Annotated in this window: 60 protein-coding genes (1 of these 60 running past the window's edge); 31 read left to right on the top strand and 29 right to left on the bottom strand. The window is 70.3% G+C overall.

Going from position 1 to position 53,504, the window contains the following annotated elements; all coding sequences use genetic code 11:
• The 3 genes in view from AC1Q7O_RS24560 to AC1Q7O_RS24550 are tightly spaced (at most 10 nt apart) and all read right to left on the bottom strand, a layout consistent with a single transcriptional unit that may run on beyond the window.
• Positions 1-862, bottom strand: partial view of an ATP-binding protein gene (locus AC1Q7O_RS24560; RefSeq protein ID WP_492661988.1) — the 5' portion only. It extends 896 nt beyond the left edge of the window; 862 of the gene's 1,758 nt are visible here — the first part of the coding sequence; it begins with the start codon at positions 860-862; its stop codon lies beyond the left edge, outside the window.
• Positions 863-872: 10 nt separating this feature from the next.
• Positions 873-1,271 carry a response regulator gene (locus AC1Q7O_RS24555; RefSeq protein ID WP_492661987.1) on the bottom strand — a complete coding sequence of 133 codons (399 nt, stop codon included), beginning with the start codon at positions 1,269-1,271 and terminating at the stop codon, positions 873-875.
• 2 nt (positions 1,272-1,273) lie between these two features.
• Entirely contained in the window at positions 1,274-2,752 is a 1,479-nt protein-coding gene (locus AC1Q7O_RS24550; RefSeq protein ID WP_492661986.1) for a PAS domain-containing sensor histidine kinase, read from the bottom strand.
• Between the two features lie 214 nt (positions 2,753-2,966).
• Here AC1Q7O_RS24550 and AC1Q7O_RS24545 point away from each other — a divergent pair, with 214 nt between their 5' ends.
• From AC1Q7O_RS24545 to AC1Q7O_RS24535, 3 genes are all read left to right on the top strand, one after another.
• Complete coding sequence (locus AC1Q7O_RS24545) at positions 2,967-3,737, top strand: DUF1521 domain-containing protein (RefSeq protein WP_492661985.1); 771 nt, start codon at positions 2,967-2,969, stop codon at positions 3,735-3,737.
• 85 nt (positions 3,738-3,822) lie between these two features.
• Positions 3,823-5,481 (top strand): RES domain-containing protein, encoded by a 1,659-nt coding sequence (locus AC1Q7O_RS24540; protein WP_492661984.1) that lies wholly within the window; start codon positions 3,823-3,825, stop codon positions 5,479-5,481.
• 11 nt (positions 5,482-5,492) lie between these two features.
• Positions 5,493-6,032 carry a hypothetical protein gene (locus AC1Q7O_RS24535; protein WP_492661983.1) on the top strand — a complete coding sequence of 180 codons (540 nt, stop codon included), beginning with the start codon at positions 5,493-5,495 and terminating at the stop codon, positions 6,030-6,032.
• Between the two features lie 34 nt (positions 6,033-6,066).
• Here AC1Q7O_RS24535 and AC1Q7O_RS24530 read toward each other — a convergent pair whose 3' ends face one another.
• The 15 genes from AC1Q7O_RS24530 to AC1Q7O_RS24460 form a co-directional block, all read right to left on the bottom strand.
• Positions 6,067-6,783: a DUF6683 family protein gene (locus AC1Q7O_RS24530; RefSeq protein WP_492661982.1), complete on the bottom strand. Its 717-nt coding sequence runs from the start codon at positions 6,781-6,783 to the stop codon at positions 6,067-6,069.
• Positions 6,784-6,792: 9 nt separating this feature from the next.
• Positions 6,793-8,430, bottom strand: coding sequence for a hypothetical protein (locus AC1Q7O_RS24525; RefSeq protein WP_492661981.1), 1,638 nt, complete (start codon positions 8,428-8,430; stop codon positions 6,793-6,795).
• The gene (locus AC1Q7O_RS24520) at positions 8,427-10,058 is read right to left on the bottom strand and encodes a hypothetical protein (RefSeq protein WP_492661980.1); all 1,632 of its coding nucleotides are present in this window, start codon (positions 10,056-10,058) and stop codon (positions 8,427-8,429) included. Before AC1Q7O_RS24520 ends, AC1Q7O_RS24525 begins: the two co-directional genes overlap by 4 nt.
• Before the next feature lie 91 nt (positions 10,059-10,149).
• The gene (locus tag AC1Q7O_RS24515) at positions 10,150-11,139 is read right to left on the bottom strand and encodes a hypothetical protein (protein WP_492661979.1); all 990 of its coding nucleotides are present in this window, start codon (positions 11,137-11,139) and stop codon (positions 10,150-10,152) included.
• 69 nt (positions 11,140-11,208) lie between these two features.
• On the bottom strand, positions 11,209-12,192 hold the full coding sequence (locus AC1Q7O_RS24510; RefSeq protein ID WP_492661978.1) for a hypothetical protein: 984 nt from the start codon (positions 12,190-12,192) through the stop codon (positions 11,209-11,211).
• A complete protein-coding gene (locus AC1Q7O_RS24505) occupies positions 12,189-13,151 on the bottom strand; it encodes a TolB family protein (protein ID WP_492661977.1) in 963 nt (320 codons plus the stop codon). The genes AC1Q7O_RS24510 and AC1Q7O_RS24505 overlap by 4 nt, the downstream gene beginning before the upstream one ends.
• A 16-nt stretch (positions 13,152-13,167) precedes the next feature.
• Positions 13,168-13,311: a hypothetical protein gene (locus AC1Q7O_RS24500; protein WP_492661976.1), complete on the bottom strand. Its 144-nt coding sequence runs from the start codon at positions 13,309-13,311 to the stop codon at positions 13,168-13,170.
• 132 nt (positions 13,312-13,443) lie between these two features.
• Positions 13,444-14,457 carry a TolB-like translocation protein gene (locus AC1Q7O_RS24495; protein ID WP_492661975.1) on the bottom strand — a complete coding sequence of 338 codons (1,014 nt, stop codon included), beginning with the start codon at positions 14,455-14,457 and terminating at the stop codon, positions 13,444-13,446.
• A 43-nt stretch (positions 14,458-14,500) separates the two neighbouring features.
• Complete coding sequence (locus AC1Q7O_RS24490; RefSeq protein ID WP_492661974.1) at positions 14,501-15,259, bottom strand: DUF6683 family protein; 759 nt, start codon at positions 15,257-15,259, stop codon at positions 14,501-14,503.
• An 84-nt stretch (positions 15,260-15,343) separates the two neighbouring features.
• Complete coding sequence (locus AC1Q7O_RS24485) at positions 15,344-16,540, bottom strand: TolB family protein (RefSeq protein WP_492661973.1); 1,197 nt, start codon at positions 16,538-16,540, stop codon at positions 15,344-15,346.
• Positions 16,541-16,630: 90 nt separating this feature from the next.
• Positions 16,631-17,317, bottom strand: coding sequence for a hypothetical protein (locus tag AC1Q7O_RS24480; RefSeq protein WP_394509591.1), 687 nt, complete (start codon positions 17,315-17,317; stop codon positions 16,631-16,633).
• Positions 17,318-17,484: 167 nt separating this feature from the next.
• The gene (locus tag AC1Q7O_RS24475) at positions 17,485-18,177 is read right to left on the bottom strand and encodes a DUF6683 family protein (RefSeq protein ID WP_492661972.1); all 693 of its coding nucleotides are present in this window, start codon (positions 18,175-18,177) and stop codon (positions 17,485-17,487) included.
• Positions 18,174-18,812, bottom strand: coding sequence for a GNAT family N-acetyltransferase (locus AC1Q7O_RS24470; protein WP_492661971.1), 639 nt, complete (start codon positions 18,810-18,812; stop codon positions 18,174-18,176). The genes AC1Q7O_RS24475 and AC1Q7O_RS24470 overlap by 4 nt, the downstream gene beginning before the upstream one ends.
• Positions 18,809-19,096: a flagellar biosynthetic protein FliO gene (locus AC1Q7O_RS24465; protein ID WP_492661970.1), complete on the bottom strand. Its 288-nt coding sequence runs from the start codon at positions 19,094-19,096 to the stop codon at positions 18,809-18,811. The genes AC1Q7O_RS24470 and AC1Q7O_RS24465 overlap by 4 nt, the downstream gene beginning before the upstream one ends.
• Positions 19,097-19,099: 3 nt before the next feature.
• Complete coding sequence (locus AC1Q7O_RS24460; RefSeq protein WP_492661969.1) at positions 19,100-20,305, bottom strand: EscU/YscU/HrcU family type III secretion system export apparatus switch protein; 1,206 nt, start codon at positions 20,303-20,305, stop codon at positions 19,100-19,102.
• Between the two features lie 409 nt (positions 20,306-20,714).
• Here AC1Q7O_RS24460 and AC1Q7O_RS24455 point away from each other — a divergent pair, with 409 nt between their 5' ends.
• From AC1Q7O_RS24455 to AC1Q7O_RS24335, 25 genes are all read left to right on the top strand, one after another.
• Complete coding sequence (locus tag AC1Q7O_RS24455; RefSeq protein WP_492661968.1) at positions 20,715-21,365, top strand: lytic transglycosylase domain-containing protein; 651 nt, start codon at positions 20,715-20,717, stop codon at positions 21,363-21,365.
• The gene (locus AC1Q7O_RS24450) at positions 21,362-23,344 is read left to right on the top strand and encodes an FHIPEP family type III secretion protein (RefSeq protein WP_492661967.1); all 1,983 of its coding nucleotides are present in this window, start codon (positions 21,362-21,364) and stop codon (positions 23,342-23,344) included. The genes AC1Q7O_RS24455 and AC1Q7O_RS24450 overlap by 4 nt, the downstream gene beginning before the upstream one ends.
• Entirely contained in the window at positions 23,341-25,143 is a 1,803-nt protein-coding gene (gene sctC / locus AC1Q7O_RS24445) for a type III secretion system outer membrane ring subunit SctC (RefSeq protein ID WP_492661966.1), read from the top strand. Before AC1Q7O_RS24450 ends, sctC begins: the two co-directional genes overlap by 4 nt.
• A gap of 5 nt (positions 25,144-25,148) precedes the next feature.
• Complete coding sequence (locus AC1Q7O_RS24440) at positions 25,149-26,141, top strand: SctD/MshK family protein (RefSeq protein ID WP_492661965.1); 993 nt, start codon at positions 25,149-25,151, stop codon at positions 26,139-26,141.
• Positions 26,142-26,177: 36 nt separating this feature from the next.
• Positions 26,178-26,471 carry a hypothetical protein gene (locus AC1Q7O_RS24435; RefSeq protein WP_492661964.1) on the top strand — a complete coding sequence of 98 codons (294 nt, stop codon included), beginning with the start codon at positions 26,178-26,180 and terminating at the stop codon, positions 26,469-26,471.
• Positions 26,471-26,878 carry a hypothetical protein gene (locus tag AC1Q7O_RS24430; protein WP_492661963.1) on the top strand — a complete coding sequence of 136 codons (408 nt, stop codon included), beginning with the start codon at positions 26,471-26,473 and terminating at the stop codon, positions 26,876-26,878. Before AC1Q7O_RS24435 ends, AC1Q7O_RS24430 begins: the two co-directional genes overlap by 1 nt.
• Positions 26,878-27,621 (top strand): type III secretion system inner membrane ring lipoprotein SctJ, encoded by a 744-nt coding sequence (sctJ, locus tag AC1Q7O_RS24425; protein WP_492661962.1) that lies wholly within the window; start codon positions 26,878-26,880, stop codon positions 27,619-27,621. The genes AC1Q7O_RS24430 and sctJ overlap by 1 nt, the downstream gene beginning before the upstream one ends.
• Complete coding sequence (locus AC1Q7O_RS24420) at positions 27,614-28,153, top strand: hypothetical protein (RefSeq protein ID WP_492661961.1); 540 nt, start codon at positions 27,614-27,616, stop codon at positions 28,151-28,153. Before sctJ ends, AC1Q7O_RS24420 begins: the two co-directional genes overlap by 8 nt.
• Positions 28,150-28,788 carry a FliH/SctL family protein gene (locus AC1Q7O_RS24415; protein ID WP_492661960.1) on the top strand — a complete coding sequence of 213 codons (639 nt, stop codon included), beginning with the start codon at positions 28,150-28,152 and terminating at the stop codon, positions 28,786-28,788. The genes AC1Q7O_RS24420 and AC1Q7O_RS24415 overlap by 4 nt, the downstream gene beginning before the upstream one ends.
• Positions 28,785-30,110: a FliI/YscN family ATPase gene (locus tag AC1Q7O_RS24410; RefSeq protein ID WP_492661959.1), complete on the top strand. Its 1,326-nt coding sequence runs from the start codon at positions 28,785-28,787 to the stop codon at positions 30,108-30,110. The genes AC1Q7O_RS24415 and AC1Q7O_RS24410 overlap by 4 nt, the downstream gene beginning before the upstream one ends.
• Entirely contained in the window at positions 30,107-30,586 is a 480-nt protein-coding gene (locus AC1Q7O_RS24405) for a hypothetical protein (protein ID WP_492661958.1), read from the top strand. The genes AC1Q7O_RS24410 and AC1Q7O_RS24405 overlap by 4 nt, the downstream gene beginning before the upstream one ends.
• 10 nt (positions 30,587-30,596) lie before the next feature.
• Positions 30,597-31,157 carry a hypothetical protein gene (locus tag AC1Q7O_RS24400; protein WP_492661957.1) on the top strand — a complete coding sequence of 187 codons (561 nt, stop codon included), beginning with the start codon at positions 30,597-30,599 and terminating at the stop codon, positions 31,155-31,157.
• On the top strand, positions 31,154-32,041 hold the full coding sequence (locus tag AC1Q7O_RS24395) for a hypothetical protein (RefSeq protein WP_492661956.1): 888 nt from the start codon (positions 31,154-31,156) through the stop codon (positions 32,039-32,041). The genes AC1Q7O_RS24400 and AC1Q7O_RS24395 overlap by 4 nt, the downstream gene beginning before the upstream one ends.
• Positions 32,038-33,099, top strand: coding sequence for a sensor histidine kinase (locus AC1Q7O_RS24390; RefSeq protein ID WP_492661955.1), 1,062 nt, complete (start codon positions 32,038-32,040; stop codon positions 33,097-33,099). The genes AC1Q7O_RS24395 and AC1Q7O_RS24390 overlap by 4 nt, the downstream gene beginning before the upstream one ends.
• On the top strand, positions 33,096-33,737 hold the full coding sequence (locus AC1Q7O_RS24385) for a response regulator transcription factor (RefSeq protein WP_492661954.1): 642 nt from the start codon (positions 33,096-33,098) through the stop codon (positions 33,735-33,737). The genes AC1Q7O_RS24390 and AC1Q7O_RS24385 overlap by 4 nt, the downstream gene beginning before the upstream one ends.
• Complete coding sequence (locus AC1Q7O_RS24380; RefSeq protein ID WP_492661953.1) at positions 33,734-34,417, top strand: hypothetical protein; 684 nt, start codon at positions 33,734-33,736, stop codon at positions 34,415-34,417. The genes AC1Q7O_RS24385 and AC1Q7O_RS24380 overlap by 4 nt, the downstream gene beginning before the upstream one ends.
• The gene (gene sctR / locus AC1Q7O_RS24375; RefSeq protein ID WP_492661952.1) at positions 34,417-35,076 is read left to right on the top strand and encodes a type III secretion system export apparatus subunit SctR; all 660 of its coding nucleotides are present in this window, start codon (positions 34,417-34,419) and stop codon (positions 35,074-35,076) included. The genes AC1Q7O_RS24380 and sctR overlap by 1 nt, the downstream gene beginning before the upstream one ends.
• Before the next feature lie 142 nt (positions 35,077-35,218).
• Positions 35,219-35,494 carry a type III secretion system export apparatus subunit SctS gene (sctS, locus tag AC1Q7O_RS24370; protein WP_492661951.1) on the top strand — a complete coding sequence of 92 codons (276 nt, stop codon included), beginning with the start codon at positions 35,219-35,221 and terminating at the stop codon, positions 35,492-35,494.
• The gene (gene sctT, locus AC1Q7O_RS24365; RefSeq protein ID WP_492661950.1) at positions 35,494-36,279 is read left to right on the top strand and encodes a type III secretion system export apparatus subunit SctT; all 786 of its coding nucleotides are present in this window, start codon (positions 35,494-35,496) and stop codon (positions 36,277-36,279) included. Before sctS ends, sctT begins: the two co-directional genes overlap by 1 nt.
• Before the next feature lie 111 nt (positions 36,280-36,390).
• On the top strand, positions 36,391-37,602 hold the full coding sequence (locus AC1Q7O_RS24360; RefSeq protein ID WP_492662757.1) for a LysM peptidoglycan-binding domain-containing protein: 1,212 nt from the start codon (positions 36,391-36,393) through the stop codon (positions 37,600-37,602).
• On the top strand, positions 37,583-37,984 hold the full coding sequence (locus AC1Q7O_RS24355) for a hypothetical protein (protein WP_492662581.1): 402 nt from the start codon (positions 37,583-37,585) through the stop codon (positions 37,982-37,984). The genes AC1Q7O_RS24360 and AC1Q7O_RS24355 overlap by 20 nt, the downstream gene beginning before the upstream one ends.
• 79 nt (positions 37,985-38,063) lie before the next feature.
• Entirely contained in the window at positions 38,064-38,285 is a 222-nt protein-coding gene (locus tag AC1Q7O_RS24350) for a hypothetical protein (RefSeq protein WP_492662582.1), read from the top strand.
• Positions 38,278-38,880 carry a hypothetical protein gene (locus AC1Q7O_RS24345; protein WP_492662583.1) on the top strand — a complete coding sequence of 201 codons (603 nt, stop codon included), beginning with the start codon at positions 38,278-38,280 and terminating at the stop codon, positions 38,878-38,880. Before AC1Q7O_RS24350 ends, AC1Q7O_RS24345 begins: the two co-directional genes overlap by 8 nt.
• A 494-nt stretch (positions 38,881-39,374) precedes the next feature.
• Positions 39,375-39,830 carry a hypothetical protein gene (locus tag AC1Q7O_RS24340; protein ID WP_492662584.1) on the top strand — a complete coding sequence of 152 codons (456 nt, stop codon included), beginning with the start codon at positions 39,375-39,377 and terminating at the stop codon, positions 39,828-39,830.
• A 67-nt stretch (positions 39,831-39,897) separates the two neighbouring features.
• On the top strand, positions 39,898-40,428 hold the full coding sequence (locus tag AC1Q7O_RS24335; protein WP_492662585.1) for a hypothetical protein: 531 nt from the start codon (positions 39,898-39,900) through the stop codon (positions 40,426-40,428).
• A gap of 75 nt (positions 40,429-40,503) precedes the next feature.
• Here the strand turns inward: AC1Q7O_RS24335 and AC1Q7O_RS24330 are convergent, their stop codons facing one another.
• The 3 genes from AC1Q7O_RS24330 to AC1Q7O_RS24320 are packed head-to-tail and all read right to left on the bottom strand — an operon-like array spanning position 40,504 to position 43,407.
• A complete protein-coding gene (locus tag AC1Q7O_RS24330; RefSeq protein ID WP_492662586.1) occupies positions 40,504-41,145 on the bottom strand; it encodes a response regulator in 642 nt (213 codons plus the stop codon).
• The gene (locus AC1Q7O_RS24325) at positions 41,123-41,809 is read right to left on the bottom strand and encodes a sensor histidine kinase (protein ID WP_492662587.1); all 687 of its coding nucleotides are present in this window, start codon (positions 41,807-41,809) and stop codon (positions 41,123-41,125) included. Before AC1Q7O_RS24325 ends, AC1Q7O_RS24330 begins: the two co-directional genes overlap by 23 nt.
• Entirely contained in the window at positions 41,806-43,407 is a 1,602-nt protein-coding gene (locus tag AC1Q7O_RS24320; RefSeq protein ID WP_492662588.1) for a methyl-accepting chemotaxis protein, read from the bottom strand. The genes AC1Q7O_RS24325 and AC1Q7O_RS24320 overlap by 4 nt, the downstream gene beginning before the upstream one ends.
• A gap of 162 nt (positions 43,408-43,569) precedes the next feature.
• Between AC1Q7O_RS24320 and AC1Q7O_RS24315 the strand changes: the two genes are divergently transcribed.
• Positions 43,570-43,971 (top strand): response regulator, encoded by a 402-nt coding sequence (locus AC1Q7O_RS24315; RefSeq protein ID WP_492662589.1) that lies wholly within the window; start codon positions 43,570-43,572, stop codon positions 43,969-43,971.
• A gap of 90 nt (positions 43,972-44,061) precedes the next feature.
• Here AC1Q7O_RS24315 and AC1Q7O_RS24310 read toward each other — a convergent pair whose 3' ends face one another.
• The 8 genes from AC1Q7O_RS24310 to AC1Q7O_RS24275 form a co-directional block, all read right to left on the bottom strand.
• A complete protein-coding gene (locus tag AC1Q7O_RS24310) occupies positions 44,062-44,826 on the bottom strand; it encodes a SapC family protein (protein ID WP_492662590.1) in 765 nt (254 codons plus the stop codon).
• A gap of 175 nt (positions 44,827-45,001) precedes the next feature.
• A complete protein-coding gene (locus tag AC1Q7O_RS24305; protein WP_492662591.1) occupies positions 45,002-45,850 on the bottom strand; it encodes a PEP-CTERM sorting domain-containing protein in 849 nt (282 codons plus the stop codon).
• 152 nt (positions 45,851-46,002) lie between these two features.
• A complete protein-coding gene (locus AC1Q7O_RS24300; RefSeq protein WP_492662592.1) occupies positions 46,003-46,260 on the bottom strand; it encodes a PEP-CTERM sorting domain-containing protein in 258 nt (85 codons plus the stop codon).
• A gap of 369 nt (positions 46,261-46,629) precedes the next feature.
• Positions 46,630-47,952, bottom strand: coding sequence for a type II toxin-antitoxin system HipA family toxin (locus AC1Q7O_RS24295; RefSeq protein WP_492662593.1), 1,323 nt, complete (start codon positions 47,950-47,952; stop codon positions 46,630-46,632).
• Positions 47,952-48,320: a helix-turn-helix domain-containing protein gene (locus AC1Q7O_RS24290; RefSeq protein ID WP_492662594.1), complete on the bottom strand. Its 369-nt coding sequence runs from the start codon at positions 48,318-48,320 to the stop codon at positions 47,952-47,954. Before AC1Q7O_RS24290 ends, AC1Q7O_RS24295 begins: the two co-directional genes overlap by 1 nt.
• Before the next feature lie 407 nt (positions 48,321-48,727).
• Positions 48,728-49,606: a hypothetical protein gene (locus AC1Q7O_RS24285; RefSeq protein WP_492662595.1), complete on the bottom strand. Its 879-nt coding sequence runs from the start codon at positions 49,604-49,606 to the stop codon at positions 48,728-48,730.
• A gap of 215 nt (positions 49,607-49,821) precedes the next feature.
• Positions 49,822-50,577 (bottom strand): hypothetical protein, encoded by a 756-nt coding sequence (locus tag AC1Q7O_RS24280; RefSeq protein ID WP_492662596.1) that lies wholly within the window; start codon positions 50,575-50,577, stop codon positions 49,822-49,824.
• A gap of 38 nt (positions 50,578-50,615) precedes the next feature.
• Entirely contained in the window at positions 50,616-51,464 is an 849-nt protein-coding gene (locus AC1Q7O_RS24275; RefSeq protein ID WP_492662597.1) for a hypothetical protein, read from the bottom strand.
• 716 nt (positions 51,465-52,180) lie between these two features.
• Here AC1Q7O_RS24275 and AC1Q7O_RS24270 point away from each other — a divergent pair.
• Complete coding sequence (locus AC1Q7O_RS24270) at positions 52,181-53,152, top strand: hypothetical protein (RefSeq protein ID WP_492662598.1); 972 nt, start codon at positions 52,181-52,183, stop codon at positions 53,150-53,152.
• Positions 53,153-53,161: 9 nt separating this feature from the next.
• Entirely contained in the window at positions 53,162-53,434 is a 273-nt protein-coding gene (locus AC1Q7O_RS24265; RefSeq protein ID WP_492662599.1) for a hypothetical protein, read from the top strand.
• Positions 53,435-53,504 lie beyond the last annotated feature (70 nt).

The raw sequence follows: 53,504 nt of genomic DNA, 5'->3' as shown, positions 1-53,504 counted from the left end.
CGCCCAGCTTGTCGGCCAGCAGCACCCAGCCATAGGTGCGCTGCAGCGACATGATGGGGGCGATGAGCCCGCTCTGCACGGGCGGCAGTTCGGCGGGCAGCGGCGCGGCGTCGGCCAGCACAAAGCGGCGGGCCTGGCCGTCGGCCAGCACCTGGCCGCACAGCCCGGTGTCGACGGCCAGCGGCTGCAGTGCGCGCGCCTGCTCCGGCGCCAGCCCCCAGCTGCTGAGGTGGCCGCGTGCGTCGCCGTCGCGGCCACGCACGGCCAGCACCGCGTAGCGTGCGCCCAGCAGCTCGCGCGCGCCGCGGCAGACGTTGTCCAGCAGCACATACGGGTCGTGTTCCGAGGCGAGCTGCAGGTTCAGCTCGGTCAGCGCCGACAGCCGCTGGTTGGCGGCCTCCAGCTCGCTGACCTTGAATGCGAGCGTGTCGGTCAGCAGCCGCAGGTGTTCACGGTCGAACTGCTGCGCGTCGGCCACCGGCGCGGCGGGCGGCGTTCCGGCCAGCTGCTGCTCGATGACGCGCAGCAGCTCCTCCGGCTCGGTGGGCTTGAGCAGCACGGTGGACACGCCGCAGGACAGTGCCAGCGTGCGCGCCTCGCGCTCCATGAAGGTGGCCGTGTAGAAGATGACCTCGGTGTGCGCGATGTCCGCCTCGGCGCGCAGCTGGCGCACGAACTCGTAGCCATCCATCGTGGGCATCAGGATGTCGCAGATGACCAGGGCCGGTTGGTGCTCGCGCACCAGCGCCAGTGCGACATGGCCGTCCGCGGCCTCCAGCGGCTCGTGGCCCGCGTACTTCAGGAGTGTGACCACCAACTCGCGGTTGGTGGCCTGGTCGTCGACGACGAGCACCTTGGCCATGGTGATGGCCTCAGCCGCTCCCGGGGGGCGGCGTGCGCAGCCCTGGCGGCAGGAAGGCCTCGATCTGGGCGACGAAGTGCTCGGGCTCGATGGGCTTGGACAGGTAGCCGTCGAAGCCGGCGGTGATGACCTTCTGCCGGTCGTTGGGCATGGAGAACGCGGTCACTGCCACGATGACGACACCTGCGCAGCGCGGGTCGGCGCGCAGGCGGTCCAGCACCTGGTAGCCGTCCAGCAGCGGCATCTGCAGGTCGCAGACGATGAGGTCGGGCCGCTCGCGCAGTGCCATCTCCACCCCCTGTGCGCCATCGCGCGCCTCCAGCACCGCATGGCCGCTGTAACTCAGCAGGTAGCGCACCAGCTCCAGGTTGGCGGCGTTGTCTTCGATGACGAGGATGCGCGCCGGCATGGTCAGGCGCCTCCCAGCAGCAGCGAGAAGCTGCTGCCCTTGCCGCTCTCGCTGCTGAACACGATCCTGCCACCCAGCAGCTCGGCGAGCTTCTGGCTCAGGTGCAGGCCCAGGCCGGTGCCCTCCGGTGCGTCGGGCCGGGCGGCGTTGACGCGGCTGAAGGCGGCGAACAGCTTGTCATGGTCGGCCTGCGGGATGCCGACGCCGGTGTCGTCGACGCGGATCTCGGTGCGCTGCGGGCCGGCGCCCGGCAGCACGCGCAGCGTCAGGCTCACGCGGCCCTGCTCCGTGAACTTGATGGCGTTGCCGGCGAGGTTGAAGACGATCTGGCTCAGCGCGCGGCGGTCGGTGTGCAGCACGATGGGGGCGTCGGGCGCGTGCACGTCGAACACCAGCCCTTTGCCCACGGCCTGCGGCCGCAGCGCGGCGGCGACTTCGTCGATGACGGCCTGGCCGTCCACCGCCTCGAACGCCAGCTGCACCTTGCCGGCCTCGATCTTGGACACGTCCAGCAGGTCGTTGATGAGGGCCAGCAGGTGGCGCGCACTGGACTGCACGGTGCGCAGCTGCTTCTGCTGCTCGTCGTTCAGCGGCCCGGGCAGCTTCATCAGCAGCGTGCCGGTGAAGCCGATGATGGCGTTCAGCGGCGTGCGCAGCTCGTGGCTCATGCCGGCAAGGAAGTTGTCCTTGGCGCGGTTGGCGTTGGCCAGCTCCTGGTTCTTCTCCTGCAGCGCCTTCTCGAAGCGCTTGCGCTCGCTGGCGTCGCGGATGGCGCTCATGACGAACGAGCTCTCCTCCGTGCGCAGCGGGCTCAGGCTGATCTCGATGGGGAACTCGCTGCCGTCCTTGCGCAGGCCGGCCAGGTCCAGTCCCGAGCCCATGGCGCGCTTGCGCGGCTGCAGGAAATAGTTGGAACGGTGGCCCACGTGGGCGTGCCGGTAGCGCTCGGGCAGCAGCGTTTCCACCGAGCGGCCGCGCAGCTCGCCGGCGTCATAGCCGAACAGCCGCTCGGCCTGGCTGTTGGCGATGACGATGTGGCCGGTGGAGTTGGCCATGACGATGCCGTCGGGCATGGACTCCAGCAGGTCGCGGAAGCGCTCTTCCATCAGCTTGGCGTCGCGCAGCACCTTGATGTGCGTCACGTCCTTCTCGGCCGCGAGGACGAGCGGCGCGCCGTCGGCCGCGTGCACGCGGCGCGTGGACACGTCCACGTACAGCAGCGAGCCGTCCTTGCGGCGGCGCACCGACTCGTAGGTGCCGCCGCCCTCGGCCAGCGCTTCTGCCAGGCGCTGGGCCTGCTCGTCGATGCGGTCAGCGGGGATGACCAGCTCGCTCAGCAGGCGGTCCTGCGCCTCGCTCAGGGCGTAACCGAAGACGGTGCCGGCCCCGCCGCTCCAGTGCACCACGCGGCCCTGCGGCGTCAGCAGGATCAGCGCGTCCGGAGACTCGCGGGCCATCAGGGCGAGGGCTTCGTCTTGCATGCGCGCGATCCTCCCTCGGTCTGCCGGTTAGGACCATTAAAGCAGGTGTGGGCGGGCTTGGCTATCCGGCCCGGAGCGCGCCATTTCATCCGCCCCGTTGCGGCGGACCCTAGCTGCGGCCGCCCCGAATTGCGGGCGGCCGCAGCTGGCGCGCATCGGCGCTTGCGCGTGCAATGACCGGGCGACTGAAGAAGACATTTCAGAGGAGCTTTCCATGACCACGATCCAGGCGACGAGCACCGCCTCGTTCAACGCGACGGCCGCCGTCGACACGACCAACCCGACCCACGCCAGCACGCAGATGAGCGGCGGCAAGGCGGTGTTCGAGAACGACAACTACCGCATCACCGCGGGCGACGACAACAACGTCAACATCTTCAACAAGAAGACCGGCGAGACCACCAACATCTGGGGCGACCCGCACGTCTCCATCGACGGCAAGCACGCCTTCGACTTCTGGGGCACCACCACCTTCAAGCTGGAGGACGGCACCAAGGTCACCATCGAGACGGTGGACGCCGGCAACAACATGACGCTGGCCAGCAAGGTCAACATCACCAACGGTGACTACGGCGTGCAGATCAGCGGCGTGGACACCCGCACCGTCGGCGACCTGAAGATCAACGAGGCGGCCGGTTACGGCGAGGTGCTGGATTGGACGCACGACGACGGCAACGTGCTGCAGGAGAACCCGGCCGGCGCGGGCTACCTGGGCGTGGACGCCAACGGCAACATCCAGAAGGTTGACCAGGCCTACATCAACAAGACCGACCTGAAGCTCAACCCGGGCCTGGACGCAGCCACGCAGGCGCGCGCCGGTGACTTCGCGCGCGACCTGATCGGCATGTTCAGCAGCCTGCTGTCGGTGTCGTTCAGCGGCGCCTTCCTGAACGCGCTGGCCACGGTGGGCAACAACGAGGCCCGCGAGCCGCAGACCCGCGACGCGCACCGCTTCTCGCTGACGGTGTTCCGCTTCCAGTTCTGACCTTCCTGCCACGGGGCCGCAGCCGGTGCCACTGCACCGACTGCCGGCCCCGTGTTCTTCCTGCCCCTGCCGCAAGGAGCTCCCCATGCCTCAAGCCCTGGAGGCCGCCGGTTGGCGGCCCACCCCTCCCGCGCCGTCCACCCCCGACGTCGTCTATGCCCAACGTGGCGACCGCCTGGCCGATGTGGCGCAACGCCACGGTGTCGACGAGGCCGCGCTGCGCGAGGCCAACCCGGGCCTGGCCCAGGCCCAGTCGCTGCCGGCCGGCCAGCCGGTCGCGCTGCCGCCGGTGGTCCCGCACGCCCTGACGGGCGTCGCCGGCGCCGCCGGTCGCGAAGGCCTGGTGCAGGCGCTGCAGCAGCGTGCCTACGAGGCCGGCCGCGCGGCGCCGCAGCAGCCCTTCGATGCCCATGTGCTGCGTGCGACGAAGACGGACTACGAGGCGGGCGCGCTGAGCCACGAGTACGGCGGCCCCGGCCGCAGCAACGCGCGTGGGCAGGGCATGCTCTACACGGCGCCCGACGCCGCCGGCCTGCTGCGCGAGAACGCGGCCTACGCCGCGCCGGGCGACCCTCCGCTGAAGAACAAGAGCGTCGTCGAGCTGCGCTACACCGCGACGCCCGATGCGCAGGGCCGCGGCGGCGTGGCCGACATGGCCGAGGGCGCGCGCCGGACGAATTTCCCGGCGGCGGCGCTGGTGCAGCCCAAGGGCGGTGACCATCCCGGCTGGTTGCATCAGCTCACCGGCGAGCATCCCTACACGCTGCCGCAGCAGGCCGGCAAGGGCGCGTCCGACAACGGCGCCAGCGGGCTGCGCGCGCCGGCTGCGGTCGGTGGCGAGCAGATCGACATCGTCAGCCGCAACACCCGGCCCGACCAGGTCACGCCGCTGTCGGTCACGCGCCATGGCCCGGACGGCGCGGTGGTGGCCAAGGTGCCGGCCGCCGGCGTCGTCCAGCCCATGCCGGCCGATGCGCGTACCTACCGGGATGGCCTGCTGGACAAGCAGGCGGGCGTGCGCCCGCCCGTCGTGCGCAACACGACCAACGATGCACGCAGCTTTGCGCCCGCGGATGCCCCGGGCCGGCCGCTGTCGGCCGCCAACGAGGGCCTGGAAGGCCGCGCCGACACGCGGCTGGACCGCACCCGCCAGGCGCTGACGGGCGCCCGGGAAGGCTATCCGCGCGCACCGTCGACGCGCTATGGCGCGGTGGGCGGCGCTGCGGCCACGCTGGTGGACGCCGGCGTGCGCGCCGCCCGCGGCGAGTCGGTGAATGCCGGCCAGGTGGCGCAGGACGCCGGCAAGAGCGCCGTGCTCGGCGGTGCCGCCGCCAAGGGGTTCGACGTGCTGGCCCGCCACACCAGTGTCATCAAGGCCGGCGGCGCCGTGGGCGCCCTCGTGCAGGGTGGCGTCAGTGGCTACACCAACGTGCAGGCCTACCGCGCCGGCCAGATCAGCGGCACGCGCGCCGTGGCCAACACGGTGGTGGACACGGGCACCGCCTTCGCTGCCGGCGCCGCCGGTGCCGGGGTGGGCGCGGCGGTCGGGTCGGTCGTGCCGGTGGCCGGCACCGCGGTGGGCGCGGTGGTGGGCTTCGGCGTGGGTGTAGGCGCGCACTACGCCATCGGCGCCCTCGACAAGGCCACGGGCTTCACCAGCAGCCTCAAGGACGGCCTCACCACCGGGCTGGATGCCGTCGGCAACGGCGCGGCCAAGGCCTGGAACGCCATCAAGCTTTGGTAAGGTCGGCGGCGATGGCCGCCTTCGATCTGCAGACCTTGCCGCCGGAACTCCAGGCCGCGCTGGTGCAGGCCTGGCCTGGCTGCCCGGAGGCCCAGCGGCGTGCGGTGCTCGCGCCGCACGCGCTGGGCGGCGCGCCGCTCTGGCCCGACAACCTGTGGCCGTGGCAGCCCGCCCGGCGCTGGTGGCGGCCGGGGGTGGCGCGGGAGTGCCGCGCCGGCGAGGCGCTGTTCTTCACCGCGCCGGTCAGCGATGTGCGCGGCGCGGCCTATGCGCCGCGGCTGTTCGACCCCGCGCAGCCGTTCTTCGAGACGCCGTGGACGCAGGCCGAGGTGCTGCTGCGCAGCCCGGTCCCCGAGGCCTTCGGCGACGCGGACTTCTGGGTGCTCACGCAGCGGCTGTGCGGCGGCGACGTGCCGGCGGCCACCCGCCTGGCGCACGAGTGGGCCGCCGGCATGCGCGCGGACGCCGCGCTGCAGGGCGCGCGCCGCCACCGCTGGCTGGGCGACGCACTGTGGCGGCTGGAGGCCTCGGCCAAGGGCGATTTCCTCTGAGAGGAAGGGCGCCGCGGCGCCCCGCCGCCCGGCGTCAGCGCACCACCAGCCCCTGCGGCCCGATCTGGATGCGCTCCACCGCCAGGCCCACGCCGGCTTCCAGGTTGGCCTTGGCCGCGTTGCGGAAGTTGACTTCCTCGCCCGGGCTGGGCTTCTGGTTCAGGTGCTCGCGGTAGACCACCATGAAGGTGCCCACCATGGCCAGCTGCTCGAACATCGCGCGCTTGGTGGCGGCGCTGGCTTGCGTGAACGCGGCGTTGCGCGCGAGCAGCCCCTGCATCTGCAGCACCAGCGACTTGAAGTGCTCGTCCGGCACCGGCTGCTGCATGAAGGCCGTGTAGTTGCCGGCGATGAAGGCCGCCACGCCGGCGGCCACGTCGTCGGGCGTCAGGCCCAGCTGCGTCTCCAGCTTCTGCCAGAACACGAACGACTCCTCGAACGCCTTGGTCATGGCCGCGCGGTGCGCCGCCGGGAAGCGCTGCGCCAGCTCGGTGGCCGACTGGCGCAGCTGGGGCGGGGCGTTGGCGACGATGGGCGCATTGAAGGCGCCCAGGCCGCTGACGCCGGAGGTGATCACTGGCGCGGGCGTGAAGGCGGGTGCGGGGGCCGCGGCCGTGGTGGCGCCCGCCGGTGCCTTGCCCAGCATGCCGCGCATCTGCTCGGCGAGGCTGACGGAGGGCGCCACCTGGGCGCTGGCGCCCAGCGCGGCGCAGGCGAGGGTGCTGAGGGCGAGGATCTTGCGGAGGGGCAATTCAAACTCCTATTTGTCGAGACTCAGGCTGCCGTTGCCGACGTAGACCGTCTTGCGGTCGTCCTGCACGGGAAAACTCAGCAGCCGTTCCTGGTGGCCGTCGTCGTACTGCAGCAGCAGCGTGAAGCCGCTGAGCTGGTAGCGGCCGCGGCGGCTGGCGCCGTCGTCGGTGCGGCGACTGCTGTAGGCGCCGGCGGTGCCACCCGGGCCGCCCGCGGGGCCGGTGCCGACGGAGCCGCCACCGACGCTGCTGCTGCCCTGGCCGTCGGCGTACGAGGAGCCGGCGATGACGGTGTTGTTCAGCGTGGCGGCCAGCGTGCCGGTGCTGGACATGGCGCTGAACGTGCGCTCGAAGCGGCCGTCGCGCGTGAAGCGCATCGTCTCGGACGATGAGCGCCCGCCCAGCACCAGGCTGCCGGTGAAGCTGGCGCGGCTGAAGCGGCCGTCCAGCCGCGTGTCCTTGGGCCAGGGTTTCACGGCGTGGTGCTGCCGGGGTTGCCAGCCGCCGTCGGGGCGGCCCTCTTCGTCCTGGTCCTGCATCTCGTAGCGCTGGTCGGCGCCGCGCCAGCGGCTCCACTGCTGCGGCTCCAGCCGGCGCGAGGCGGCCACGTCGAGCTGGTCGGGTGGCATCCCGGTGCGGCGGTAGGCGGTGCCGTCCTTCAGCAGGAAGCGCACGTCCTCTTCCCACGTCGTGCCGTTGACGTTGTTGGCCTGGCCGTGGATGACGACCGCCACGAGATCCTTGTCCGGCAGGCCCTGGCCGGGCGGGGTGGTCACGCGCTGCAGCAGCACCTCCTTGCGCTCCAGCGGCTCCTGCGGCAGCGGCGACGGCTGCAGGCCCGACGGGTCGGTGACCAGCGCCGCTGCGGCGAGGTTGGCGTAGGCGTTGTCCAGCGACGAGAACACGCCGCGCAGCACCACGTCGCGGCCCACCCACGGCTCGGCGCTGACGTCCAGCGAGATGGTGTGCGCCGAGCGCCGCTCGCCCTGCTCCTGCGCGAGCCGGTAGCGGTCGCCGTCGCTGCCGTGACGCTCCACGCGGCCCTTCACGTAGACAAGGCCCAGGTTCTTCATCGCCACCTGTTCCGAGACGGCGGTCCAGCGGCCGTGCTGCTTGACGAGCGCGGGGATCTGGCTGGGCTGCAGGACCTGCCCCCGCGGCGAGCCGGGTGCGATGTCCGGCAGCGTGGGCTTGTAGGCCAGCTTGATCTGCAGCAGCCCCTGCGCCACCGCTCGGGCCTGCGGGAACTGCGCGCTGACGTCCATGGCCGGGCCCTGCAGGTCCTGCGCCAGCGCGGCGCAGGTCTTGTCGGGCTGCGCCTCGGCCAGCACGCGCTGGCGCATCGGCTCGGTGAGCCGGCTCCATGGCGGAATGCTGCTGCTGTCGCGCTGCTTGAGGGAGATCAGCACCATGCGCAGCGGTGCCACCTGGTGGCGCTCGCGCCAGGCGGTCCAGGCCGCGCGAGCCTGCGCGGCGGACGGCGCGCCGACGTCGCTGCAGGCCTCCACCGAGGCCTCGGTCATCACGTCCAGGCTCACCGCGCTGATGAGCTGCTCCATGGCGGCGCGGTCGGCGACCGGCGGGCCGGCGGCTGGCGCGGCGGCCTGGGCGACCAACAGCACCAGGCTCGTCAGCAGGCGTTTCATCGGTCGCTCCGGGCCAGGCTGCCGCTGCCCACGTAGACGGTCTTGCCGTCCTCGTACACGGGGAAGCTGAGCAGGCGCTCCTGGTGACCGTCGTCGTAGTCCAGCGTCAGCACGTAGCCGCTGAGCTGGTAGCGGCCGCGGCGGCTGGCGCCGTCGTCGCGCGTGGTGGTGCCGCTGGTGGCGCCCACGGTGCCGCCGGCGCCGCTCACCGTGCCGCCGGCCGTGCTGCTGCTGCCCTTGCCGTCGCCGCGCGACGACGCCGAGATGGTGGCGCCGTTCATGGCCGCCATGCCGCCGGAGGTGCCCAGCGAGCTGTAGCTGCGCTCGAAGCGACCGTCGCGCGTGAAGCGGATGGCGCGCGTGGACGACACGCCGCCCAGTGCCAGGCTGCCGCTGAACGTGCCGCGGCTGAAGTAGCCGTCCAGCCGGGTGTCCTTGGGCCAGGGCTTGACGGCGTGGTGCTGCTGCGGCTTCCAGTCGCCCGCCGGGCGGCCGTCGACGTCCTGCGCCTGCATGTCGTAGGCCTTGCCGTTGCTGCGCCAGCGCGCCCATTGCTGCGGCTCCAGCCGGCGCGAGGCGGCCACGTCGAGCTGGTCCGGCGGCATGTCGGTGCGGCGGTAGGCCGTGCCGTCCTTCAGCAGGAAGCGCACGTCTTCCTCCCAGCGCGTGCCGTTGCTGAAGTCGGACTGGCCGTGGATGACGACGGCGGCCAGGTCCTTGTCCGGCAGGCCTGCGCCCGGCGGGCGCATCACGCGCTGCAGCAGCACGTCCTTGCGGCCCAGCGGCTGCTGCGCCAGCGGCGATGGCGTGAGGCCCGACGGGTCGGTCACGAGTGCGGCGTTCTCCAGCGTCAGCGCGTAGGAGCGCAGCGACGTGACGAGTCCGCGCACGACGATCTCGCGGCCCACCCAGGGCTCGGCGTCGAAGCGCAGGTAGGCCTTGGCCTCGGAGATGCGTTCGCCCTGGTCCAGCACGAGGCTGAAGCGGTCGGGGTCGCGCGACCAGCGTTTCACGCGGCCCTTGACGAACACCCAGCCCAGCTTGCGCTCGGCGGCCTGCTCCGACAGGTCGGACCAGCCGCCGTTGTTCTGTGCCGCCAGCGCCTCGATCTGCGTTGGCAGCAACACCTGGCCCCGTGCCGTGGCGGCATAGAGCTCGGGCTGGGTGGGCGCATGTGCCAGCTTCTCCATGACGACGGCTTTCGCCGTTGCACGGGCCTGCGGGAACATCGCGCTGACGTCCAGGCCGGCGGTCTGCCAGTCGCGCGCCAGCGCCGCGCAGGCCTTGTCGGGCGCGGGGTCGCTCAGCACACGTTCGCGCAGCGGCTCGGTGATGTCGCTCCACGGCGCGGACCGGCTGTTGCGCCGCTTCAGGCTCATGACCACCGAGCGCAACGGCGCCAGCTGGTGCTGCTCGCGCCACGCGACCCAGGCGGTGCGCATGGCCTCGAACGCGGGTGCGCCCACGGCCTCGCAGGCTTCCAGCGAGGCCTCGGACATCACGTCCAGGCTGACGGCGTTGACGAGTTGCGTCAAGGCCTCGGGGTCGCCCGCGAGGGACGCAGGCGCTGCCGGCGCCGCGAGGTTGGCAAACAGGAAGGCCGTGCCGGCCAAGCGTTGAAACAGCATGCAGTGAAAAAACTCGGTCGCGCTCAGCGGGCGGGCGCCATGCTCGGGGGGCAGGGTGTGGCGGGCAATCCCCTGCTTGCCAGCGCGTGGGTCATGGCGTCCATGCCAGCACCTCGCAGCCCAGCTCCTGGCGCTGCCCCTGCCGGTTGTTCACCTGGAACGCCTCGCTGCCCGGCTCGCCCTTGAAGCCGCGCACGCCGCGCAGCGTGGCGGGCGTGTACCACTGGTCACAGCCGCCGGCGCAGTAGCCGGCCGTGCTGCAGAAGTGGCCGGTATCGACCGTGTAGGCCACGAAGCGTCCGTCGGGCGACCACAGTGCCGAGCCGATGGCCTTGGCCTCGGTGAGGCGCTCCAGGCGCGAGCCGTCGATGTTGGCGATCCACAGGTCGGCCTCGCGCGGCACGGCGTTGCGGCGCGGCATCTTCATGATGAGTTCGCGACCCGTCGGGCTGACGGCGAACGCGCCCATCTGCCGGTCCGCGGGCGGCGTCAGCTGGCCTACGACGGTTTCCGACCCGCCGTCCACGCTGGCGATGCGCATGCGGCCGGTCTTGATGTTGATCAGCATGAAGCGGCCGTCCGGCATCCACGCGAACCAGTCGTCGTCGGCGATGCGGTACCGTGGCCGCTGCGTCTGCAGGTCCAGCACCAGCTCCTCGAACGTCGCCAGCGGCCGCTCGCCCTGCTGCACCTTCACGAGCCGCCGGTCCGCGGGTGACGGGCTGACGCCGCGCATGTAGCCGTCCACATCGCCGGAGGCCACCGCCGTGCCGCCCGGCGTCATGACGACGAACGACGTGATGCGGCGGTAGATGTCGGGCTTGGTGACGATGAACTGGCGGCCGTCCGGCCACGCGGCCACGTCCATCTCCTTGCTGTTCGTGAGGTCCACCGGCTTGCCCCCGGCCAGCGCGGACACCTGCACGCCGCTGTGGTGATCGAGGATGTAGCTGTTGTGCCAGAGCTGGCCGGTGGGCGGTGCGCCGGCGGCACGGACCGGGCCGGCGAGCAGCAGCGCCGGCAGGGCGGCCAGCAAGGCAAGGGCGGTGAGCCAGGTGCGCGGGGCGGTCGTCGCAGTCATCGGGGCGGCATGCTCGCGGCGCGGACAGCGCCGGGCAATCCCCTGGTCACCATCCGCGCGCCGTGAGAATTACCGCATCCAGGCGGACACCCGGCCGCAGGGCAGCGATGCCGGTGCGCTCAGACCGGCGTCGTACAGCACCTGCCTGAGCGTGGCATGCGGCAGGCCGGGCACGGCGCCCGAGACCTCGCGCGCCTCGCGCGGCGCCAGCCAGTACGAGCACTGGCCCTGCACCGTGCTGCCGATGTGCGACACGTTGTCCCGCCGCAGCAGCAGGTGCCCGCCATCGGGCGACCACATGACGAAGGACAGGAAGCCGTCGCGCGTGATGCGCTGCAGCACGCCGCGGCGCAGGTCCAGCATCCACAGGTCCGTGCGGCGCGTGCGCGCCTCCACGGTGGACAGCAGCAGCTCGTCGCCGCGTGGCGACAGCGCCGCCTCGCCGAAGAGGGCGCCGGGCAGCGGCGGTGCGACCTGGCCCGTCGTGCGCCACTCGATGGGTTGCTGCGGGCCTTTCAGGCTCACTTGCGCCGTCGACAGCTCGCCGGTGTGTGCGTGCAGGCGCGCCAGCGAGCCGTCCGGCATCCACCAGTGCAGGAACTGGCCCACCGCGCCTTTGCTGCTGGCCAGCACGCGCGCTGGCGGGGCGAGGTCGACGACCGTGAACACGCCGGCGTCGCTGGCGATGTCGAGCATGACGAAAGAAAACACGCCGTCCGCGTGCGGCGCCGGGGCGGCTTCCGACACGCGCGGCAATTGACGGGCTTCGTAAGCGACCTGCCCCGTGGCCGCCGTGAACACGGTGAACGTGTCCTGCTTGAAGCCCGTGTTGGTGAGCTTGAAGTAGTGGCGGTTGCGGCTGTCGTGGCGAGAGCCCTTGGCGTTGGGGTCGGGGTGGTCGGCCAGGGGGGCGGGGCGGTCCAGCTCGGCGAGCTGGGCCAGCGGCTTGTCGGGCAGGCTGAGGAGCAGCCGCCCCAGCCCGGCCGCCGCGGGGGATGGCGCGGCGGCGAGCAGCAGCGATGCGCACAGCGCGGTGGCGGCGAGAAACCTCATCGCGTCCAGGCCATCACGGGGCAGCGCAGCGTCGTCGTCGAGCCACCGGGGCGCTTCAGCGGGAACTCGCGGGCGTCGCCGCTCGTGGCGCGCGCCCGCACGTCGGAGGCTCTCGACGGCGCATGCCAGACGGTGCAGCTGCCGTAGCACGTGGCCTCGCTGCAGGAATAGCCTGTGTCCGTGGCGAAGGCGGCCGTGCGGCCGTCGGGCGACCAGACGGCATACGGCACCAGCCCGTTGTTCGTGAAGCGCCGCAGCCGCGTGCTGCGCAGGTCCATCATCCACAGGTCGGAGTTGTCCACGCTGCCGGAATCCCGCAGCTTGACGAGCTGCACCAGCGCCTGCGTGCCCTCCGGGCTGACGAAGGCATTGAGCGGCACGCGGGCCTCAGGCCAGCTCACGGTGCCCAGGGGCGTCTCCGCGCCGCCGATCGTGAGCCGGCTGACGGCGCCCGAGCGCTGCGCGCGCAGCAGCGTGCCGTCCGGCATCCACGCGATGGCGTCCGGCGTGTCGCTGGGCGGCGTGGCGAAGAGCAGCTTTTGCTGGTCGAGGTCCCACACGACCACGGAGCGCTGGCCAACGGTGTTCTGGCTCCAGCGCGCCAGGATGCGGCTGGCACCGGCGGGCGAGGGCGTGACCGTGCTGAAGTCGCCATCCACGGTCTGGTCCACCAGCACCGACGGGTCGGCGGTTCGCCGCACGGTGAAGCGCGTGTCGCCCGACCTGCCGCTGGAGGTGTAGTCCACGCTGACGTGGCGCGTGCCGTCCGGCCAGGGGATGCCGTGCTTGCGGTCCTGCACGCGCACGGATTCACCCGTGTTTGGGTTCATCACGAAGGTTCCGGCCGGATTGCCGAGGTCGCTGAACGAGTGCCAGACCTTGCCCGCCAAGCCCTGCGCGGCGGCGGCCGGTACCGCCAGCGCCAGGGCGAGCGCGAGAGCCGGCAACCGGCTGGGCATCGACGGGCGCCGCACGTCAGCGCAGCTGCAGGGCTTGCGGCGTGAAGCGCACCGTGTCAGCAGCGTTGCCGAGGAGGACGTGCGGGTTCACGCGTGCGGACTGGCGCAGGTTGGCCGCTGCGATCAATGGCACCGTCAGGCGGGCCAGGTGTCTGTTCATCGAGGATCTCATGGTCGCGGGGGCGGCGCCGTGTCGTGACGCTCGGCGGGGCGCATGCTGGCGCGCGCGGGCGGTGCTCGCAATCCCACGGTTGTGTCGGGCGAGCGGCGCGCCGCAGGGCCACGGGCAGGGTCAAGGCAGCCAGGCCAGCAGCTCGCAACCCAGGCCATGCGGGTAGATCTTGCCGGCGGCGTCCTTCATGCCCCGGAACTCCCGGGCTTCCCGGCTGGTGCGGGACACGTTGCGTGCCGAGATGGGGACGTAGCGCAACTCGCACGCCGAGACCAGGTCGGACGTGCCGTAGCCGATCCGGAACGCGATGAACCGGCCATCGGGCGAGAAGATGGGATGGGAGGCCCGCCCACCGGCGGCCGTGATCGGCTGCAGGTCGCGGCCGTCCAGCGAGCCGAGCCAGTAGTCGTGCCGCAGCACACGACCTTGCGCGTCGACGTCGGCGATATCGACCAGCAGCTGCTGTCCCCGTGGGCTGACCACCAGATCCAGCGGCCGCTGGTTCGGGCGCAGCGACAGATTGCCCAGCACGGTCGTCTGGCGGGCACCGGTCGTGGTGATGGTCGTCAGCAGGCCTCCGCTGGAAATGCCGAGCAATCGGCCATCGGGCAGCCAGGCGGTGTACTGCGTGCGGCTGCGGTCGTCATCCGCCCAGATCACCCGCCGGGCGGCCAGGTCGTAGACGGCGTAGGTGGAATACGAGAGGGCGTTCTCGCCCCAGTTCATCCGGATCAGGTTGGCGTTGACCGGCGAGAACTCGACGTCGGTGATGGCGCCGTCGACGACGAAGTGGTCGATGACGCTGCCGTCGATGCTGCGGCGTATCCAGATCTCGGTCGTGTCTCCACTGGCGTCATATCGCTCTTCCAGGTAGCGCGAGCCATCCCGTGTGGGGACGGGAAAGCGGTAGCCACCCAGCGCCCGGTAGGCCCCGGTGCCGATGTCGCTGATGGCACTGCCTTCCTGGCCCACCAGGTTCTTGTCGTGATGCCAGAGTTTTCCGCTGGGCACGGTGGCGCCCGATGTCATCGGCTGGGCCGCAGCGGCGGCCGCAAGCAGCAGGCCAGCCGCCAGAGAAGGGCCGATGAGGCGCCTCATCGCGTCGAGGGCATCGCCGGTGTGGCTCTGCATCATCCAGCCATCCGGGCGAGCGCGGATGCAGTGCCAGCGGGGCACGTCAACGCAACGCCAGCGTGCCCTGCGACAGCACCATCCGGTCCGCGGACGGGCCCAGCACGCTGGCCAGGTTGGCGCGAGCGTGGTTGCGGAAGTGTTTGGCGGGCTCCGACGCCGGGTTCTTGTCCAGCTCCAGCTTGGCGAGGTAGACAAACATGCCCACCATGGCCAGCTGCTCGAACGTCTCCCGCTTCAACCGGGCCGTCGTTCGCTGGAAGGCCGGTGAGGTGGCCAGTCCGCTGCGCATCTGGGCCACCAGCCGCGGGAAGTCGGCATCGGCCACCAGCGGCTGTCCCTGCGAGGCCGCGTAGTTGGCGGCGACGAAGAAGGCCAGGGCGACCGCTACATCGTTGGCCGGCTGCTGCGCCTTCTGTGCCGCCTTGGCAAAGAGGTCCAGCGACTGTTCCAACACCGACTTCATCGGAGCGGGCTGCTTGGGCGCGTAGGCACGGGCCAGCGTGTCGGCCGTGTGCAGGGGCACCGGCGACTCCGGCGCCACCGTGCTCACGCCGGCCGCCGGCGCTTCGGCCGCGGCGCCAGGCTGCGCCTGGTTCAGGACGCTCAGGTTCATGAAGTTCGACGCGGCGAAGCTGAGCTGCGGCGCGGCGTAGAACGGGTAGTCCGTGGCGCCGAAGCCCTGCGCCCAGGTCATCCCAAGGGGGGCTGACAGGAACGCCGCGATGACTGCCCGCTGGGCGCAGGCGCGCAGGGTGCCGCGTGGGTTGGGCCGCAGGGAGTGCCGGTCAGGGTTCATCGTCATGACTGAGATCCTCGTCTTCAACAGTGATGCCGCGGCGAGCGGCTGAACGGTACGGTGGCGACGGCACGCCTGCGGCGTGTCCGGCTACGGAATCCAGCGGACGTTCGAACAGGTGGACACCCACTGACCCGAGTCGCCACTCGACGCCTTCACCTTCAGCGCGATGTCGCGGTTGATGCTGGGCCATGCAATGGCGGTGGGGGCACTGGCGGTGGCGGGCAGCACGTAGACCGGGTTCGCATCGCAGCCCGTCGTGCCGACGACGCGCGCGCCGCCAAACGGCTCGTCAGGCCAGACGGGCGCGACGACCGCGCCATTCATGTAGAGCACGAAGGCCACCCACTTGCCGTCGGGGGACCAGGTGGGGCTGTCAAAAGAATAGCGCAGCGCGCTGTCAGCATCGGCCACGGCCGTGAGCTGTCGCAGCCCGGTGCCGTCGATGTTGGCAACAAGAACGTGAGTATCGAAATCGTTCTTTCGCTTGAGTTCCCAGGTGAAAGCGATGCGCGTGCCGTCGGGGCTGACAGCCAGGCTGCTGTGACCGGCCACATACCCTCCACCCTCGAAGACCGAGTTCTCCGGCAAGGGCAGGCGGGCCAGCAGCTGCGAGTCGGCGCTGGTGGGCGAGGACACCCACAGCTCGTTGGCCACGAGGTAGACGTAGCGCCCATCGGGCAGCCACGCCTGCGGCTCGCCGATGACGGTCGCGTCGTCCAGGCGAGAGCCGCGCTTCTGGATCTCCAGGGTGCTGGCGTCGAAGATGGTCAGCCGGCGTGGCACCTGGAAGTTGTCACCGTATTGCGCCATCAGCCATTTGCCGTCGGGCGACAGGCGCAGGTCGGCAGCGCCCAACACGCCGGATATCGATGCGGGCGAGGCCTTGGGCGCCAGGTCGGTGGCGCCGAAGACGGCCAGGGGGTAGGCCGAGGCGCCGTTGCGGTCGGCCCAGCGGACCAGCAGCGTGCCGTTGGCATTGGCCTGCCAGCGGTCCTCGGCGGCATCGCTGGAGCCCGGCAGGGCCACCTGCCGGCCGGTGGTCAGGTCCATGATCCGCGCGTTCGTGCCGTCCGGCGCGTTCACCAGCAGACGCCCCGGGAGCACGGTGTTGCCGTAGGTGGCAATCGCCTGCGTCGGCGGTGTGACGGGAGGCGTGGCCGGCGGCGTGGTGGGCGTGGCTTCAGCGCCGCCGCCACCACCACCGCCGCAGCCGGCCACGACGGCCAGGGCCAGGGCCGACAGGGCCAGGGCGGTACTTCGTAGGAAATCGGATCGGTACTTCATGCGCTTCGGTGGTTGAGACAGGGACGGGAAGCCACAACGCAAAAAGCGCAAGAGGCCGATCGGCCTCCTGCGCCCAGGGAGTGGCGAGACTTATTGCTTGCGAGCCACGGACGACATCGCTTCACCGATCGACTTGATCGCGGTGGAGAAGGCGTTCTGCAGCAGGCTGAACTCCTGCGACGTGGCCTGGAACTCGGCGTTCAGCAGTTGCATCTGCTTGGCAGACTCCTGCTGCTTGGCGGGGTCCTTGCTGCCGGTGGTGGTGTTGGCGATGTCGTTGCTCAGCTTCACCATCTTGGCGGCGCGGTCGCCCATCGTGGAGCCCATGGCCTTGGCGATGGCCACCAGCCAGCTTTCGGCGCCGGCCTTGCCGTCACTCTTGCCGTCGGCCTTCATCTGCTTCTTGACTTCGTCGACGATCTGCTTGGCCGAGTCCTGGATGAATTGCTGCATCCAGTCGCCGGCGACTTCCTTGGCCTGGCCCGCGGCTTCCGGGGTCACGCCTTGCTGGCTCTTGGCCAGCAGCTGTTGCACGGCTTCGTCGATCTTGGCCTTGACTTCGTTGGCCAGGAACTTGGGCATGCCATGTTCCTTCTGCAGCGTGTCGACGGCTTGCTTGGTGGCGTCGCCGACGGCTTGCTGCAGCATGCCGCCAATGGCCTGGCCGATCATGGCGCCGATGGGGCCGCCGAAGATGCCACCGACGATGCCGCCCACGGCGCCGAGGATGCCACCCGAGCCGCCACCGCCCAGAACGCTGCTAACTGCTGATCCCATGTCAATCTCCAAAGATGTGAGGTGAGTTTTGCGGCGGAGACCGCCGCAGTGATTGATTGCTCTGCGAGGCATCTGAGGTCGGTGGCGACTGAAGAAAAACACCGAGCTCGCTGCGTGTCTTGTCGCGAAGGTTCTCGAATCAAACTCTGCGGCGTTGACGGAACTCATTACACGGGGCCGGGGCCATGCTGCCTATCTGCGGCTGCTCCTAATTCGCTGCGTGCCGCGCTAGGGTCGGCCGCAGTCGCCACGTCCAGGTGGCGCAGCGCGGCGCTCAGCGCCGGCAGGTCCAGCCCCAGCTGGCCGCGCAGGCTGGTGCGCGCCATCCACGTGGCCGAGGCCTGCTGCGCCTTGCCTTGGCGGCTGGCCTGCACGGTCCATTCGCCCAGCGCCACGGCCAGCACGGCGAAGCGCTCGAAGGCGTCCTGGCGCTCGGCGAGCGGCGCGTCGTCCCAGGGCAGCTCGTCGATGACCCAGGCTTTGAGCCACTGCGTGACGGCCCGCCAGCGCGGCCCGGTCAGCGGCTCGTGGTCCATGGCCTGGCGGCATGCGCCCAGATAGGCGGCCAGGGCGGCGCCCAGGTCGTCCTCCGGGGCACCGCCGGCCAGCTGCTGCCGGTAGTGCTGCAGGCAGTGGGCGATGAGTTCGGCGTGCGCTGCAGCGCCGCCCAGCAGTTCGCCCAGCGCGCCGGCCACCTGGTTGTCGGCGGCAGGGCGGGGCGGCAGGCGCCAGCGCGTTGCGGGCTCGCCAGGCTCGGCATCCGACAGCGGTGCGTGGGCCAGGCGCGACTGCGCCAGCGCCTGTTCGATGCGCTGTCCCAGCGCCGTCTGCCAGGGGGTGGGGGATGCGGAGGTGTTCATGCAGGCTCGGGGGTGGGTTGCGGGTCGGCATGGCGTTGGCTGCGCAGGCGTTCCCGGTGGCTGAGGTGGCGGACGCGCTGCCAGGTGGCAGCGTCCAGCGCGTGGTGCTCGGAGACCTGGCCTTCGTACGGCGCGCTGCCGCGCGGCGTGAAGCCCAGCGCTCGCAGGCAGGCGGCGGCGCTGCGGTTATCGGGGTGGCAGATGCCCCACACCGCGCGCAGTCGCAGGCGGCCGAAGGCGTGGCGCAGCAGCGCCTCGCCGCCGGCCAGGCTCAGGCCGCTGCCCCAGTGCGAGGGCAGCAGGCGGCTGCCCAGCTCGGCGTCGCCGTCCCGCACGCCCAGCCCGGCGGTGCCAGGGCTTGCCTGCAGCGGCATCAGGCTGAACCAGCCGGCGAACTGCGCTCCGCCGGGGGCTGGCACGTCGCAGCGCCAGATGCCCAGGCCCGGGTGGCGGCGGTAGAAGTCGCCCAGGCAGGTGGCGAAGGTCTGCGCCCAGGCGGCGTCGTGCAGCGGCTGGGCATCGGGCAGCAGCGCGCGCACCCTCGCGTCGGCGTGCAGGTGCTGGATGTCGGCCGCGTCAGCCGCCGTGAACTCGCGCAGCTGCAGGCGCTCGTCGTGGTGGCTGAAGGCGCTCATGCGTCGCTCCGCGGCGCGCCGGGCAGCGGCCAGCGCGCCAGCAGGCTGATGCCGCCGGCCGTCACGCCCAGCATCCAGCGCTCGCCGGCGTGGTCCAGCAGCACGACGCGTTCGCGCGCGCCCAGTGGCAGTGCCCGCACGAAGCGCAGCGCGTCGCCGGCCTCGGCAGGGCCGCCGGTGCGGTCCTGCAGGCGGCGCCAGCCCTTGATGAGCACCCAGGCCAGCGCCAGCACGAAGGCCAGCGCGAGCACGGTACTGGCGAGGTTGAGCAACAGGTCTTGCATGGGTCAGGCTGGCGCGGCGCGCGCGTCGAGGTCGGGGTGGGGGGTCAGGTCTTCACCGGGCGCAGGCCGCCGGCGCGGCGGCTCGGGGGGCACCTCGTGGCGGCGGTGCGGGTCGGCGCGCGCGGCTTCCCACTTGAGCTGCTCGCGCACGCCGTCGGCCCACACGATGACCTCGGCCAGCACGTCGAACAGGTCCGGCGGCACCACCTCGCCCTCGTCGCAGCGCGCCAGCAGTTCGCGCGCCAGCGGCACGTTGCGCACGATGGGCACGCCGGCTTCCTCGGCCGCCTCGCGCATCGCGCGGGCCACGTGGTCCTCGCCCTTGGCGCTGATGGTGGGCACCGGGCAGCGGCCGGGCTCAAAGTCGATGGCGATGGCCACGTGCGTGGGGTTCACGACCAGCGCGTTGGCGCTGCGTGCCGCGCCGGCCTGGTTGCGCTGGCTCCACTCGGCGTGGGCCTGCTTGCGCTGCTGCTTCAGCAGCGGGTCGCCCTCGCTCTCCTTCATCTCCTGCTTGATGTCGCGCATGCTCATGCGCAGCTTTTTCGTGAAGCGATGCCGGGTCCACAGCGTGTCCAGGAAGGCCACGCCCGCGAACACGCCCACGGTCCAGGCGAGCACCTTCACCGTGGCCTCCCACACCAGCGCGCCAACGTGCTGCGCCGGCCGGTCGCCGGTGGCCAGCCGCATCACGTCGGGCAGCAGCGTGTGCGCCACGGCCCAGCCGATGCCCAGCAGCAGCGCGGTCTTCAGGATGCCCTTGAGCAGTTCCACCAGGTTGTCCAGCGAAAACATGCGCTTGAGGCCCGCGGCCGGGTTCAGGTGCTCCATCTTGGGCGCCACCTTCTCGAACGCCAGCACCGGCCCGGCCTGCAGGTACTCCACCAGCGTGCCCAGCGCTGCCACCGGGATGACCAGCAGCCCCACCAGCAGCACGGCCAGCTCCACGCTTTGCCACCCCAGCAGCGCGGCCACGTGACCGAAGCCCTCCTCGCGCCAGCCCGTGCCGATGCGGGCGAGCAACGACTCGCACAGCGCCGCGAAGCGCTGGGCGCCCAGTGGCAGGCACAGCGCGCCCATCACCAGCCAGGCGAGCAGGCCAGCCGTGCTGGTCAGCTCCTTGCCCTTGGCAATGTCGCCCTTCTTGCGCGCGTCCTGCAGGCGCTTGTGTGTGGGCTGTTCGGTCTTGTCGCCGCTGTCGTCGGCCATGGGCGCATAACACCTATTTCTAGGGGGTGCAAACGGGGTTTGTGAAAACTTGTTTGCAGTCGCCTTGACCAGACCTACTTCTAGGGAGGCTTTTCACCCCACGGTGCCTGGGGAATCTGGCGCTGCGGAGCCGAACGATGCCTGCTGAAGAAGGCCTCAAACGGGTCAGATGTTTCTACGCGTAAACGTGGGGGTAGGGCTTCTACATAAAGGAGCAATTCCTACGGGTTGGTCAGTTACTTTTGCTTGCAATGGTCAGCCGTTCGTGAAACCTTGCACGCATAGTCCGCCCGGTTTTCGGAACAGGGGCACCCAGGTGTTTGGACTTCGACGGTTTTGCCAGCTCACGGCGACGATGGCGTTAGCCTTCGCGGCCGCCGGCGTGCAGGCAGGCACAGGCTGTGCCGCCGTGACCGCCGACGACCTGCTGGGCGCGTCGGCAGCAGGCGGCGGCTTCGTGCTGACCCAGCGGCTGTGTGCGACGACGCTGGTGCGCAGCCGTGCGGCCACGGCGCCACTGCCCGGGGAGCCGGCCGAGGCCGACGCACCGCCGCCGGCCGTGGTGGCCACGCCCGTGCCGCGTGCGGTGCTGGCGCGGCCGGTGGCGCTGTCCGCAAAGGACCCGGCCGGCCAGGCCCGCGTGCGCGCGCTGGCGCCGCTGATGGCCGACGTCGCGCAGCGCCACGACATCGATCCGCTGCTGCTGCACGCCCTGGCCCACATCGAGTCGCGCCACCAGCCGCAGGCCATCTCGCCGGCCGGCGCGCGCGGCCTGATGCAGGTCATGCCGTCCACCGGCCGCGGGCTGGGCGTGGCCGACGCCGAGCGCCAGCTGCTGTCGCCCCAGGCCAACCTCGAGGCCTCGGCCCGCTACCTCAAGCAGCTGCAGGCCCGCTTCGGCAACAACCTGACGCTGGTGCTGGCGGCCTACAACGCCGGCGAGGGGGCCGTGGAGCGGCATGGCCGCCGCGTGCCGCCGTTTGCCGAGACGCAGGCCTATGTGCGCGACGTGCTGGCCGTCTACGCCGAGTTGCGCCGGCGGCTGGGAGGCTGGTCATGAGCGCGCTCAAGCGCGACGGCCTCTCGGGCTATTTCGCCGTGACCGACCGGCCGCGCGAAGGCTGGGTCGCACGCTTCAGCGACCTGTTCCTCGTCGCCGGCATCGTCGCCATCGTGGCGCTGATGGTGCTGCCGCTGCCGCTGTGGCTCATCGACCTGCTGGTGGCCGTCAACATCGCCTCGGGCCTGGTGCTGCTGCTGATCGCGGTCTACGTCGCCGGGCCGCTGGAGTTCTCGGTGTTCCCCAGCGTGCTGCTGATGACGACGCTGTTCCGGCTGGCGCTGTCCATTGCCACCACGCGGCTCATCCTGCTGCACGCCGACGGCGGCCACATCATCGCGACCTTCGGCAAGATGGTGGCGGGTGGCAACCTCGTCGTCGGCCTGGTGGTGTTCCTCATCATCACCGTGGTGCAGTTCATCGTCATCGCCAAGGGCGCGGAGCGCGTGGCGGAGGTGGCGGCGCGCTTCTCGCTGGACGCGATGCCGGGCAAGCAGCTGTCCATCGACTCCGACCTGCGCTCTGGCCTCATCGACAAGGACGAGGCCAAGCGCCGCCGCCGCACGCTGGAGATGGAAAGCAAGCTGCACGGCAGCCTCGACGGCGCGATGAAGTTCGTCAAGGGCGACGCCATTGCCGGCATCGTCATCATCCTCATCAACCTGCTGGGTGGCCTCGCCATCGGCGTGCTGCAGCAGGACCTGTCGATGGGCGACGCCGTGCATCGCTACTCCATCCTCACCATCGGCGAGGGCATGGTGGCGCAGATCCCGGCGCTGCTGGGCGCGATGGCCGCGGGCCTGCTCGTCACGCGTACCAACGACGACGAGCACGACCGCCACCTGGGCGACGCCATCCGCAAGCAGCTGGGCGCCAAGCCGCGCGTGCACCTGATGGCCGCCGGCATCTGCCTGATGCTGGGGCTGGTGCCGGGCTTCCCGCCGCTGGTGTTCGGGCTGCTGGCGCTGGTGTTCGGTGCGGCCGGCGTCATGCTCAGCGACTGGGGCCGCGACTGGCTGGCCCAGCGCCTGCCACAGCGCCAGAACGAACGCACCGCCCCGGCCGCGCTGAAGACGGCGCAGCCGCGCGTGCGCCCGTCGGTGCCGCTGCTGCTGGAGCTGCCGCAGCGGCTGCTGGCCGACGGCGGCGTGGCCGCCACCCGCGCCGTCGAGGCCATGCTGGACGAGCTGCAGCTGGACCAGGGCCTGCCGTTGCCGCGCCTGGCGCTGCACGGCCGCGTGGGCCGCGGCGGTTGGCGGCTGCTGGCGCACGAGGTGCCGCTGGCCGAGGGCGAGCAGGCCGATGACGTGCGCGCGCTGGCCGAGCAGGTGCGCCAGGCGCTGCGCCGCCACGCGGCCCTGTTCATCGGCATCCAGGAGACCAGCGAGCTGCTGACGCGCGCCCAGGCCGACCTGGCCGACGTCGTGAAGGAGGTGCTGCGTGCGCTGCCGGTGCAGAAGGTCACCGAGGTGCTGCGCCGGCTGGCCTCCGAGGCCGTCTCCATCCGCAACCTGCGCGACATCCTCGAGGCGCTGGCCGAGGCCAGCCAACGCGAGAAGGACGTGCAGGCGCTGACCGAGATGACGCGCATCGCGCTGCGCCGCCAGACCCACCACCGCGTCTGCGCCGGTGGCGAGCTGCGCGCGCTGCTGCTGGCGCCCGAGCTGGAGGCGCTGCTGCGCCAGAGCCTGCACGTCAACGGCGGCGTGGCGCAGCTGGCGCTGTCGCCCGAGCACGCCCAACAGCTGACCGCCGCGCTGCGCGAGCGCATCGACGCGCTGCAACCCCAGGCCATCGTCTGCGCCATCGACCTGCGCTGGCACCTGCGCAAGCTCGTCGAGACGGACTGCTTCGACACGCCAGTGCTGTCCTTCCACGAACTGCTGCCCACGCTGCGGCTCACGCCGCTGTACCACCTGCCCCCGCCGGGGCCATCCTCCCTGGACGAGCCCCCGCCGGCCGCCCTGCTCGCCGCATGACTTCCCACCTCCGATTCGCGGCAGCCGCCACGCTGCTGCTGGCCCAGGCCTTGCCGTCGCCGGCTGCGCCGCTGCCCGATGGCCTGCACCCGCTCAAGCTCGAGGCGCGCGACCAGCCGCTCGAGCAGTTCCTGCAGAGCCTGTTCTCCGGGAGCGACGTCCCCGTCGTCGCCACTGGCGTGCAGGGCCAGGTCAACGGCCGTTTCGAAGGCGCGCCGCCCAAGCTGCTGCGAGACCTGAGCCGCGCCTACAACCTGCTCAGCTACTACGACGGCGGCGTGCTCTACATCTCGCCCGCCAGCGACACCCAGACCCGCAGCTGGCTGCTCTCGCCCGCCGCGGCCGCGCAGGTGCAGCGCGCCGCGCAGGCGCTGCAGCTGCCGGACGCGCGCAACACGTTGAAGTTCGGCGACGACGGCGCGCTGCTCGCCGTGGGCGCGCGGCGCTTCGTGCAGCAGGTGGACGAGCTGGTGCGCCAGGTGCGACCGACGACCGCCGCCGCGGCGATGAACACCTGGGCCCCGCCGCGCGAGCAGCAGCCGCTGCCCGACTACCGCATCTTCTACCTGCGCTATGCGTGGGCGCAGGACGTGCCCATGAGCTTCGGCGGCCAGCAGACCACGCTGCCCGGCGTGGCCAGCATCCTGCGCTCGCTGGCCGGCCTGCCGCAGCGCCCGCGCACCGCGCAGGCCGTGGACCCCGCCCGCGCGCAGGGCAGCCAGCGCCTGCGCAGCGGCGCCGCGCGCGGCACCGGGGGCGCCACCACGCTGGGCTTCGTGGACGACGCCGCCCCCGGCCCGCGCGGCACCGAGACGCTGGTGGCCGCCCTCAGCCAGGCCGGTTACGCCGCACCGGCGCAGCCGGAGGCTGGCGAGCCCGCTGCCGGCGAGTTCAGCCCCCGCATCGAGGCCGACCCGCGCCTGAACGCCGTCATCGTGCGCGACCTGCCCGAGCGGCTGGAGCGCTATGCCGCGCTCATCAAGTCGCTGGACGTGGAGCCCCAGTCGCTGGAGATCGAGGCCACCATCATCGACATCAACACCGACCGCCTGCGCGAGCTGGGCATCAACTGGCGCTACAACCACGGCCTGTCCAGCCTGATGTTCGGCAACGGCACGGCCAGCGACAACCGCCTCAACGGCCAGCAGGACGTGACGCCCAGCGCCAAGGGCGGCGTCATCTCCGCCGTCATCGGCGACCGCTACCCCTTCGTCGCCCGCATCGCCGCGCTGCAGAGCGACGGCGCGGCCAAGGTCGTCAGCAGCCCGCAGGTCGTCACGCTGTCCAACGTCGAGGCGGTGTTCGACAACAGCTCGACCTACTACGTGCGCGTGGCCGGCCGCGAGGAGGTGGACCTCTTCAACGTCACCGCCGGCACGCGGCTGCGGGTGACGCCGCACGTGTTCAAGGACGACAAGGACGGCAACGAGGCGCCCCGCATCAAGCTGCTCGTGCAGATCGAGGACGGCGGCCTGACCGGCCAGAGCGTGGACCAGTTGCCCATCGTCGAGCGCTCCGGCATCAATACGCAGGCGCTGATCTCCGAGGGCGAGAGCCTGCTCATCGGCGGCATGGTGCGCGACAGCGCCACGGCCGGCGTCGACAAGGTGCCCGTGCTGGGCGACATCCCGCTGCTGGGCAACCTCTTCAAGACGCAGCGCAAGGGCGGGCAGCGCGTGGAGCGCATGTTCCTCATCACGCCGCGCCTGGCCAGCAGCAAGGCGGCCGTCGACCTGCTGGAGAAGGCTCGCCAGCCGCTGCCCAACCCGGCCGCCCCGGCCGTCCCTGTGCAGGAGTGAACCCCATGCCGCTGCCCCCCCAGACTCACGCCGTAGCGCTGGAACTGCGCGTGCTGGCCGGCCGCCAGAAGGGCGCGCATGCCCGGCTTGACCCCGAGCAGGCGCTCGTCGTGTGCGCCTACAGCCCGTCGCAGCAGGGCGACACCCAGTTCGCCGACATCCTGCTGGCCAGCCAGGTGGACTTCCAGGCGCGCATGGTGCCCGCCGCGCGTGGCCGCGTGGGCCTGCAGCTGCTGTCAGGCGTCGCCGTGCTGGGCGACCGGCCGCTGGCGCCCGGTGCCGAGGTGCACGCCTGGGCGCCGGGCCAGCCGCTGCAGCTGGGGGACACGCTGGTGGCCTACGGGCCGCTGGACGAGGCGGAGTGGCCAGAGCCCGTCATGCACGACGGCCCGGCGCCGCTGCTGGCCGGGCCGCGCGCGCCCGCGCCGCCAGCGCGCCATGCCCCGGTGCTGGAGGCAGCGCTTGGCGTGCTGGGCGTCGCCATGCTGGTGGGCGGTGTCTACATCGCCACGCAGGGCCTCACGCTGCGCCAGGCCGGCCAGGCGCTGGCCAGGGCCATGCCGGTGGCCGCGGCAACCGCCACGCCCGCACCGGCGCCCGACCCGCTGGCCAGCGTCGTCGACCTGTTCCGCCTGCACGGCATCAAGGCGCAGGCCAGCTGGTCCACCGACGGCGAGCTGGTGCTGCACACGCAGGAGCGCGACACCGCCCGCGTGCAGGCCGCCGCCGCGGCCGCCCGGCGCGACATCGCCCGCCTGCCCGCGCTGCGGGTGGACAACCAGCCGCCGGCTGCCGCGGCGCCTGCCGCCGTGCCGGAGGACCCCGCCAAGCGCCTGGTCGCCGTCGTCGACAACGCCGACAGCCCCTACTTCGTCACCGCCGACGGCAGCCGCTACTTCAGCGGTGCGTTGCTGCCCAGCGGCCACCGCGTCGTGCAGATCGTCGAGCGCGCCGTCATCGTCGAGCGCGACGGCCAGCGCACGCGGCTGGTGCTCTGAGTTTTTCCCGTCCCCCCCTGCCAACCGGAGTTCCCCATGTCCAACACCCTTCTCACCTCCCTCGCCACCACGCCCGCCGGCAGCACCGGCACCGCCAAGGGCGGCGGCTCGTGGTTCGAAGCCATGGCCGACGCCTGGGGCCAGGCGCTGGACAAGCAGGCCAGCGACATCGAGACCAAGTCCGCCGCCGTCGGCGCGGGCGGCGACAAGCCGGCCGACATCACCGAGCTGACCGCCATGTCGCTCAAGATGAGCTTCCTGGCCAGCAGCTCGCACACCGCCGTCTCCACGGTCGGGTCGGCGCTCGAAACCATGGCCCGCAAGCAGTGATGACGCCCGGCCTCGCCATCGCCGCGCCGGTGCAGGACGTGCAGTTCGGCGCGGGTGCGTCGCTGTCGGCCCTGCAGCGGCTGGGCGGGCCGGCGCCCGCCGAGGCCGCCGGCTTCGAGCGCGCACTGGCCGGCGCGATGCAGCGCCTGGAGGGCCCGCAGGCCGCCGACGCCCCCGCTCAGGCCATGCAGCGCCTGGTGCAGCCGCTGGAGCACATCAACGCCGAGGCCGCGTCGCTGGGCCGCGACGCCCGCGCCGCCGCCGCGTCCGGCCAGGCGCTGACGCCCGGCGAGCTGGTCAACCTGACCGTGCGCTGCCAGGAGTTCATGTTCCATTGCCAGCTGACCTCGAACATCGCGAACCGCACGTCCGAAGGTCTGCAGCAACTCTTCAGACAGCAGTCCTGATGAAACGCAGCCTGCCCGCACTCGCCCTCGCGCTGCTGCTCAGCGCCTGTGGCGACCAGACCCTCTACGCCAAGCTCGACGAGCGCCAGGCCAATGACATGGTCTCGGCGCTGCGGCTGGCCGGCGTGCCCGCGCAGAAGCGCGCCAGGGAAGACGGCTTCGAGGTGCAGACCGCCGAGGACGACTTCGCCCGCGCCGTGCAGATCCTGAAGGCGCAAGGCCTGCCGCGCGAGGACTTCGACAGCCTCGGCAAGGTCTTCAAGCGCGAGGGCTTTGTCTCCACGCCCGTGGAGGAGCGTGCGCGGCTGATGCATGCGCTGTCGCAGGAGCTGTCGCACACGCTGACCAGCATCGACGGCGTGCTGCAGGCGCGCGTGACGCTGGTGGTGCCGGAGCGCCACCCGCTGTCCGACAAGGTGCAGCCGTCGTCGGCCTCCGTGATGATCCGGCACCGGGCCGGCCTCGACGTTGACGCGCTGCTGCCCAAGGTGCGCGCGCTGGTTGTCAACAGCGTGGAAGGCCTGCCGTACGAGAGCGTGTCGGTCGTGGCGTTCGCGGCCGAGCCGACGCCGGTGGTCACGCCGGCGCCCGACGCCGCGCCCACCGCCTTGCTGGCACTGGCCGTGACGCTGGGGGCCGCCAGCCTGGGCGCCGCGGGCTGGCTGGGCTGGCGCCGCCGCCGCGCGGTCAGCCTGGCCGAAGCCGGCCCGCAGCCGGCGCTGCAGGGAGGCGCCGATGACTGAGCGTGTGCAGCGTGCCCGCGTCGCCCGCCGCCTGCTGGAGGAGGCGCCCACCGAGGCGCGCGCGCTGACCTGGGCGCAGCTGGACGCGGCGCCCGCCTGGCTGGCGCTGCCCGCCGCGGAGCTGCAGGCCCTGGCGCTGCGTTGCGGCTCGGTGCTGGCCGCGCCGGCGCTGCGGTTGTGGATCGCCGGCCCGCTGCGCGAGCTGGCGCGGGCCACGCTGGGCGTGCCCTGGTGGCGTGCGCTGCGCGCCGTGCCGGACTGGCCAGCGCTGCCCGAGGCGGTTGCGCGCGGCCTGCCCGCCAGCCTGGCCGACTGGCCCGACGTGACGACGCCCGACGGCCTGCGCCGGCAGTTCACCGAGGCCGGCGCTGCCGTGCTGCTGGCTGGCCTGCCGCACGGGGCGCTGCGCCATGCCGCCAGCCGCCGGCTGGGGCCGGTGGCGGCGTGGGTGATGCCGCAGGCCACCGCGCTGGCCGTGCTGCGCGAGACGCTGGCGCTGCACGCGCGCCTGGACCCGGCGGAGGCCGCATGAACCGCCACGCCTTCATGCTGTGGCACCGCGACGCCGACGCGCGCGCCGGGCTGGTGTCGGACCGCCGCGTGCTGCGCGCCGCCGAGGTGCCGGCGCTGCAGCAGGCCCATGAGCTGCTGGACACGCTGCACACGCTGCTCGCGCAGGAGCGGGCGCGGGTGGACGCCGCCTGCGAGCAGGCCCGCGCGGAAGGCCTGGCCCAGGGCCTGGCGCAGGCCCGCGAGCAGTCGCGCGCCGAGGTGGCCGAGGCACTGGCGCGGCAGGCCCGGGCACACGAGCAGCAGCGCGAGCGGCTGCAGCAGGACGTTGCCGGCCTCGCGCTGGCCGTGGCCGAGAAGCTGCTGGGCGAGCTGCCGGCGCAGGAGCGGCTGGCGCGCCTGGCGCTGCAGGCCGCGCGCGAGCTGCTGCCCGCCCGCACCTGGCGGCTGCACGTGCATCCCAGCCAGCTGCCGGGCCTGCGCGCCGCGCTGCAGGCGGCCGACGCCGGTGACGCCGCCGGCCTGTCCGGCGCTGAACTGCAGGCCGACGCCGAGCTGGCCGAGACGGATTGCCGCCTGACGACCGAGTTCGGCAGCGCCGATGCGGGCCTGCAGACCCAGGTCGACCGCCTGGCCCGCGCCTGGAGTCTCGCGTGACGACGGCCCTGCACGCCCCCGACGACCTGCGCCGCAGCCTGCAGCGCGTGCGCACCGTCGCCACGCTGGGCCGCGTGGTGCAGGCCGGCGGCACGCTGCTGCGCGTGACGGGCGTGCCGGCCCGCGTGGGGCAGAGCTGCCGCGTGTTCGACGCGCAGCGGCCGCACGAGCCTGGCCTGCTGGCCGAGGTCATCGGCTTCCAGGGCCACGAGGCGGTGCTGGCGCCGCTGGGGTCGCTGCAGGGCGTGCCCGTGGGGGCGGCCGTGGAGGTGCTGCAGGAGGTGGCCCAGCTGCCCAGCGGCCCGGGCCTGCTGGGCCGGGTCATCGACGCCTTCGGCCAGCCGCTGGACGGCGGCCCGCCGGTGACCCACCTGCCGCGCGTGCCGCTGTACCGCGACGCGCCGCCGCCGCTGCAGCGCCGCCCCGTGCACGCGCCGCTGGTGTGCGGCGTGCGCGCCATCGATGCGCTGCTGACGGTGGGCGAGGGCCAGCGCGTGGGCATCTTCGCGATGGCCGGTGGCGGCAAGTCCACGCTGCTGGGCATGCTGGCGCGCAGCACGCGCGCCGAGGTCAATGTCATCGGCCTCATCGGCGAGCGCGGCCGCGAGGTGCGCGAGTTCCTGGAAGACAGCCTGGGCGCCGAAGGACTGGCGCGCTCGGTCGTCGTCGTCTCTACGTCCGACCGGCCGGCGCTGGAGCGCGTGCGTGCGGCCTATGCGGCCACGGCCATCGCCGAGGGCTTTCGCGCGCAGGGCGCCCGCGTCGTGCTGATGATGGACTCGGTGACCCGCTTCGCGCGCGGCCTGCGCGAGATCGGCCTGGCCGCGCACGAGCCGGCCGTGCGGCGCGGCTACCCGCCGTCGGTGTTCGCCGAGCTGCCGCGGCTGTTCGAGCGTGCTGGCAACGATGCGCACGGCAGCATCACCGCGTTCTACACGGTGCTGGCCGAGGATGAGGAGGGCAGCGACCCCGTGGCCGAGGAGGTGCGCTCCATCCTGGACGGCCACCTCGTGCTGTCGCGCGCGCTGGCGCAGGCGCAGCACTACCCCGCCATCGACGTGCTCGCCAGCGCCAGCCGGGTGTTCACGCGTGTCACGTCGCCCGAACAGCAGCGCGACGCGGCACAGCTGCGCGCGCTGATGGCACGGCACAAGGAGGTCGAGTTCCTGCTGCGCGTGGGCGAGTACCAGGCCGGCAGCGACCCGCTGGCCGACCAGGCCATCGAGCGCATGCCGCAGATCAAGGCCTTGCTGCAGCAGGGCTCGCACGAGCCCGCCGACTGGGACGGCTGCCTGCAGCACCTGCGGGAGATCGTGGCATGAGCGCGCCCTCGCTGCCCGACGCCGACGCACGCCAGTGGCTGCGCCTGCGCCAGCTGCGCGTGCAGCGCGCGCGCCAGGCGCTGGCCCGCGCGATGGACGCGGAGCGCGCCGCCCGCGCCACCGTCGAGGCCTGCGAGCTGCGCATCGCCCAAGGCCAGGCGCGGCTGACGGCGCTGGCGCGGCACTGGGGCGGCGCCGGCAGTGCCGGGCTGCCGCGCTGGCATGCCCAGATCGAGGCGCACCGCGAGATGCTCGCCGAGCGCCTGGAGCGCGACGAGTACGCGCTGCTGGACCACCAGGACGACTGGCGGCAGACGCAGACCGACGTGGCCCGCTGCCGCACCGAGCTGGCCCGCGCCCAGGCCCGCGAGGCGGCCGTGGACGCCACCATCACCGACCAGCGCCGCCTGCAACGCCAGGCCCGCGAGCAGCAGGCCGAGTTGGAGGCGGAGGACGTCTTCCGCACCTTGCACTGACACCGCCGTGATGCTGTCCCTGTTCTCTTCCTCCCTGGGTGCTTTGCTGCGGCAGGCCCGGCCCGGCGCCATGTCCGATGACGCGCCGCTCGACACCGTCGCTGCCGGCGCTGCCGAGCAGGACTGGCGGGGCGCCTATCAGCGGCTGCAGGTGCTGGCGCCGGAGCTCCCGGCGCCCGACGCACCGCTGCTGCCGCTACAGCCCGTGGCCGTGCGCAGCGAGGCCCCGGCGCCCGCGCCCGACCAGCGAGCGGCCGCGGCGCTGCCGCCCACGCCAACGGTGCAGCGCGTGGAGGCGCTGCTGGCGCAGGCGCCGATGGCACCGCAGCGCGTTTGGCAGGTCGAGCTGCCGTCGGCCGGCGCGGGCTGGCAGCTGCGCGTGGAGCAGGCCCAGCCGCAGGCACCGCTGCTGCTGGAGCTGCGCGTGCCGGCCGTGCTGCAGCCCCAGGCGCGGCGCCAGCTGGCCGACCTGGACAAGCGCCTGCGCGACACCGGCCACGATGTGCTGTCCTCGCGCCTGCAGCCGGCCGTCGCCGGGCGGCTGCGCCGCGTCGACGAGGTGCAGCCATGAGCGGCATCGCGGCCATCCAGGCCATCAATCCCGCCGAGTCCGTGCAGGCGTGGCTGCAGGTCGCTGCCGCCAGCGAGGCCGAGGTGGCGGCGCTGGCGCAGGCGCCCGAGCTGCCGCAGGCGGCGTTGTCGCTGCCCGGCCCCGTGGGCGAGGCCCATGCCGCACAGCCGTCCACCCTGCTCGCTCAGCCGCTGGATGCGCCGGCCGCGGTACAGCCGCTGGCACCTGCGCTGCTGACGCCGCTGGCGCTGCAGCAAGGCCCCGAGCTGCGCTGGCGTGTGCAGGACGCCGCCGCGTGGCGCTCGCTATTGGACACCGTTGGTGACGCCGTTGATGACGACGAGGCGGCACTGGCGTCGCCCGCCGAGCCCGACGCGCAGGTGCCGGCCGATGACATCCCCGCCTGGGCCCAGGCGCTGCTGGCGCGGCTGCGCGAGGCCGCTGAGGCGCCGGCCTCGGTGGCGCCGCTGCGGCCGGCGCTGCAGGCCTGGCGCGCCGGCCTGCCCGTGCTGCTGGCGAGCCCGTCGGGGCTGGCCAGCCTGCAGCCTGGCCGTGACGGCGCCAGCTGGTGCTGGCGGCGCTGGCCGGCTCGCTGGCGCCAGGCGCGCCCGGCCACCGGCGAGCGCTGGTGGGCCGTGCGCCTGGGCCTGGCCGCGCAGGGCCGCCCGCGCACGCTGCGTGAGCTGGGCGGTGCGCTGCGGCTGGCGCCGGGCCAGGTGAGCTGCGAGCTGCGGTTGGACGGCACCGCGCCGGGCATCGCGCAGTGGGCCGAGGTGCTGGTGCAGGCGCCGGCCAGCGCCAGCCTGCGCGGGCTGCTGGGCGCGCGGCCGTCGCTGACCTGGCTGCTGTGCAACCAGCCGCTGTGGCCGGTGGAGGCGCCATGAATCGCTTCGACACCAACTTGCTGCATGCGCTGGGTGACCTGGACGACGCACTGGCCGTGCTGGACGGCGAGTTCCTCGTCGCGCTGAACGCGCCCATGCAGGCGCTGCTGCCGGGGGACGCGGGCGGCCTGGCGGCCGACTGGGCACAGTCGCTGCCGGGCCTGGCCAGCGCGCTGGCCGCGCCGCTGGGCGAACGCCGCCGTTGCGGTGTCAGCGGCGAGTACCTGGCCCAGCGCGTGGCGCTGGATGCGCGCCACGTGCTGCTGCGCCTGGTGGACGAGCGCGCGCGCCTGCATCACCTGCAGCGCCAGCTCGACGACCGCGAAGGCCTGCTGTTCACGTCGCGCTCGCTGACCGTCAGCGAGATGGGCAGCGTGCTGGCGCACGAGCTGAACCAGCCCATCGGCGCCACGGCCAACCTGCTGCGCGGCCTGAAGCTGCGCCTGGCACGCCGCCACCCCGACAGCACCGACGAACTCGCCGCGCTGGACAAGGCCGTGGCGCAGGTGACGTACGCCAGCCAGATCATCGGCCGGGTGCGCGAGTACACGCAGTCGCGCCAGCCCAAGGCCGAGCGGCTGGACCTGGGCGCGCTGGTGCACCAGAGCCTGGCGCTGCTGGACTGGGACCTGCAGCGCGAGGCCGTGCAGCTGGCGCTGCGCCTGCCCGATGCGCCCGTGCCCGTGCAGGGCGACGCCGTGATGCTGCAGCAGGTGCTCATCAACCTGCTGCGCAACGCGCTTGACGCGCTGCGGCTGGACCGGCCTGCCGCGCCGCTCATCGACATCGAGCTGCGCGTTGAGGCCGGCCGTGCCGAGCTGCGCGTGGGCGACAACGGCCCCGGCATCACGCCGCAGACCGAAGCCAGGCTGTTCCTGCCGTTCAGCTCCACCAAGCCCAACGGCATGGGGCTGGGCCTGTCCATCTGCCGCTCGCTGATCGAGATGCACCAGGGGCGCCTCTGGTTCACGCGGCGCGACGCGGGCGGCTGCTGCTTCCACTTCGCGTTGCCGGTGCTGGCCGCCGCAACGCCCCCGACCTTGGAGAAGACCGCATGACCCCTCGCCAGATCTACGTGGTGGACGACAACCACGAGTTCCGTGACTCGCTGCGCTTCTGGCTGGAAGGCTTCGGCTGCCAGGTGCGCGACTGGGGCGACCCGCGCGACGCGCTGCAGTCGCTGGCCCGCGTGGCCGTGGGCACCACCTGGCCCGAGTCCACCTGCCTGATGCTGGACGTGCGCATGCCCGAGCTGTCGGGGCTGGACCTGCACGACGCGCTGCGCGAGCGCGGCATCCACCTGCCCGTCATCTACATGAGTGGCCATGCCGACGTGCCGCTGGCCGTGGCCGCGATGCAGAAGCGCGGCGCCGTGTCGCTGCTGGAGAAGCCTCTGGACGACGCGGCGCTGAGCGCGGCGCTGGACCGCGCCTTCGCGCCCACCGAGCTGGACCTGGGCGACGACGCCGACGTGGAAGGCTCGCGCGAGGAGTTCGAGCGCCGGCTGCAGCTGCTGTCGCCGCGTGAGCGCCAGGTGCTGTCGCTGGTCGTCAAGGGCCTGATGAACAAGCACATCGCCGACGAGATCAAGCTGTCGCTGAAGAGCGTGGAGCTGTACCGCTCGCGCGGCATGCGCAAGATGAAGTGCCGCTCGGTGACGGAGCTGACCCGCATGATGGTCAGCCGCCGGGCATGAGCTCGCTTCCGCAGGCGTTCGCGCACGCGGCCGGATGGCGATTCGGGGCGGGCTCGTTCCGGCTCGCCGTGCGCGCCGACGGCTTCGAGGCTGCCGAGGAGCTGCCCTGCGCCGCCGAGGCGGCCGTCGTGCTGGACCGGGCCGGTGAACTGCTGGATGCGCTGGCCGCGGCGGGCCTCGACGTGGATGCGCCGTGGCAATGGCTGGAGGCGCCGGGCGACGACCCGCCTGGCCTGGCGCAGGCTCGTTGGCAGGGGTTCGCGGTCGAGGCCCGGCTCGCGCTGCCCTGGGCGGCGCTGCAAGCGCTGCCCACGGCCCCCGACGTGCCGGGCCTTCTGTGGGAGCCGGTGGCCGCCGAATGCGTGCTGGCGCACTGGTCGTTGACCGATGACGACGTGGCGGCACTGGAACCCGGCGGCCTGCTGCTGCTGGAAGCGCCCGCGGCGCCGCGCCTGCGCGCACGCACCGAACGCGCCGCCGCCGACGAGCCTCCCTGGCAGCTGGTGGCGCGTTGGGATCAGCCGCTGGCGCTGGAGGTCGTGCTGGGCTGGCATGCCACGCCACCGGCCGCACCCGTCGCCTGCCAGCTCATCCACACCGCGCAGCCCGAGAGCGTGCGCGCCCGCGGCCGCCTGCTGCCCTGGGGCAGCGGGCAGGCGCTGTTCATCGAGGCCGTCTGATGGACCTCAGCAGTTTCACGCCAGCGTCGGCGCTGCTTACCGTCGTGCTGCTGGCACTGGCGCCGTTCGTGGCCGTCATGGTCACGTCGTTCACCAAGCTGGTGGTCGTGCTCAGCCTGCTGCGCAATGCGATGGGGCTGCAGCAGGTGCCGCCCAACGTCGTCATGAACGGGCTGGCGCTCATCCTCAGCATCTACGTGATGTATCCGGTAGGCGTGCAGATGCAGGAGCAGCTGGCCGACCTGCCCGCCACGAGCAAGGCGTCCACCAGCCAGCTTGTCGCCGCGGCCGACACCGCCAAGGAGCCGCTGCGGGAGTTCCTCATCAAGCACAGCCGGCCGCTGGAGCGGGCCTTCTTCCTGAAGACGGCGCAGCGCAGCCTCAAGCCCGAGCAGGCCCAGGCGCTGACCGAGCGTGACTTCCTCGTCATCGTGCCGGCCTTCACGGTCAGCGAGCTGACGGTGGCCTTCGAGATCGGCTTCCTGATCTTCCTGCCCTTCCTCGTCATCGACCTCGTCATCTCCAACATCCTGATGGCCATGGGCATGCAGATGCTGTCTCCCACCACCGTGTCGCTGCCGTTCAAGCTGCTGCTGTTCGTGCTGATCGACGGCTGGGTCAAGCTCACCCACGGCCTCGTCCTCACGTACCAGACATGAAGCCCCTCGGCCAAGGCGTCCCGTGGCCGATCCCCCGAGGGGATGGCGATGCTTGCCGGATTGACCGTCAAGCACATCGCCAGACGGGCCGGCTCGGGGCGGCCCGGCGCTCGGCCCGAAACACTTCTCGAATGGGATCTGAATGAACAGCGACGTCATCCAACTCACGCAGCAGGCGCTGTGGCTCGTGCTGCTGCTGTCGGCGCCGCCCATCCTCGTCGCGGCCGTTGTGGGCCTGGTGATCGCCTTCATCCAGGCCGCCACGCAGCTGCAGGAGCAGACGGTGCAGTACGTGGCCAAGTTCTTCGCCATCGTCGTCACGCTCTTCATCACCGCGTCGCTGCTGGGTGGCAGCCTGTACCGGCTGGGCGACAAGGTGTTCAGCGAGTTTCCTGGTCTCGTGAAGATCACCCGCTGATGCTGGCGTTCTGGGTCGGGCACCCCACCGATGCGGTGCTGCTGCTGGGCCTGTGCACGATGCGCGTCGCCGTGGCGCTGCTGCTGGTGCCGCTGTTCACGCAGGACCTGATACCCGCGCTGATCCGCAATGCGATGTTCCTCGCGCTGGGCCTGCTGGGTTTGCTGGTGCAGGACGTGCAGCCCATGGCACTGAGCGGCTGGCAGTGGGCGCGGCTGTATGGCCGCGAGGCGCTGCTGGGTGCCGGCCTGGGCTTCCTGTACGCCGGCATGCTGTGGTCGTTCGAGATGGCCGGTCAGCTCATCGACAACAAGGTGGGCGCCACGCAGGCGCAGGTGATGGACCCGCTGTCCGGGCACCAGACCTCGCTGACCGGGGCCTTCCTCGCGCGGCTGGCCAGCTGGGTGTTCATGGCTTCCGGCGGCTTCCTGCTGTTCGCGGCGCTGCTGCTGGACAGCTACGCGCTGTGGCCCGTCAACGGCGGCTGGCAGCTGTTGCCGGCCGGCCGCCTGGCCTTCGAGGCGGAGCTGGGCCGCATGCTGCGCCTGGCCCTGCTGCTGGCCGCGCCGTCGCTGGTGCTGCTGTACCTCGTGGACGGCGTGCTGGGCCTCGTCAACCGCTTCGCGCAGCAGCTCAACGTGTTCAGCCTGTCGATGTCGCTGAAGGCCGTGGTGGGCCATCTGGTGCTGCTGCTGCAGCTGGGCAGCCTGGTGGCGCTGCTGAACGAGGAGCTGCTGTCGCGGCCCACGGTCGTGCGCACGCTGCTGCAGCGCCTGTTCGGCTGACTGCGGCCGACCCTAGCGCCGCTGCGGCCACGACTAGCGGCGGCCGCAATTGCTCTGCGCGGCGCGACGGCCTGAAATGCCGTCATCGAGCATCACCGCACAAGGTTCGCCATGATCAGCCTCCCCCGCGTCTCCACGCCCGCTGCTGCCGGCAGTGCCCCGCATCTGGCCGACGGCGCCAGCATCGTCGTGCAGCGCGGCGACAGTCTGCACCGCCTCGCCGCCGAGCATGGCGTGTCGACGCAGGCGCTGCTCGCGGCCAACCCGCAGCTGCGCAACCCCGACGTCATCTACCCCGGCATGCGGCTGCAGCTGCCGGACACCGGCCGCTACGTGGTCAAGCCCGGCGACACGCTGCACGCAATCGCGCGCGAGCTGGGCGTGTCGCAGCGCTCGCTGCAGGCGGCCAATCCGCAGCTGCGCAACCCCGACGTGCTGCATGTCGGCGACACGCTGCGCCTGCCCGCGCCGCGCGCTGCCGCCGCGCCGCAGCCGCCCGCTGCCGGCCCGGGGCTGCTGAGCCGCCTGGCCGAGTTCTGGACGCTGCTGCCGCAGCCCGCCCACGGCCGCGCGCCGGCTCCGGTGGCTGCGCCTGCGCCGCGCGCGGCCTCACCGGCGCCGGCGGCCTCCGCGGCGCCGCGCACTGCCGAGGCTGCGCCAGCCGGCACCGCCTTCCAGGCCCACAACGCCCGCGACCGCCGCTGGCTGGCGCAGCGCGACACGCTGGTCGACGCGGCCCGCCGCGCCGATGTGGACCCCGGTGTCGTCGCCATGATTGCCAACTTCGAGTCCGGCTTCCGCACTGACGCGCGGCCGGTCGCGCGCGATGCCTCGCGCAACACCGTGCGCCAGTTCGACGGCACGATGGCGCTCAGCACCGCCCACGGCCTGGGCCAGTTCACCGACGGCACCTGGCGCCAGATGCTGCGCACGCACGGCGCAGAACACGGTATTGCCGACGCCGCGACGCTCACCACGGCCGAGGCCAACGCACACCGCAACGATGCCGGCCTGCAGGCCGCCATGCTGGCCGAGTTCACGCACGACAACGTCGCCACCGGTCGGCGCCTGGGCGGCGCCGACGACGTCGCCAACGTCTACGCGCTGCACAATCTCGGCGGTGGCGACGGCGCGACCTTCCTGCGCGCGCTGGCCGCCGACCCCACCACCCGCGTCGACGACGTGCTCTCCAACGCCGTCATCCGCAACAACAGCTCTCTTTATGGCGATGGCAGCATCACGGTCCAGGCCGCTTACGAACGCATGGGCGACGCCATGCGCGCCGGCCAGCGTTACGCAGACGATGCGCGGCAGCCGCGCTAACGCGCTGCTAGCACTGGGCCTGCTGCTGACGGCCGCCGTGCCGGCTCAGGCGCAGTACGCCCGGGCGCAGGCCACCTACCGCTCCAGCGAGCTGGAGGTGCGCGTGGTGGTGCTGGACGTGGCGGGCGGCGACGCCGCCGCCAGCGCCACCGTCACGCAGGGCGCCTGTTCCGCCAGCGTCGCGGGGCAGGGGCAGCTGCGCAAGCGCACGCTGGTGCTCACCCCTCACGTGAAGCAGCCCGGCAGCGAGAGCTGCCGCGTGGTGCTGAGCTTCGACGACCGCTGGACCCGCGTCACCGCGCGCAGCGAGGGCGACTGCAGCGGCTACGGCGGCGCCGCCTGTGAATGGGCCGGGCAGGGCGCTGCCCGCACCGCCGACTGACGAATTAGGGGCAGCCGCAGTCGCCAGCGCCGCCCCGCATCCCTAAGCTGAAGGCACTCCCACTGACTCCCCGACGGCCATGATCGGCGCCCCTCTGTCACCCACCGCCTCGCTGTTCTCCACAGCGCCCCTGCGTCCGCTGGGGGCGCCCGCCGCGTCGGCGCGCACCGGCGAGCCGACCTGGCTGGACGGCCTGGGCGCCGCCGGAGGTGCAACGCTGCGTGCGGACGTGGCGCCAGACGCCCAGCGGCTGACCGTGCAGCAGCACGCCGAACGCGTGCTCGCCGCCCTCGTTGCCTGAGCTGCAGGCCCAGCCGCGCTGGGCCGACGCGGCGCAGGCGCTCATCAGCGGCTGCGTCGACCTCGGGCCCCGCCAGGACGGCGCCGTCGCGCTGATGGAAACCGTCTGCCAGGGCCTGGGCGACCAGCTCTACCCGGCCTTCCTGCGCGTGCTGGCCGAGGTGAACCAGCGCGGCGAGTACGCTGCCCGTGCGGCCGTCGCGCAGACGCTGATGCAGGCCCTCAGCCAGGGCCGCCTGCCCAGCGGCTCCCGCGCGGCCTGGGGCGCGCACCAGCCCGGCGCTCAGCGCCGCAGCCTCGGCCCCATCGAATACCTGTGCCTGGCCGCCTGGCCACAGCGGCGCGGCCCGGCCGAGCTGCGGCCCGAGCAGTTCCAGACGCTGGCCAGCGCCGTGCTGGAGCTGATGGACTGCGACACCGACGCGCGCCGGCTCTACGCCGACCACCTCGGTGCCGTGGCCGACGACCCGCTGGACGGCACCATGCCCCGCGAGGTGCGCGCCGCGCTGCGCGCGCTGGCGCAACGCTGGCGCAGCCACCCGGACGCCAGCCAGGCCTGCGCGGCGTTCACGGACGCGGTGCTGCGCGCGTGCTGATCAACCGGCCGGGGCGTTCGCGGGTACGAGATCGGCGCCGCTCGTTTGTTGAGGCGCGGTGGCGTGCGACGGGCGGGGGGCGGTTGACCCCGGCCGGGAGTGGGCCGATGACGGCGAGCGCTTGCAGGCAATTCAGGGTTAGCGCCAATGCCTGCGCCCCAAAGCAGGGAGCATTTCCCTCTGCATGGCACGCCATACTCGCTCCAGGCCAGCGCACATCCAGGGTTCACCATTCCGATAGACCCGCCACTGGCGCACGTCCTGAGGGCTAGGCTCGAAGTGCAAAGACCAAGACACCCCACCACACGAGAACGTCCAGTAAAAAGGTTGGCGAGCATCGCGCGGCAATGCCGGGAGACCGCTCACCCGCGCATCCTCCTCGCCGGCCATGGCTGCTGCCATCCGGCCAGTCGGCGATTGGTGGGCTGCCTTGCTGGGGCGTTTGACCATGCGCCAGAGCTTATGCGGATCGTTAACGATCCGCCTACAACACGTTGAGCGGCTTCGTCATGGCTTACACGTTGCAGGCGATCATCACAACAGCCGGAGCCCTCCCCGCACCGCTGCCGGACAGTCTGCGACTTGTCCCCCTTCTTGGCGGTGTAGATATGGTCCCTATCGGCAAGGCTGCGCTCAAGGCGCATGCACTTCCATTCCTGCCGCTGACGGACGAAGGCAATCAGGGACTTCCGGTGGTGATTGTTGAGTTGTGCGAGCGACTGAGCACGGGAGGCTCTCTTGCTTACGTCGAGGCTGAGTTCTTTGGCGGCATCGGCGCGCAAGCACATGCGCTCTTCGCGTCGGGCAAGCAGGTTGGGCCGGTCGTTGTGTCCGACGATGCGATCAACGAGGCACTTCGCCACGTCGGGGTTCAAAAAGGTGAAGCTGCCGATGAATTCGATGCCATTGGCCTTGGGCAGCGTCGAAATACGGACGACTGGCTCACATGAATCCGCTCAACCTTTTGCTGCAGCGGACGGCTTCGCCGCCCGCTGAGCGCCGACGTTGAACTGCAACTTGAAGACGCTGATCGTCAGTGCCGAGTTTCGTTTGGTCGTTTCGATGAGCGACCTGATGACGTGGTCGTCAGTTTCCGATGAGCCGGAGGCGAATCATCCGAAGCTGCAGGCCGTTTTTGAGGCGCTGGGGGCCTGTGTCGACCTTGTGCCGCTTGCCAATGCCTATTTCAGTGACTTCGCTCGTGCTGGCCGCGGTGATGTTCATGTATTTGACTGGGCCAACAGCGACGGCAACGCAGTAGCCATCGACACCTACAACGATCCGACGGATCAGCTGGACTTGATCGAGTTGTTCATCAGGTGCTCGGGCAGCAGGATCGGCGAAGTTGCTGGACGCATTTGGTCTTACTTCAATGCCTGTGAGATCCAGATCGGCGCTTCTCAGCAAGCCGTTTGCGAGCGGCTGCGCCATGCGCTTGATGGCAGTCAGTTTCCGCGCCTGGTCGGCAGCAGCGGCTTTTCACAGCGCCAGATTCGGCACACTGCCGTTCAACCGTTTGCTGCAGCAGACGCCGTTGCCGCCCGCTGAGCGCGAACGTCGGGCGACCGCTTCCCGGCAAGCGGCTTGAGGCAGGCAACGTCGGCTCAGCAGGGTCGTTCGCCGTCAACCGTCATCCAGCTCGACCAACCCTTCCCGGATCGCCCACTTCACCAGCCCGGCGATGTCGTTAATGCCCAGCTTCTTCATCAGCCGGCTGCGGTAGGTGTCCACGGACTTCGGCGACAGGTGCAGTGCCTCGCCGATGGCGTTGCTGGTGGCGCCCTGCGCGACCAGCAGCAGGATCTGCCGTTCGCGCGGCGACAGCGCGTCGCCGCCCTGGCGTGACTCGCTCTCGGTCAGCGCCGCGGCGGCGAACTCTGCCGCCTGCGGGCTCAGGAAGCGGCCGCCTTCCGCCACCGTCTTCACGGCCTGCAGCACCTCGGCGCTGGCCGAGCCCTTGAGCAGGTAGCCGTAGGCGCCCAGCCGCAGCGCCTCGGCGACGTGGCGGGGCTGGTCGGACATCGTCAGCACGATGACGCGCAGCTTCAGCTCGCGGCGGCGCAGTTCGTCCAGCAGCTCGAAGCCCGAACGCTGGCCCAGCCGCAGGTCCAGCAGCACGACGTCGGGCATCAGCCGGCCCAGCTCGGCCAGCGCGGGCGTGGGGCCGGCGGCCTCGCCGACGACCTGGTGGCCGGCGGCTTCGAGCACGACGCGCAGGCCGTCGCGCATGATGGCGTGGTCGTCAATCAGGTAGAGGCGGCTCATCGGCAGGGGGCATCCAGGTGAGGGACACGATGCTGCCATGGCCCGCGCGGTCGTCAACGTGCAGGCTGGCCCCGATGGCCAGCGCGCGCTCGCGCATGCCCACGGGGCCCAGCGCGTCGGCCGCGGGCGTGCTGCCGCTGCCGTCGCCCGTCACCTGCAGTTCCAGCAGGCCGTCGTCGCCGTCCAGGTTGACGTGGATGGCGCCGGTGCCGGCCTGGCGCAGCGCGGCCTGCAGCGCCTCGCGGGCAACCATGAAGGCGGCGTACTCCACGTCGGCGGGCCAGCGTTGCAGCTGCGCGGTGCCGGCCACCCTCAGCGACACGCGCGGCTCGCCGCTGCCGCCGCGCTGCTGGCGGATCTCGTTGTCCAGCGCGGCGGCCAGGCCCAGTTCGTCCAGTAGCGGCGGGCTGAGCTCGGCGAGCATGGCGCGCACCTGCCGGTTGGCCAGCACGACGAGGCTGGCGATGCGCTCGTCCATGTCGCCACGCTGTGGCGTTGCGGCGCCGCGGTAGGCCTCCCAGTGCAGGCGCAGCGCGGCCAGCGTCTGGCCCAGCTCGTCGTGCAGCGTGTGGGCCAGGCGGCGGCTGGTCTGGCGTTCCTGGTCGAGCAGGCGGCGGCTGAGCCGCGCCAGCTCGTCGGGCGTGGAGCCGGCCGGCGAGGTCATGCGGTGCGCGCGGCTCCGGTCAGGCGGAACACGCGCACCGACTGCGTCACCAGCTCGGCGCGGCTGGCCAGCGACATGGCCGACGCCGACAGCTGCTCCACCAGCGCCGAGTTCTGCTGCGTGATGCCGTCGATGCTGGCCACGCTGCCGTTCACTTCGCCGATGCCGCCGCTCTGCTGCTGCACGGCCACGCTGATGCGGCCGATGAGTTCGTTCATCTGGTCGACGGCGGTCTCGGCTTGCTTGGCCGAGCGGCCGGTGTCGGCCACGATGCGCACCCCCTCCTCGACACGGCTGCGCGAGTCTTCGGCCAGGCGCTTGATCTCCTGCGCGGCCTCGCGGGTGCGGCCGGCCAGCGTACGCACCTCGCTGGCGACGACGGCGAAGCCGCGGCCCGCGTCGCCCGCGCGGGCGGCCTCGACGGCGGCGTTCAGCGCCAGGATGTTGGTCTGGAACGAGATGCCGTCGATGACGGTGACGATCTCGTTGATGCGCGTGGTGGCCTCGCGCACGGCGTCCATGCGCTGGCCGGCCTCCAGGCTGGTGTGGCCGGTGTTGCGCGCGGCGGCGGCGGTGTCCTTGGCCAGGTCGCGGGCCTGGAAGGCGCCGTCGGCGGTGTGCCTGACGGTGGCGGCCACTTCTTCCAGCGCGGCGGCGGCCTGCTGCAGGCTGCCGGCCTGCTGCTCGGTGCGCTCGCCCAGGTCGCGGCCGCCGGCGGCGATCTCGCTGCAGGCCAGGTTCACGCCGTCCACCTCGCGGCGCACGTCGCCCACCACGGCCTGCAGGTTCACGTTGAGCTGCGACAGCGCGCGCATGAGTCGGCCCTGCGCGTCGCCGCGGCGGGACTGCAGCTGCTGCGTCAGGTCGCCCGAGGCCAGGCGCTCGGCGGCCAGCGCCGCCTCGATGAGGCCGCGGCTGGCGCGTGTGCGCAGCCAGCCCAGCAGCGGCAGCGTGGTCAACAGCGTCGCGCCGGCCACGGCCACTGCGGGGGGCAGCGCCAGCGCCGACACGCCGGCCAGTGCGAGCCCTCCCGCCGCGGCGCCGGCCGCGACGAGCGCGCCGCCTTCCGTCAACAGCGACGTGTGGCGCCCCAGCCAGCCGCTGAGGCCGGCCAGGCCCGAGCGCCGCAGCGCGCCCTTGTGCAGCCGGGTCGCGAGCTTCGGCGCTTTGCCGCCGCCGGCGGCGCGGTGCTCCTCGCGCATCCGTGCGTACAGCGCCTCGGCGCTCGCGATCTCGTCACGGCTGGGCTTGGTGCGCACCGACATGAAGCCGCTGATGCCCGTCGCGTCGCGCACCGGCGTGACGTTGGCGCGCACCCAGTAGAAGCCACCATCCTTGCGGCGGTTCTTCACCAGCGCCGTCCAGGGCTCGCCGTCCTTGAGCGTGGCCCACATGTCGCGGAAGGCCTCGGCCGGCATGTCCGGGTGGCGGATCATGTTGTGGGGCTGGCCCAGCAACTCGTCGCGCTCGAAGCCGCTGGCAGCGACGAAGGCCGGGTTGCAGTAGGTGATGCGGCTCTGCAGGTCGGTCGTGGAGACGAGCGGCGCGTCTGCGCTGATCTCGTACTCCTGCTGGGTGACGGGGCCGTTGTCGCGCATGGCTCACCTCCTGTTGTTTCTGGCCATGGCCCGACTGTCCGCTTTTGTCCGCGGCCGCGCCATGCGCCGCGTGTAGGGGATTCTTGTCTGCTGCTGTCGGGGCGGCCCGACACCCCCGGCGCCCCCCTGGCGGCCGCGGCGTGGCGCCACCAAGATGGCGGCATGTCCTCGTCTTCCTCCTTCGAACCCGACGCGCCGTTGGTGCTGTTGGCCGGTGCCGCCGCCGAGGCCGCGGGCCCGCTGCTGCGCGAGGCCGGCTACCGCGTGCGCAGCGCGCCGTCGGCCGCGGTGCTGCTGCGCCTGGCCCGCGGCGAGCCGGTGCCGCGGCTCATCCTGCTGGCCGACACCGTGGCCGAGCAGCCCGGCCTGGGCCTGCTGAGCCGGCTGCAGGACTACGCCGCCACGCGCGCCATCCCGGTGCTGTTCGTCGCCGGCGGCGACGAGGAGCTGGCGCTGGCGCTGGGCGCCGGCGACTGCCTGGGCCTGCCGCTGCGCCCGCTGGTGCTGCTGGCGCGGGTGCAGGCGCAGCTGCGCCTGGCGGCGCTGGCGCAGGGGCACGCATGAGCGCCCTCGCGCTGCACGAGGCATCGCCGTCCCCTCGGGGGACCGACCAGATAGCCCGCGTTCAGCGGGGCGGAGCTGGGCGAGGGGTGGTCAATGCGTCGCGGGTGCGGCTTCGCGCTCGGCGGCGTCCTGGGCGCGGCGCTCGTCCAGCCGCAGCGCCAGGCGCTGCACCTGCTGCACCGACAGCAGGTGGGCGTACACCCAGCCCAGCCAGCCGCGGGCCGCCAGGTCCTGCAGCGTGGCGCCGTCCAGCGCGCGCAGCTTGGCCTCGTTGACGGTCTTGAAGCCGCGCAGCGTGCTCTTCTGGCCGTCCAGCGTGTACTCGATGACGCCGTCCTGCAGCAGCTCCAACGCGGCCAGGTGGTTGGCGAACTCGCGGCTGGCGGCCATCTCCTGGCGGAAGCTGAGCAGGAAGCGCTTGATCTCCTCCAGCCACGGCGTTTCGCGACCTTCGGCGTCGAACAGCGCCTCGCCCTTGTCGGCGTTCAGCCCCGGGCAGGCACGGTCCAGGCAGACGGTGAAGCTGGCGTCGACGTCGGCCTCCGCCAGCACGAACGGGTAGCGGCGGAAGAACGCCGGCAGGTAGGCGCCGCGCGCCCAGCCGCCGTCGGGCTGCACGAACAGGTTCTCGTGGTCACGCAGGCCCACCAGCGCCGCCAGGCTGTGGCCGTCGGCGGCCTCGACGAACACGCAGGGGAAGTCCAGCGCGGCCAGCGGCAGCTCGCTGCCAGCGATCAGCACGGAGTTGGTGCCGCGCGCGAACGCGAAGGGCTGGACCGGCGGCGCCAGCTTCAGCGCGCGGTGCTGGTCGCGGTTCAGGGCCACGAGGTCGTCGTAGATGAGCAGGGTCTTCATGGGGTGGCACGGGCTGCGGTGGAGCCGCGATTCTGCTGAAACCGTGCCGCTGCGCGCGGCAGCCGTCCCCCGTTCGTGGGAGACGCCGCGCGCGCCCGCCTGCCGGAGCGACCATGAAAAAGGCCCGGGGGAACGCCCCGGGCCTCGTCTGCTGGAGATGCCGCGAGGGCCTGGCTCAGCGGCGCTGGTTGCGCAGCCGCGAGACGACGAACAGCAGGCCGGCGGCGAACAGCGCGTAGGTCTCGGGTTCCGGCACCGGGGCCAGCAGCTCGGCGCCCACCAGCGTGCGCGTCACGGTGGGGGCCAGGTCGGTGACCTGCGTGTTGATGCCGTACAGGCTGGAGATCACGTTGACGGTGAAGCCGCTCAGGTCGACGTTGGCGCCGGCCAGCACGGCCACCTCGAAGGTCTTGGGTGTGCCGGCGTCCAGGCCCAGCGACCAGTAGGCGCTGCTGGAGAAGTTGTTGCTGTCGGTGCTGGTGCTGCTGTTGGTGCCCAGCAGCGTCCAGGCGGTGCTGCCACCGGCGCGCACGTAGAACGACGGCAGGGCCGGCACGCTGGTGCCGAACGGCGACGTGAGGGCCGTGTAGCTGCCGAAGCTGGACAGGCTCAGCTGCGCGTTGATGGCCTGCGTGGCGTTCAGCGTCGCGCTGAAGGTCACGAACTCGTTGCCGGCCGTGTTGCCGTTCAGGTTCTGCGACCAGGAGAAGGCATCGAACGAGCCCAGCGTGTCGGTGCGCTTGGTGTTGACCGTGGTCACGTCGTACACATAGGCTTGGCCGGCGCTGGTGGCCGTGGGCGCGGTGACGACGTCCTTCTCGGTCGTGGTGGTGGACGTGGACGCGTAGGTCGTGTTCGTGACGATGGTGTTCGTCCCCGACGACGTGGTGGCCGTGCCGGCCGCCGTCACGCCGTTGAACGTGGGCGTGCCCGGCGTGGTCGTGACGACTGCGGCGGAGGCGCCGGCGGCGGCCAGCAGCGAGGCGGCGGTCAGGGCCGACGTCAGAATGGTGTGAATTCGCATGGGATCCCCCCTATAAAACCTGTTGATTTTGTGAGCGCGGCAGGATAGGGCAGATCCCTGCCAATTCCGTCACGCGGCCCCCTTCAGATCGGGGGTTTCTACTGAGTTTCTCCCCGCTTCGGGGGGCTGAGGCCCGCCCGAAGCGGACCGGGTCACGGGCGCTGGGCGCGCATGCGCAGGCCCACGAACAGCAGGCCGGCGAGGATGAGCGCATAGGTCTCGGGTTCCGGCACCGGTGCCGGCAGCCGGGCGCCGGCGGGCTTTGGGGCCGGGGTGGTATTCGCCGCGGCGGCGGCCGACACGCCGCCGAACGTCGCGGTGTCCGGCGCCGTCGTCAGCACCGTGGCAGACGCCGCGGCGCTGCCGAGCAGGGCGGCGGCGGCCAGGGCAGCAAGGGTCTTCGCACGCATGGATTCCTCCTTCCGGTGGGCCTTGATGAGCTTGTGCAGTGCAACAAGCTGCTTCCATGCCAGCCGCCGGCGGGCACCCCGTGAATGGGTGGCCGCTCCCGGGAGCGCCGGGTGGAAGAGGGCGCGCCCCGCAGCGGCCCCGGCGCGGGCCGCCCCGGCGTGGGGCGCGGAGACTGCGGATGGTGCGGGCCGTTGCACGTCGGGCTGTTGCGCGGGCAACAGCCGCCCAGCAAAAAGGCCCGTGACGCACAGCGCCGCTCGGTCTATGAGAAGCCGGGCGTTTGCAACAGTACTCTTCTTGGGGCGTAGAGGAGTCTCGGTTTTATGGATTCCTTGTTGACGTCACAGGCGCGCCAGAGCCATCCGATTTCAACGCCGCCCTGTCTTGGAAAATGGACTGGCACGCCTAGGCTTGGCCGCGGCCACGTCGTATGTCGACGGATCGAAGCTTTCCCGCTGCAACCGCAATTCGTCGGCATCGATTCGCTCAGCCAGCCTTTCGATGTCGCGGTCGGTGACGCCAACCGCGGCGAAGTGCTCCCGCCAGCGGCCGACCATGCGGATGACATGCGCGATCTCTTGGGCTGCTTCCGTTGCCGCCAGTCCGAAAGCGTCGCACTGGGACATCGCGTTCGTGAGCGTCGACTCCTGCCCCGCGGCGCCACAGATGAACTCCTGGAAGCCCTGGCCAGAGTTCGTCGGCAGGACGTCATAGGCCGGCGCTAGCTTCAGTCGTCCGTTTTCGCGAGGGCTGACCACCAAGAGGGCATGGTTCTTCTCGTGGTCGTCCGTGTTGTCGATGAGGATGTTGAACACCATGCGCCGGAAAAGCTCGCGCGCGTCTCGCAAGTGGGTGTCGTTCATCGAGACGCCCGTGCGGCGAAGGATGCGCGCGAGGGCCGGGTAGCCCATCTCTGGCTCGGCGCCGCGTGCCGTTGCTGCACGAATCGCCGTGCCCGCGGAGATGCTGTGGATTCTGGCGCCAGGGGTGCGGTCGAAGCGGCGCACCGCCACAGCGTTGCCGCCCTGGAGCCTGATGAGCTGGGTCTCGGCCGTGGTGATGCCCGCTTTTCGGGCAAGCGTCATCGACGCATGCTCGATCAACGGTGTGTCGACGGGCTCGTTGTTGAAGAACTTGATGACCCATTCCTGTCCATCAATCTCGATTAGTGCCTTGGGTTTGGCGCCACCAAGCGGGCTGCCGCCACCGGCGATGATCCGGGCCTCGAGATCGGACAGAGGTTCTGCAGCCTCGATCTTGGCCACGACTTCGCTGAGCTCCTGGGCGTTGGCCAGGCGCGGTAGAGGGCCGCCGGCCCGCGGGCTGTAGGCAGTCTCGGACGTGGACACGCCGAGAGCGCCAAAGCGCTCATCACCGGCGTAGTACAGGTACTCCATCAGGGAGGCTCGCTTCGGCTTGTTCACGAAGCGGATGACTTTTTCGCCCCAGCGATCAGGGCGCGCGTCATCGACCGCGCCGACGGCCCGTGCGTCACCTGCCAGGCGGCCCAGAGGCATGTGCTCGGTATCGATGAGCGGCAGGTCCTCGCTCAGAGGGAACCCTTCTTTGAGCCATTCCTGGCCGTAGCGCAGAGAAACGCCCTTTCCGGCGGCGACCAGCTGCAGGACACCCACATATCGCGGCGCGGCCGGATCAGCGAGGTACCAGAGGTAGAGCGTGTCGTGGCGCATCAGCCAGTCTTGCTCTGCTTGTGGAGTCGAGCGTCAGCGGATGCCTGGGCACGGGCCTTTCCCAAATCGACCGCAGTCCGGACATCCATTTCGATCGCGCCTCGATCGAACTCTGGCGCTGCTAGGTTCCCGAGTTCGCCGTCGCGTTGGAGCAGCCAGAGCGCCGATGCGACGATGCCCAGGCTGACGGTCGGGTCGCCAGACTCGAGGCGCAGCAGTGTCGGCACCGTCACGCCCATGCGCTTGGCCCAGGTCTTCAGCGACTCTTTGCGACGCAGCCGGGCCACAGCCAGATCTGCACCGAGCTTGTCGAGCGCAGCGATGGTGGATGGCGGCAGCTGTTGGATGGCGCGGGCAGGTTTGGGCATGCAAATAGAATATAGCTAAATCACTATTTCCGTGAAATTCTATTTGCACGGTCAGCAGGGCCGATAGGCAACTCGGCGATGGACTGCCTGATGGGGAAAGAGCCGCGCCCCAGCGGCGATCGTCGCCATGGACCATGGCGCTCTACGCCAATTGCTGCTTGGAGCTGTTGATGGCTCTGCCCAAATCTGCCGCGTGGCGGAGATCGCCCTCCATGCAACAGGACGTTGAATCACGCCTTGGCGTCGCTCAGACCCAGCAAGGAAGCGCGTGAACAAGCAAAAGGCCCGCAGCCATTGGGCTGCGGGCCTTTTGTTGACAAACGTCCTGTAGGTACTTTTTAGCGCGCTTGTGTTGACCTTTCTGGTGTCAACAGCGGAAAGTTCAGTCCTGACAGCGGGTTACGGATTTATGAGGTTTGCTCGGTCAGTAACATCACCTTCACTGTGGTTCCAGCGCGGTGGTCTTTGGACTCCTCGAGCACAACTTCAAGGGTGCCGCGCTTCAGGGTGGCCGATGCCAGCGTCAGAACTTTGTCGCCTTCTATGGCAGACGACGTCTTCAGCGAGGCACGTTCTCGCTGGGTTGTAACGCTTAACCCGATGCGGTGTGTTTGGCAGCGACCGAGTGTCGGGTGATCGGCAAACCAGGGCGCCGGCGGCTCCAGCTCCACGTAGAAGTCGCCTTGACCGGAAGGGGCGTGGTCCAGGAACGTTTTGCGTGTATCGGGATGGTGGGCGACGCTTTGCATGAACGAAGCGATCGACCCGACCAAGACGCCGTCGGCGTCAAGGAAATTCCAGCCGGCCACGCTGTCGAAGCGTTCAACTCTTCCCTCGGGCAGCATGAGGTCGACGAAAGCGCTGTATGAAGGCACAACATAGTCCACGTAGCCGCCAACAAGGTCTCGCGCCAGGCGGGCCCAGATAGGGCTCGTCGCGTTGGCCTGAGAAACTGTATCGATCTTCAGCGCCTTCGCCTTGGCCACCGCCTGCTTGGTGAAGCCATTGCGCGACCAGAGGACCAGCTTCGAAGTCGGGAGGTGCGCGTGCTTCGTTGCCGCTGACTCGACCCACTGAACGTCAGCGGCGCGACGGTGGTCGCGGCACTCGATGGAAAGCATCACCTGGTGGCCGGCGACAGCCCTGCTGGCGATGATGTCGACTTCGCGTTGCTGGCCAGTCACCGAATCCGTCAGCATCGCCGACTCGGCAACCGTCCACTCCGGCTCAAGCGCCTTATGCACGAACAAGGCCAGTCGCTGGAACGGGTTGGATCGTTGGGGCATGGGTGCCTTGTCATGGGGTGGCGAATTGGGTCGGCCTGGGGCGCTCAAGGTATCGCAGTTTGGCGCCTGGATGGCTCGGCGTCCCTTACGGCAGTTGCGATCCGACCGGAATAAGATTTCCCGCCTAATCTTTATAGCAGGCGCACGGCTGCGCGGAGTTTGCTCTGGTGCCTGCGAGGCAGTTCAGAGTTTTCGTGCACGAACAGCTAGCCGATTCAACGCCTTCTGGGTGTGGATTTGATTGCGACTGCTCCCCTCGACACCTTTCGTGCTGCCTTGCCAAATTTCTCCATCTTGAGATTCAACAGATCATTGGGAAAAGCGCGGACGAGCAGCGCTTCGAGATCGTCAACCAGTTCGGGAAGAATTTCGTACGCGCTGAAATAGGCAGCCAAATCGTATAGCTTCAGCTTTGTATCGGTTGGTTGTCGAACTTTAAGGTGGGCTGACTTGAATTCGACGTCCCTCTCCGGATGGCGAACTAGCGTCATAACCTGTGCGCTGCGGCTACGGTTAAAAGCTAAATTCATCTCCTTCCATATGTTCTGTTTTTTTGTCTGGCCGGCGTACAGCGCACATCCCCGGCTATCGTAAAATATATAAAGACCAGATTTGGCAGCGATTAATGCCTTATGTAAGCCAGCATAATGTTTGCCCGACTGTGCTGTTGTTGGAAACACTGCCAAATTTTTTTCTAGTCTTCCCACGGGCACGCAATCAATGGGGAAGAATTCGACGATTGGTCGGACCGCATTGGCGTGAATATGTGATTTCGCGGCGATGTGAGCTTTGGAAAGCGCATTTGCCACCTGCAGAGGTGTTAGCGATGTTGTCTCTTTTCGCCAATGGCTCAACGAAGCCGGACGTATTCCAAGCAGATCCGCGAGATCAGTGTCAGATACAACCCCCATTCTCTTCTTGAGATGACGCAGAAGCTCGGCCGAACTCATTTTTATTTTGGGATTGGGCATATTCTATTTTGCAAAGGGTTAGAGCGCGAGGATTTGAACTAACTACTTGATCCTGCGATGTCATATTCTGGGATGTGACGGCCAGTTCCAGGCAATATCTTCTTTTTGGATTGATCCATAGATTCGAAGGTGTCATTGCGCCAAGCAACGCCGTCCTTCTTGGCTTTGAGCAGAGTGCGCTGTCCGTCGAAATAGCGCTCGTTGTCCCATATGACTCCAAACGCGCGGCCCGCGCCGATTCTGTAGAGGCCAACTAGCTGAGGTGCTCCGCCACTTGACTGGTCAGCGTCTGAGCGGATAGCTTGGCAAAAAGAGGCAAACATTGCGCGACTCGTATGGCGACTCTTGAATCGCCGGTTCCAGTTTTCGATACTCCTTTCGACGTTGCCGCCGCCTGTGCCGCCAAAGAGAAGAGGTTTCGATATTTCGCCTGTGGGTGCACTTAGAGGTGTGGAGCTGATTACTCCATTCTTACCGGTAGACAGCCAGTGCTCTTGATAGAAAAAGGAGCATCCCACACCTTCGCCGTCCCTAGATGCATGGATAATTTGAGTTTTTGATTTTTGTGTTTCCGGATAAGTGTCCCAGGCCATCCTGATTACCTGCAAGACCTTATCCATTTTTGTTATTGCACTATCGCGAGTTTCAAAAAGATAACCGCTGTCAATCGCGCTCACAATCTGACCTAACATTAGTGCGGCAAAGAAGCGGTCTCCGGAAAATGCAAACACATCCGGATAGACCGTCGATGCAAACAGCTTTTTTCCGTGCTGCCGGGCTCCGTTAGCCCATGTGATTCGACTGTCACTCGCGATGTAAATAGAAGCCGGCAAGAACCCGACCTCCTTCTTCTTGTCTGCGGCAAACCAGAGAAGCAAGGATGTCATGGCAAAATCTTCGTGATAGAGTTTCGGTAAGTGAGCAGAGGCCGCTAACGAGCAACTCCACGGACCGCCCCCTATTGTGGAATCGAAAGAGTCCCCAATAGAAGGCGGGACGAGTGTGTGTAAGGCCCACTGCTTCCCAGGGCGCGCGTTACTGGGGGTGCAGTGGGTCGCCGTGGTCGAAGAGGCAGTGAGCCGAATTTGGGGCCGGGTCGTCGCACCGCGACGCTGTCTCAGCTACAGTGACTTCCGTCTGGTCAATGCAGATATGCATTGTCTGCTCAGGCTCGTCCAACAACACGAACTAGCTCATCCTGCGGTGGTTAATCGAACTTGGCATCCGACGGGGTGAGCTTCCTGAGCGCGCGACTCTGCGACATCGACTCCTGGCGGGACGCTGTTCGTGTAGAGCACCGCCTGGATAACCCGGCGCACGCGGTCGCCGCCAAGCTGCAGCGTCCGGCCCAGACCCACAGTGCAGGCACCTTCTGGTCGGCGTTGCATCGCGCCAACGCGTCCATCCGGGTGAATGTGGCTTCTGACGACAGTTGTAGATACGCTCGCGCTGCAGCTGACGGACGGGCTGCAGCATGCTTGGCAGAGGCAACTAGCTGCCGACCAGAGCCAGAAGTTCGCCGCTTACAATATTGATGTTACTAGGGCGGGCCTCCTCCCAACGCAAGGGAGAACGACCGAACATGCCGAACCCATCTGCACCGATGCGTGACCTCTTGTCGAAGCTCGATTCGGTCGGTATTCATCCCAATTTCGCCAAGCGCGCTCTGCCGGCCTGGTGGGATGACGAGATTGCTTCCGATCCGGCGGGTCTACAGCAGGCTCAGTTGTACTTCGCGCGCGCATTCAACATCGAGATTCAAAGCCTTGCGGCTAGTGCTGAAGTGGCGCGCTTTCGCGTCACTGAGCGCAAGTTCAAGCTGAACCGCAACGTCCCTGAGAACAGTGTCGTCGTCAGCGCGAACTATGTGACCGGTATTGCACGGCTCGCACTTTGCGGCTCGGCTTTTGAGCAGGTGGTGCCATTCGCGGACCCGCTTCGGTTGCGCAGCACTATCTTGCAGCGACACACCTGCGTCAACCTTGAGGCACTGCTGGAGTGGTGTGTGTCTGCGGGCATCCCGGTCCTGCACGTCGAAAACTTACCAGGCAAGAAGATGAGCGGAATCGTTGTGCGGGAGGAAGGCAAGTACGCCATCGTCTTGTGCAAGAAAGGCCATCCGTCGCTGCTGCTCTTCTATTTGGCGCATGAGATTGGGCACATCGCCATGGGCCATTTGTCGTCCGATGGCATCGTTGCAGACGACAAGATCGGCGGCACCGAAACCGATGCGGATGCTGACGAGAAGGAGATGGAGGCCGACGGCTACGCAATCCGCCTACTGAACGGGAAGATTGAGCGATACACGGCCGGTCGAAAGATGGCCGCAGAGTCGCTTTGCGCAGGAGCGGTTAGCACGGGGGAGAAGAATCAAGTAGATCCCGGCCACATCATCGCGAATTACTGCTATGGCCATAAGCTGTACGGGCTACAAAACAAGGCTCTCGGCATGTTGGACGGTCCATCGCAGGGTGGTCCGGTCATCAATGCTGCATTCTTCAAGTCGATTGATGAGAGCTTGTTTTCGGATGATCAGTTGGATTTGCTAAAGGCCGCCACTAAAGCCAAGGCTTAGTTCGACTCGATGATCATCCTGTCGGACACCGATGTGGTGCGCAAGCTCGCGTGCTGTGATCTGCTTCTTGAATTCCTGCAGTTCCTGAGGTGCCCCCCCAACGAGGTTTGGGTGCTCCCCAGTCTGAAGTACCAGCTCAAGCAGTGGTTTGCGAAGTCCCCGCAGGAACTGCAGACGGTGAGTCAGTTCATGACCAAAGTTCGCTCGGCACCCGTCGCAGACAACTCTACGATGGAGCGCTTTAGGTCTCTGGACGTCGGCGAGCAGCAGTTGTTGTGTTGACGCTCGCGACCGACTGACCCAGGGTGCTCGTCCAATACTGACCCACTCCTGAAGGCTACCCGAGGGAGCC

The organism is Roseateles sp. GW823-FHT07B05 (assembly GCF_058794515.1).
Note: the sequence above shows the minus strand (reverse complement) of the source record. Positions and strands in the feature narration are given on the sequence as shown.

Bases quoted from the DNA above. Each gene is read 5' to 3' on its own strand.
- AC1Q7O_RS24555 (WP_492661987.1), bottom strand. From the start codon at position 1,271: ATGCCGGCGCGCATCCTCGTCATCGAAGACAACGCCGCCAACCTGGAG.
- AC1Q7O_RS24550 (WP_492661986.1), bottom strand. From the start codon at position 2,752: ATGCAAGACGAAGCCCTCGCCCTGATGGCCCGCGAGTCTCCGGACGCG.
- AC1Q7O_RS24545 (WP_492661985.1), top strand. From the start codon at position 2,967: ATGACCACGATCCAGGCGACGAGCACCGCCTCGTTCAACGCGACGGCC.
- AC1Q7O_RS24540 (WP_492661984.1), top strand. From the start codon at position 3,823: ATGCCTCAAGCCCTGGAGGCCGCCGGTTGGCGGCCCACCCCTCCCGCG.
- AC1Q7O_RS24535 (WP_492661983.1), top strand. From the start codon at position 5,493: ATGGCCGCCTTCGATCTGCAGACCTTGCCGCCGGAACTCCAGGCCGCG.
- AC1Q7O_RS24525 (WP_492661981.1), bottom strand. From the start codon at position 8,430: ATGAAACGCCTGCTGACGAGCCTGGTGCTGTTGGTCGCCCAGGCCGCC.
- AC1Q7O_RS24520 (WP_492661980.1), bottom strand. From the start codon at position 10,058: ATGCTGTTTCAACGCTTGGCCGGCACGGCCTTCCTGTTTGCCAACCTC.
- AC1Q7O_RS24515 (WP_492661979.1), bottom strand. From the start codon at position 11,139: ATGACTGCGACGACCGCCCCGCGCACCTGGCTCACCGCCCTTGCCTTG.
- AC1Q7O_RS24510 (WP_492661978.1), bottom strand. From the start codon at position 12,192: ATGAGGTTTCTCGCCGCCACCGCGCTGTGCGCATCGCTGCTGCTCGCC.
- AC1Q7O_RS24505 (WP_492661977.1), bottom strand. From the start codon at position 13,151: ATGCCCAGCCGGTTGCCGGCTCTCGCGCTCGCCCTGGCGCTGGCGGTA.
- AC1Q7O_RS24500 (WP_492661976.1), bottom strand. From the start codon at position 13,311: ATGAACAGACACCTGGCCCGCCTGACGGTGCCATTGATCGCAGCGGCC.
- AC1Q7O_RS24495 (WP_492661975.1), bottom strand. From the start codon at position 14,457: ATGATGCAGAGCCACACCGGCGATGCCCTCGACGCGATGAGGCGCCTC.
- AC1Q7O_RS24490 (WP_492661974.1), bottom strand. From the start codon at position 15,259: ATGACGATGAACCCTGACCGGCACTCCCTGCGGCCCAACCCACGCGGC.
- AC1Q7O_RS24485 (WP_492661973.1), bottom strand. From the start codon at position 16,540: ATGAAGTACCGATCCGATTTCCTACGAAGTACCGCCCTGGCCCTGTCG.
- AC1Q7O_RS24480 (WP_394509591.1), bottom strand. From the start codon at position 17,317: ATGGGATCAGCAGTTAGCAGCGTTCTGGGCGGTGGCGGCTCGGGTGGC.
- AC1Q7O_RS24475 (WP_492661972.1), bottom strand. From the start codon at position 18,177: ATGAACACCTCCGCATCCCCCACCCCCTGGCAGACGGCGCTGGGACAG.
- AC1Q7O_RS24470 (WP_492661971.1), bottom strand. From the start codon at position 18,812: ATGAGCGCCTTCAGCCACCACGACGAGCGCCTGCAGCTGCGCGAGTTC.
- AC1Q7O_RS24465 (WP_492661970.1), bottom strand. From the start codon at position 19,096: ATGCAAGACCTGTTGCTCAACCTCGCCAGTACCGTGCTCGCGCTGGCC.
- AC1Q7O_RS24460 (WP_492661969.1), bottom strand. From the start codon at position 20,305: ATGGCCGACGACAGCGGCGACAAGACCGAACAGCCCACACACAAGCGC.
- AC1Q7O_RS24450 (WP_492661967.1), top strand. From the start codon at position 21,362: ATGAGCGCGCTCAAGCGCGACGGCCTCTCGGGCTATTTCGCCGTGACC.
- sctC (WP_492661966.1), top strand. From the start codon at position 23,341: ATGACTTCCCACCTCCGATTCGCGGCAGCCGCCACGCTGCTGCTGGCC.
- AC1Q7O_RS24440 (WP_492661965.1), top strand. From the start codon at position 25,149: ATGCCGCTGCCCCCCCAGACTCACGCCGTAGCGCTGGAACTGCGCGTG.
- AC1Q7O_RS24435 (WP_492661964.1), top strand. From the start codon at position 26,178: ATGTCCAACACCCTTCTCACCTCCCTCGCCACCACGCCCGCCGGCAGC.
- AC1Q7O_RS24430 (WP_492661963.1), top strand. From the start codon at position 26,471: ATGACGCCCGGCCTCGCCATCGCCGCGCCGGTGCAGGACGTGCAGTTC.
- sctJ (WP_492661962.1), top strand. From the start codon at position 26,878: ATGAAACGCAGCCTGCCCGCACTCGCCCTCGCGCTGCTGCTCAGCGCC.
- AC1Q7O_RS24420 (WP_492661961.1), top strand. From the start codon at position 27,614: ATGACTGAGCGTGTGCAGCGTGCCCGCGTCGCCCGCCGCCTGCTGGAG.
- AC1Q7O_RS24415 (WP_492661960.1), top strand. From the start codon at position 28,150: ATGAACCGCCACGCCTTCATGCTGTGGCACCGCGACGCCGACGCGCGC.
- AC1Q7O_RS24405 (WP_492661958.1), top strand. From the start codon at position 30,107: ATGAGCGCGCCCTCGCTGCCCGACGCCGACGCACGCCAGTGGCTGCGC.
- AC1Q7O_RS24400 (WP_492661957.1), top strand. From the start codon at position 30,597: ATGCTGTCCCTGTTCTCTTCCTCCCTGGGTGCTTTGCTGCGGCAGGCC.
- AC1Q7O_RS24395 (WP_492661956.1), top strand. From the start codon at position 31,154: ATGAGCGGCATCGCGGCCATCCAGGCCATCAATCCCGCCGAGTCCGTG.
- AC1Q7O_RS24390 (WP_492661955.1), top strand. From the start codon at position 32,038: ATGAATCGCTTCGACACCAACTTGCTGCATGCGCTGGGTGACCTGGAC.
- AC1Q7O_RS24385 (WP_492661954.1), top strand. From the start codon at position 33,096: ATGACCCCTCGCCAGATCTACGTGGTGGACGACAACCACGAGTTCCGT.
- AC1Q7O_RS24380 (WP_492661953.1), top strand. From the start codon at position 33,734: ATGAGCTCGCTTCCGCAGGCGTTCGCGCACGCGGCCGGATGGCGATTC.
- sctR (WP_492661952.1), top strand. From the start codon at position 34,417: ATGGACCTCAGCAGTTTCACGCCAGCGTCGGCGCTGCTTACCGTCGTG.
- sctS (WP_492661951.1), top strand. From the start codon at position 35,219: ATGAACAGCGACGTCATCCAACTCACGCAGCAGGCGCTGTGGCTCGTG.
- sctT (WP_492661950.1), top strand. From the start codon at position 35,494: ATGCTGGCGTTCTGGGTCGGGCACCCCACCGATGCGGTGCTGCTGCTG.
- AC1Q7O_RS24360 (WP_492662757.1), top strand. From the start codon at position 36,391: ATGATCAGCCTCCCCCGCGTCTCCACGCCCGCTGCTGCCGGCAGTGCC.
- AC1Q7O_RS24355 (WP_492662581.1), top strand. From the start codon at position 37,583: ATGCGCGGCAGCCGCGCTAACGCGCTGCTAGCACTGGGCCTGCTGCTG.
- AC1Q7O_RS24350 (WP_492662582.1), top strand. From the start codon at position 38,064: ATGATCGGCGCCCCTCTGTCACCCACCGCCTCGCTGTTCTCCACAGCG.
- AC1Q7O_RS24330 (WP_492662586.1), bottom strand. From the start codon at position 41,145: ATGAGCCGCCTCTACCTGATTGACGACCACGCCATCATGCGCGACGGC.
- AC1Q7O_RS24325 (WP_492662587.1), bottom strand. From the start codon at position 41,809: ATGACCTCGCCGGCCGGCTCCACGCCCGACGAGCTGGCGCGGCTCAGC.
- AC1Q7O_RS24320 (WP_492662588.1), bottom strand. From the start codon at position 43,407: ATGCGCGACAACGGCCCCGTCACCCAGCAGGAGTACGAGATCAGCGCA.
- AC1Q7O_RS24315 (WP_492662589.1), top strand. From the start codon at position 43,570: ATGTCCTCGTCTTCCTCCTTCGAACCCGACGCGCCGTTGGTGCTGTTG.
- AC1Q7O_RS24310 (WP_492662590.1), bottom strand. From the start codon at position 44,826: ATGAAGACCCTGCTCATCTACGACGACCTCGTGGCCCTGAACCGCGAC.
- AC1Q7O_RS24305 (WP_492662591.1), bottom strand. From the start codon at position 45,850: ATGCGAATTCACACCATTCTGACGTCGGCCCTGACCGCCGCCTCGCTG.
- AC1Q7O_RS24300 (WP_492662592.1), bottom strand. From the start codon at position 46,260: ATGCGTGCGAAGACCCTTGCTGCCCTGGCCGCCGCCGCCCTGCTCGGC.
- AC1Q7O_RS24295 (WP_492662593.1), bottom strand. From the start codon at position 47,952: ATGCGCCACGACACGCTCTACCTCTGGTACCTCGCTGATCCGGCCGCG.
- AC1Q7O_RS24290 (WP_492662594.1), bottom strand. From the start codon at position 48,320: ATGCCCAAACCTGCCCGCGCCATCCAACAGCTGCCGCCATCCACCATC.
- AC1Q7O_RS24285 (WP_492662595.1), bottom strand. From the start codon at position 49,606: ATGCCCCAACGATCCAACCCGTTCCAGCGACTGGCCTTGTTCGTGCAT.
- AC1Q7O_RS24280 (WP_492662596.1), bottom strand. From the start codon at position 50,577: ATGCCCAATCCCAAAATAAAAATGAGTTCGGCCGAGCTTCTGCGTCAT.
- AC1Q7O_RS24275 (WP_492662597.1), bottom strand. From the start codon at position 51,464: ATGACATCCTTGCTTCTCTGGTTTGCCGCAGACAAGAAGAAGGAGGTC.
- AC1Q7O_RS24270 (WP_492662598.1), top strand. From the start codon at position 52,181: ATGCGTGACCTCTTGTCGAAGCTCGATTCGGTCGGTATTCATCCCAAT.
- AC1Q7O_RS24265 (WP_492662599.1), top strand. From the start codon at position 53,162: ATGATCATCCTGTCGGACACCGATGTGGTGCGCAAGCTCGCGTGCTGT.